This window comes from Vreelandella hamiltonii, assembly GCF_014651775.1.
In the GTDB taxonomy this organism is placed as follows: domain Bacteria; phylum Pseudomonadota; class Gammaproteobacteria; order Pseudomonadales; family Halomonadaceae; genus Vreelandella; species Vreelandella hamiltonii.
Genome location: NZ_BMXN01000012.1, coordinates 1 through 56062 on the forward strand (window position 1 = coordinate 1; position 56062 = coordinate 56062).

The 56062-nt window shown below is 60.8% G+C and carries 55 protein-coding genes and 1 riboswitch (1 of these 56 cut by a window edge); of the genes, 34 read left to right on the forward strand and 21 right to left on the reverse strand.

Annotated features, from left to right (window positions below):
- Positions 1–229 precede the first annotated feature (229 nt).
- Positions 230–1714 (forward strand): circularly permuted type 2 ATP-grasp protein, encoded by a 1485-nt coding sequence (locus IE091_RS11135; RefSeq protein WP_081135171.1) that lies wholly within the window; start codon positions 230–232, stop codon positions 1712–1714.
- Positions 1715–1718: 4 nt separating this feature from the next.
- A complete protein-coding gene (locus IE091_RS11140; protein ID WP_016916450.1) occupies positions 1719–2717 on the forward strand; it encodes an alpha-E domain-containing protein in 999 nt (332 codons plus the stop codon).
- On the opposite strand, the gene IE091_RS11145 is transcribed toward IE091_RS11140, so the two are convergent.
- On the reverse strand, positions 2718–3779 hold the full coding sequence (locus tag IE091_RS11145) for a zinc-binding metallopeptidase family protein (protein ID WP_081135172.1): 1062 nt from the start codon (positions 3777–3779) through the stop codon (positions 2718–2720).
- Positions 3780–4002: 223 nt separating this feature from the next.
- Here IE091_RS11145 and IE091_RS11150 point away from each other — a divergent pair, with 223 nt between their 5' ends.
- Positions 4003–5499: a CoA-acylating methylmalonate-semialdehyde dehydrogenase gene (locus IE091_RS11150; protein ID WP_081135174.1), complete on the forward strand. Its 1497-nt coding sequence runs from the start codon at positions 4003–4005 to the stop codon at positions 5497–5499.
- 60 nt (positions 5500–5559) lie between these two features.
- Here the strand turns inward: IE091_RS11150 and IE091_RS11155 are convergent, their stop codons facing one another.
- Complete coding sequence (locus tag IE091_RS11155) at positions 5560–6249, reverse strand: hypothetical protein (RefSeq protein WP_016916454.1); 690 nt, start codon at positions 6247–6249, stop codon at positions 5560–5562.
- Positions 6250–6423: 174 nt separating this feature from the next.
- Between IE091_RS11155 and IE091_RS11160 the strand changes: the two genes are divergently transcribed.
- The 4 genes from IE091_RS11160 (at position 6424) to IE091_RS11175 (ending at position 11069) form a co-directional block, all read left to right on the forward strand.
- A complete protein-coding gene (locus IE091_RS11160; RefSeq protein ID WP_189463661.1) occupies positions 6424–7011 on the forward strand; it encodes a peroxidase-related enzyme in 588 nt (195 codons plus the stop codon).
- 72 nt (positions 7012–7083) lie between these two features.
- Positions 7084–7187, forward strand: a riboswitch (TPP riboswitch).
- The gene (locus IE091_RS11165) at positions 7177–8568 is read left to right on the forward strand and encodes an SLC5/6 family protein (protein WP_189463662.1); all 1392 of its coding nucleotides are present in this window, start codon (positions 7177–7179) and stop codon (positions 8566–8568) included. Its footprint overlaps the riboswitch before it by 11 nt.
- Positions 8569–8652: 84 nt before the next feature.
- Positions 8653–10086 (forward strand): diguanylate cyclase domain-containing protein, encoded by a 1434-nt coding sequence (locus IE091_RS11170; protein WP_189463663.1) that lies wholly within the window; start codon positions 8653–8655, stop codon positions 10084–10086.
- Positions 10087–10100: 14 nt separating this feature from the next.
- Positions 10101–11069: a magnesium transporter CorA family protein gene (locus IE091_RS11175; RefSeq protein ID WP_096921288.1), complete on the forward strand. Its 969-nt coding sequence runs from the start codon at positions 10101–10103 to the stop codon at positions 11067–11069.
- 38 nt (positions 11070–11107) lie between these two features.
- Here the strand turns inward: IE091_RS11175 and IE091_RS11180 are convergent, their stop codons facing one another.
- Positions 11108–12292 (reverse strand): MFS transporter, encoded by a 1185-nt coding sequence (locus IE091_RS11180; protein WP_096921287.1) that lies wholly within the window; start codon positions 12290–12292, stop codon positions 11108–11110.
- A 340-nt stretch (positions 12293–12632) separates the two neighbouring features.
- Between IE091_RS11180 and IE091_RS11185 the strand changes: the two genes are divergently transcribed.
- Together IE091_RS11185 and IE091_RS11190 are read left to right on the forward strand one after the other, a co-directional pair.
- Positions 12633–13811, forward strand: a complete 1179-nt coding sequence (locus IE091_RS11185; protein WP_189463708.1) for an alcohol dehydrogenase catalytic domain-containing protein — start codon at positions 12633–12635, stop codon at positions 13809–13811.
- Positions 13808–14869, forward strand: a complete 1062-nt coding sequence (locus tag IE091_RS11190; RefSeq protein ID WP_096921286.1) for a proline racemase family protein — start codon at positions 13808–13810, stop codon at positions 14867–14869. The genes IE091_RS11185 and IE091_RS11190 overlap by 4 nt, the downstream gene beginning before the upstream one ends.
- Here IE091_RS11190 and IE091_RS11195 read toward each other — a convergent pair.
- Positions 14859–15059 (reverse strand): DUF1289 domain-containing protein, encoded by a 201-nt coding sequence (locus tag IE091_RS11195; protein WP_039175821.1) that lies wholly within the window; start codon positions 15057–15059, stop codon positions 14859–14861. The two genes, IE091_RS11190 and IE091_RS11195, sit on opposite strands and share 11 nt — an antisense overlap.
- A 49-nt stretch (positions 15060–15108) precedes the next feature.
- Positions 15109–15525, reverse strand: coding sequence for an alternative ribosome rescue aminoacyl-tRNA hydrolase ArfB (gene arfB / locus IE091_RS11200; protein ID WP_096921285.1), 417 nt, complete (start codon positions 15523–15525; stop codon positions 15109–15111).
- Positions 15526–15653: 128 nt separating this feature from the next.
- Here arfB and IE091_RS11205 point away from each other — a divergent pair, with 128 nt between their 5' ends.
- The 4 genes from IE091_RS11205 (at position 15654) to IE091_RS11220 (ending at position 20439) form a co-directional block, all read left to right on the forward strand.
- Positions 15654–16265, forward strand: a complete 612-nt coding sequence (locus tag IE091_RS11205) for a flavin reductase family protein (RefSeq protein WP_096921284.1) — start codon at positions 15654–15656, stop codon at positions 16263–16265.
- A 91-nt stretch (positions 16266–16356) separates the two neighbouring features.
- A complete protein-coding gene (locus IE091_RS11210) occupies positions 16357–17505 on the forward strand; it encodes an ABC transporter substrate-binding protein (RefSeq protein WP_229800818.1) in 1149 nt (382 codons plus the stop codon).
- A 65-nt stretch (positions 17506–17570) separates the two neighbouring features.
- The gene (locus IE091_RS11215) at positions 17571–19688 is read left to right on the forward strand and encodes a methyl-accepting chemotaxis protein (protein ID WP_229800819.1); all 2118 of its coding nucleotides are present in this window, start codon (positions 17571–17573) and stop codon (positions 19686–19688) included.
- Positions 19689–19812: 124 nt separating this feature from the next.
- The gene (locus IE091_RS11220) at positions 19813–20439 is read left to right on the forward strand and encodes an SDR family oxidoreductase (RefSeq protein ID WP_189463666.1); all 627 of its coding nucleotides are present in this window, start codon (positions 19813–19815) and stop codon (positions 20437–20439) included.
- Here the strand turns inward: IE091_RS11220 and IE091_RS11225 are convergent.
- On the reverse strand, positions 20434–21219 hold the full coding sequence (locus IE091_RS11225) for a DUF1499 domain-containing protein (RefSeq protein WP_189463667.1): 786 nt from the start codon (positions 21217–21219) through the stop codon (positions 20434–20436). The genes IE091_RS11220 and IE091_RS11225 overlap by 6 nt on opposite strands.
- A gap of 106 nt (positions 21220–21325) precedes the next feature.
- Between IE091_RS11225 and IE091_RS11230 the strand changes: the two genes are divergently transcribed.
- Positions 21326–21706, forward strand: coding sequence for a hypothetical protein (locus tag IE091_RS11230; RefSeq protein WP_189463668.1), 381 nt, complete (start codon positions 21326–21328; stop codon positions 21704–21706).
- Between the two features lies 1 nt (position 21707).
- Here IE091_RS11230 and IE091_RS11235 read toward each other — a convergent pair whose 3' ends face one another.
- A complete protein-coding gene (locus tag IE091_RS11235) occupies positions 21708–21920 on the reverse strand; it encodes a DUF3820 family protein (RefSeq protein WP_039175844.1) in 213 nt (70 codons plus the stop codon).
- Between the two features lie 147 nt (positions 21921–22067).
- Here IE091_RS11235 and mqo point away from each other — a divergent pair, with 147 nt between their 5' ends.
- Positions 22068–23726: a malate dehydrogenase (quinone) gene (gene mqo, locus IE091_RS11240; RefSeq protein ID WP_189463669.1), complete on the forward strand. Its 1659-nt coding sequence runs from the start codon at positions 22068–22070 to the stop codon at positions 23724–23726.
- A gap of 68 nt (positions 23727–23794) precedes the next feature.
- Here mqo and IE091_RS11245 read toward each other — a convergent pair whose 3' ends face one another.
- Complete coding sequence (locus tag IE091_RS11245; protein WP_189463670.1) at positions 23795–24661, reverse strand: LysR family transcriptional regulator; 867 nt, start codon at positions 24659–24661, stop codon at positions 23795–23797.
- 135 nt (positions 24662–24796) lie between these two features.
- Between IE091_RS11245 and IE091_RS11250 the strand changes: the two genes are divergently transcribed.
- A complete protein-coding gene (locus IE091_RS11250) occupies positions 24797–25222 on the forward strand; it encodes a VOC family protein (protein ID WP_039175852.1) in 426 nt (141 codons plus the stop codon).
- A 29-nt stretch (positions 25223–25251) separates the two neighbouring features.
- Here the strand turns inward: IE091_RS11250 and IE091_RS11255 are convergent, their stop codons facing one another.
- On the reverse strand, positions 25252–26154 hold the full coding sequence (locus tag IE091_RS11255) for an AraC family transcriptional regulator (RefSeq protein WP_039175854.1): 903 nt from the start codon (positions 26152–26154) through the stop codon (positions 25252–25254).
- A 196-nt stretch (positions 26155–26350) separates the two neighbouring features.
- On the opposite strand from IE091_RS11255, the gene IE091_RS11260 reads away from it, so the two are divergent.
- Together IE091_RS11260 and IE091_RS11265 are read left to right on the forward strand one after the other, a co-directional pair.
- Positions 26351–27412: an NAD(P)-dependent alcohol dehydrogenase gene (locus tag IE091_RS11260; protein ID WP_189463671.1), complete on the forward strand. Its 1062-nt coding sequence runs from the start codon at positions 26351–26353 to the stop codon at positions 27410–27412.
- Between the two features lie 181 nt (positions 27413–27593).
- On the forward strand, positions 27594–29252 hold the full coding sequence (locus IE091_RS11265) for a methyl-accepting chemotaxis protein (RefSeq protein ID WP_189463672.1): 1659 nt from the start codon (positions 27594–27596) through the stop codon (positions 29250–29252).
- Positions 29253–29310: 58 nt separating this feature from the next.
- Here IE091_RS11265 and IE091_RS11270 read toward each other — a convergent pair whose 3' ends face one another.
- A complete protein-coding gene (locus IE091_RS11270; RefSeq protein ID WP_189463673.1) occupies positions 29311–30078 on the reverse strand; it encodes a class I SAM-dependent methyltransferase in 768 nt (255 codons plus the stop codon).
- A 138-nt stretch (positions 30079–30216) separates the two neighbouring features.
- Positions 30217–32658, reverse strand: coding sequence for a membrane-bound PQQ-dependent dehydrogenase, glucose/quinate/shikimate family (locus IE091_RS11275; RefSeq protein WP_189463674.1), 2442 nt, complete (start codon positions 32656–32658; stop codon positions 30217–30219).
- Positions 32659–32895: 237 nt separating this feature from the next.
- On the opposite strand from IE091_RS11275, the gene nfsA reads away from it, so the two are divergent.
- Positions 32896–33627: an oxygen-insensitive NADPH nitroreductase gene (gene nfsA / locus IE091_RS11280; protein WP_016916478.1), complete on the forward strand. Its 732-nt coding sequence runs from the start codon at positions 32896–32898 to the stop codon at positions 33625–33627.
- Between the two features lie 10 nt (positions 33628–33637).
- Positions 33638–34282 carry a hypothetical protein gene (locus IE091_RS11285; protein ID WP_189463675.1) on the forward strand — a complete coding sequence of 215 codons (645 nt, stop codon included), beginning with the start codon at positions 33638–33640 and terminating at the stop codon, positions 34280–34282.
- Between the two features lie 6 nt (positions 34283–34288).
- On the opposite strand, the gene IE091_RS11290 is transcribed toward IE091_RS11285, so the two are convergent.
- The 5 genes from IE091_RS11290 to IE091_RS11310 all read right to left on the reverse strand — a co-directional run bounded on the left by IE091_RS11290 (position 34289) and on the right by IE091_RS11310 (position 40716).
- Complete coding sequence (locus IE091_RS11290; protein ID WP_189463676.1) at positions 34289–35071, reverse strand: PEP-CTERM/exosortase system-associated acyltransferase; 783 nt, start codon at positions 35069–35071, stop codon at positions 34289–34291.
- Between the two features lie 5 nt (positions 35072–35076).
- Entirely contained in the window at positions 35077–37929 is a 2853-nt protein-coding gene (locus IE091_RS11295) for a bifunctional diguanylate cyclase/phosphodiesterase (RefSeq protein WP_144980042.1), read from the reverse strand.
- 24 nt (positions 37930–37953) lie between these two features.
- On the reverse strand, positions 37954–39123 hold the full coding sequence (locus tag IE091_RS11300) for a porin family protein (RefSeq protein WP_308428126.1): 1170 nt from the start codon (positions 39121–39123) through the stop codon (positions 37954–37956).
- A gap of 4 nt (positions 39124–39127) precedes the next feature.
- Positions 39128–39589, reverse strand: coding sequence for a hypothetical protein (locus IE091_RS11305; RefSeq protein ID WP_227407753.1), 462 nt, complete (start codon positions 39587–39589; stop codon positions 39128–39130).
- Positions 39590–39783: 194 nt separating this feature from the next.
- Positions 39784–40716: a glycerophosphodiester phosphodiesterase gene (locus tag IE091_RS11310; protein ID WP_096921270.1), complete on the reverse strand. Its 933-nt coding sequence runs from the start codon at positions 40714–40716 to the stop codon at positions 39784–39786.
- A 192-nt stretch (positions 40717–40908) separates the two neighbouring features.
- On the opposite strand from IE091_RS11310, the gene IE091_RS11315 reads away from it, so the two are divergent.
- From IE091_RS11315 to IE091_RS11325, 3 genes are read left to right on the forward strand one after another with little or no spacing between them, the layout of a single operon-like run.
- Positions 40909–42483, forward strand: a complete 1575-nt coding sequence (locus IE091_RS11315; protein ID WP_189463677.1) for a PQQ-dependent sugar dehydrogenase — start codon at positions 40909–40911, stop codon at positions 42481–42483.
- A gap of 50 nt (positions 42484–42533) precedes the next feature.
- Positions 42534–43223: a VIT1/CCC1 transporter family protein gene (locus tag IE091_RS11320; RefSeq protein ID WP_039175881.1), complete on the forward strand. Its 690-nt coding sequence runs from the start codon at positions 42534–42536 to the stop codon at positions 43221–43223.
- 35 nt (positions 43224–43258) lie between these two features.
- Positions 43259–43657 carry a VOC family protein gene (locus tag IE091_RS11325; protein ID WP_081192304.1) on the forward strand — a complete coding sequence of 133 codons (399 nt, stop codon included), beginning with the start codon at positions 43259–43261 and terminating at the stop codon, positions 43655–43657.
- Here the strand turns inward: IE091_RS11325 and IE091_RS11330 are convergent, their stop codons facing one another.
- Positions 43658–44203 carry a P-loop NTPase family protein gene (locus IE091_RS11330; RefSeq protein WP_144980048.1) on the reverse strand — a complete coding sequence of 182 codons (546 nt, stop codon included), beginning with the start codon at positions 44201–44203 and terminating at the stop codon, positions 43658–43660.
- A gap of 66 nt (positions 44204–44269) precedes the next feature.
- Complete coding sequence (locus IE091_RS11335) at positions 44270–45172, reverse strand: LysR family transcriptional regulator (protein WP_144980051.1); 903 nt, start codon at positions 45170–45172, stop codon at positions 44270–44272.
- A 121-nt stretch (positions 45173–45293) separates the two neighbouring features.
- Between IE091_RS11335 and trpB the strand changes: the two genes are divergently transcribed.
- From trpB to IE091_RS11350, 3 genes are all read left to right on the forward strand, one after another.
- Positions 45294–46511 (forward strand): tryptophan synthase subunit beta, encoded by a 1218-nt coding sequence (gene trpB, locus IE091_RS11340; protein ID WP_144980054.1) that lies wholly within the window; start codon positions 45294–45296, stop codon positions 46509–46511.
- 32 nt (positions 46512–46543) lie between these two features.
- Positions 46544–47392, forward strand: coding sequence for a tryptophan synthase subunit alpha (gene trpA, locus IE091_RS11345; protein WP_152607568.1), 849 nt, complete (start codon positions 46544–46546; stop codon positions 47390–47392).
- Between the two features lie 152 nt (positions 47393–47544).
- Entirely contained in the window at positions 47545–47865 is a 321-nt protein-coding gene (locus IE091_RS11350) for a hypothetical protein (RefSeq protein ID WP_039175902.1), read from the forward strand.
- On the opposite strand, the gene IE091_RS11355 is transcribed toward IE091_RS11350, so the two are convergent.
- Positions 47849–48460, reverse strand: coding sequence for a LysE family translocator (locus IE091_RS11355; RefSeq protein WP_039175903.1), 612 nt, complete (start codon positions 48458–48460; stop codon positions 47849–47851). The two genes, IE091_RS11350 and IE091_RS11355, sit on opposite strands and share 17 nt — an antisense overlap.
- Before the next feature lie 27 nt (positions 48461–48487).
- Complete coding sequence (locus IE091_RS11360; protein WP_189463678.1) at positions 48488–49315, reverse strand: AraC family transcriptional regulator; 828 nt, start codon at positions 49313–49315, stop codon at positions 48488–48490.
- A 175-nt stretch (positions 49316–49490) separates the two neighbouring features.
- On the opposite strand from IE091_RS11360, the gene IE091_RS11365 reads away from it, so the two are divergent.
- Both IE091_RS11365 and IE091_RS11370 read left to right on the forward strand, forming a co-directional pair.
- Entirely contained in the window at positions 49491–50243 is a 753-nt protein-coding gene (locus IE091_RS11365) for an SDR family oxidoreductase (protein ID WP_189463679.1), read from the forward strand.
- Between the two features lie 57 nt (positions 50244–50300).
- Complete coding sequence (locus IE091_RS11370) at positions 50301–51194, forward strand: dihydrodipicolinate synthase family protein (protein WP_189463680.1); 894 nt, start codon at positions 50301–50303, stop codon at positions 51192–51194.
- Positions 51195–51224: 30 nt separating this feature from the next.
- On the opposite strand, the gene IE091_RS11375 is transcribed toward IE091_RS11370, so the two are convergent.
- Positions 51225–52193, reverse strand: coding sequence for a zinc-binding metallopeptidase family protein (locus IE091_RS11375; protein WP_081135238.1), 969 nt, complete (start codon positions 52191–52193; stop codon positions 51225–51227).
- 263 nt (positions 52194–52456) lie between these two features.
- Here IE091_RS11375 and IE091_RS11380 point away from each other — a divergent pair, with 263 nt between their 5' ends.
- The 6 genes from IE091_RS11380 to IE091_RS11405 all read left to right on the forward strand — a co-directional run.
- Positions 52457–52792, forward strand: coding sequence for a zinc ribbon domain-containing protein YjdM (locus IE091_RS11380; protein ID WP_039175928.1), 336 nt, complete (start codon positions 52457–52459; stop codon positions 52790–52792).
- Positions 52793–52873: 81 nt separating this feature from the next.
- A complete protein-coding gene (locus IE091_RS11385) occupies positions 52874–53128 on the forward strand; it encodes a type II toxin-antitoxin system Phd/YefM family antitoxin (protein WP_081135244.1) in 255 nt (84 codons plus the stop codon).
- Complete coding sequence (locus tag IE091_RS11390; RefSeq protein ID WP_016916501.1) at positions 53121–53387, forward strand: Txe/YoeB family addiction module toxin; 267 nt, start codon at positions 53121–53123, stop codon at positions 53385–53387. The genes IE091_RS11385 and IE091_RS11390 overlap by 8 nt, the downstream gene beginning before the upstream one ends.
- 144 nt (positions 53388–53531) lie before the next feature.
- Positions 53532–54743, forward strand: a complete 1212-nt coding sequence (locus IE091_RS11395; protein ID WP_189463681.1) for a YbfB/YjiJ family MFS transporter — start codon at positions 53532–53534, stop codon at positions 54741–54743.
- A gap of 178 nt (positions 54744–54921) precedes the next feature.
- Positions 54922–55533, forward strand: coding sequence for a glutathione S-transferase family protein (locus IE091_RS11400; RefSeq protein ID WP_189463682.1), 612 nt, complete (start codon positions 54922–54924; stop codon positions 55531–55533).
- Positions 55534–55803: 270 nt separating this feature from the next.
- Positions 55804–56062: the 5' portion of a carbon-nitrogen hydrolase family protein gene (locus IE091_RS11405; protein ID WP_189463683.1), read on the forward strand. 530 nt of this gene lie beyond the right edge of the window; only the first 259 of its 789 coding nucleotides appear in the window; the start codon lies at positions 55804–55806; its stop codon lies off the right edge, out of view.

Consider the following 56062-nt stretch of genomic DNA (forward strand, 5'->3'; position numbering starts at 1 on the left):
CAATAACGGGCTTGCGAAAGCCAACTTGCACGGGGCGAATGATCAAAAAGTGCTCGCTGGCGGTGATAGGGAAAGTGTCGGCGCCGGCTTCACGGATTCAGGATATCGGGAAAGGTGGTACGAGTATTGCGTGGTTATATAGCTCAATAAATACGTCGATTGCACGCGGCAGGCCTACACTATTGTTCAAGGAAGTTGCCGCTTCCACCCCAGCGCCAGGAGAGCGCCCATGAGCCAAGTCAATTGGAACAACTATGCGTGCCGTGATTTTTACGATGAGTTGCTAGAAGCGCCAGGTAAACCCAGAGCTTCTGCCGATGAGCTTTGTAATATGCTGGCTCGGTTTAGCGCCGAAGAGTTAGCGGAAAGAAAAACCGCTGCGGAAATCGCCATTCGTACCATGGGGATTACGTTTACCGTGTATTCCGAAGGGGCAATGATCGACCGCGCCTGGCCATTCGATATTGTGCCCCGGATCATACCGGCCCATGAGTGGCGCAAGACGGAAGCCGGTTTAAAACAGCGCGTCCAAGCACTCAATCTCTTTATCGACGATCTTTATCACGATCAGAAAGTGGTCAAGGACAAAGTGCTGCCTGCGGAAGTGCTTGCTCAGTCGGCTAATTTTCGCCCGCAGTGTGTGGGCATTAACCCGCCCCATGGTATCTGGGCGCATATTTGTGGCTCTGATTTGGTACGCGGCGGCGATGGCACACTCTACGTGCTGGAGGATAATCTGCGGATTCCTTCCGGGGTCTCCTACATGCTGGAAAACCGCAACGTCACCAAACGGGTGCTACCTGAGCTGTTTGCGTCGGGCAAAATCCTGCCAGTAGACGACTACGTGGCGCAGCTGTATGACATGCTGGCGGCCATGTCTCCCCGTCCCGGCGATGACCCTCAGGTCGTGGTATTGACCCCCGGCATCTACAACTCGGCCTATTTCGAACACGCCTATCTTGCCCAGCAGATGGGGGTCGAGCTGGTGCAGGGTAGCGACATGCTGGTGGACGACGATGACGTGGTCTACATGCGTACGGTGGAGGGGCTGCGACGGGTGGATGTCATTTATCGTCGTGTGGATGACGAGTTTCTGGACCCTGAAGCCTTCAATCCGCATTCGATGCTGGGCGTGCCTGGGCTGATGCGCGCCTGGCGGGCGGGCAAGGTGGCGTTGGCCAATGCGCCAGGGGCAGGCGTGGCAGACGACAAGGTGGTCTACGCCTTCGTGCCCGAGTTGATTCGCTACTATCTGGATCAGGAGCCGCTGCTGCCCAACGTGCCCAGCTACCTGTGCATGTTCGATGACGACCGCAAGTACGTACTGGATCACCTCGACGAGCTGGTGGTGAAGCCTGCCAATGAGTCCGGGGGCTACGGCATGCTGATCGGGCCTCGCTCCACCAGGGAAACCCGCGACGAGTTTGCCCGCCTGATCAAGGAGAACCCGCGCAACTACATGGCCCAGCCTACGCTGGCGCTCTCCACCACGCCCACCCTGGCCAACGGCTTGCCGCAGCCGCGTCATGTGGACCTGCGCCCGTTCATTCTCTCCGGCCCCGAAACCCATGTCACCACGGGTGGTTTGACCCGCGTGGCACTGGTGGAGGGGTCGCTGGTGGTCAACTCGTCCCAGGGGGGCGGCAGCAAGGATACCTGGATCGTCGAGGTCGATGAGAACGCGGCTGATGCCGCCGAGCAGGAAGGAGTCTAACGCCATGCTGTCACGCGTAGCTGAAAACCTGTACTGGATGGCGCGCTACATCGAGCGGGCCGAAGACACCGCGCGGCTGCTGAGCGTCAATAGCCACCTGATGCTCGACCTGCCGCGCCACCTGCCGTTGGGCTGGGCGCCACTGATCGAAATGACCGGTACTCTGGATGCGTTTAACGAGCGCCATTCCAGCTTTGACGAGCGTAGCGTAGTGCATTTTTTGTGTGCCGATGCGCAGAATGGCAGTTCGATTCTTTCGGCGCTGGCCAGTGCTCGGGAAAACCTGCGCACTACCCGAGACGTGGTGCCCAGGGAGATCTGGGAGGAGGTCAACCAGCTCTATTTGAGCGTGGCCGACCATGCGGAAAACGGTGTCAGCCCGCGCCGTCGCGATGCCTTCCTGAAGAACGTGATTCGCGGCTGCCAGACGCTGACTGGCCTGATCGAAGGCACCTTGAGCCATGGGCCGGCCCGTACCTTCATCCAGTTGGGCAGACATCTGGAGCGGGCCGACATGACCACGCGTATTGTGGACGTACGTTCCGCGAGCCTGCTGCCCCAGAACCCCGAAGAGCTATTGCCGTTCGAAAACCTTCAGTGGATGAGCGTGCTCAAGTCGCTGACGGCCTATCAAATGTACCGTCAGGAAGTGCGGCTGAGAGTGCGGGGCCCCGATGTGCTGCGCTATCTGCTGCAGGACCCGAACCTGCCGCGCTCGATTGCCTGTAGCCTGGAAACGCTGGGCCATGAGCTACAGCTACTGCCCAGGCAGGACCGGGTGGCCGCCACGGTGTCGCTGGTGCGTGCCGATGTGGTCGATGCCGATATCCAGGCGTTGGCTCACTCCCCCAGCAAGTTGCATGCGTTCGTGGATGAGCTACAGATTGGCTTTGCCGCGATCCATGACACGCTCAGGGCAACGTACTTCGTGAATAGCGACAACGTGCCCAAGGTGACCCAGCGACAAAGTCAGGGCCACCTGGGGGATCATGATAACGATTGATCAAGTAGATCGAGCGTTAGCGCTGGCGCTGTGTACTAACTCATGAAGGTACGCCAGCTTGTCACGCACCGGGGGAGGCAGTACCCCCGGTGCCAGGTCCAGTAGCCCCATATCACGGTTGAGCTCATTGACGACCATCCCCACCTGATGAAACGCTCTTAACATGCTGTCCAGCGTGCCGTCATATTCGGCCCGTGAAATCCCCATGTGTAGAGCGGTGTCCAGCACGGCCACCATGTCCAGATAAAACGCAAAGGTTTCGGCGAAGTCCTCCCACGGGTGCATGGCGGCATAGGCAGAAATGAACCGTGTTGGCCAGTCGGCCGGCGCGCCTTGCTGATAGTAGGTTTCCAGCGCATCACCGTAGGTGGGGGCGTTATGGTCGCCAAACACTCGGACGCTGGCGGCCTCATCCTGATCCTTGACCAACAAGTCCCAGTAGTAATGCCCCACCTCATGGCGAAAATGACCGATCAGGGTGCGGTGGGACTCGTTCATGTCCACCCGCAGTCGCTCACGCTCGACGTCGTCGGCTTCCTTGACGTTGATGGTGATATGGCCGTTGGCATGGCCGGTATAGACCTTCTCCTGATTCGCCGTGGAGCGCCAGAGCCCTTTGTCAGGGAGGGCGTCGGCCATGAACGAGAAGCTCAAGGGGACGCGAATATCATCGCCCTGGGTTCCGTGGGGGAGCTTGAGAATCTCCAGGGTGTGGAACAGACGACGCTTGGCAGCTTCCAGTGCGGCCCAGCGCTCGCGGTGACCCTCTACGTTCAGGTCGGGAATCACATCGTTGTAGCGGCAGCAGTCGCACAGCGTGTCGGCTTCGCCTTCGGTCATGATCACCATGCGGTTGCATACGTTCTCTACCGCGTAATTATGGCACTTCATCAAGAGGGTGCCGCAGCCTTCGTGGGTGCAGCGGTATCCGCCGCCTTCCAAAGGGGCCAAGGCAACGATATTGCTGCAGGCCGGGCACCAGCCGACTTCCGACTCACAGGCAACACAATGGGTGTTCTCGAAGAACAGCGGGTTGCCGCACTGGCAATTGAACGCTTGCATGGATACCTCCTTGTGGAAAGCCACGTTATGCATCGTCGATAGGCAGGTTGAGAAGGCGCCCTGACAGCATAGCGAGGCTCTTTCCTTGAGGGAAAGGCTATTTCCCCAGTGCGGTGAATTTAGCTTTATCGAGTGGCTAATTGACGTTTACGTCAACTTGCTGATATACCCTAGGGGCTCCTTATTCAACCCCATAACAAACACAACCACGAGGAACGTCTGTATGTCCGTTCGCCAGATACCCATGTATATCGATGGCCAGCCGGTCGAGTCGCAAAGCCAGGAGTGGCGCGATGTCGTCAATCCGGCGACCCAGCAGGTCGTGGCCCGGGTGCCTTTCTGTACCCCTGACGAGGTAGAGCGTGCCATTGCCAGTGCCAAAACCGCGTTCAAGGAGTGGCGCAAGGTGCCGCTGGGCAAGCGCATGCGCATCATGCTGAAACTTCAGGCCCTGATTCGTGAGCATACCGCGGAACTCGCCGCGCTGATCACCGAAGAGCATGGCAAGACGCTGCCTGACGCAGAAGGCGAAGTAGGCCGCGGGCTGGAAGTGGTCGAGCACGCCTGCTCGATTGCGTCTCTGCAACTGGGTGAACTCGCCGAAAACGCGGCCAATGAGGTCGATGTGTATACCATGCATCAGCCGCTGGGCGTGGGCGCCGGGATCACGGCGTTCAACTTCCCCATCATGCTGCCTTGCTTCATGTTTCCGCTGGCCATTGCCACGGGCAATACGTTCGTTCTGAAGCCTTCCGAGCAGGACCCCAGCTCGACCATGCGGCTGGTGGAACTGGCCCATGAGGCGGGTATTCCGGCGGGCGTGCTCAACGTGGTGCATGGCGGGCCCGAAGTTGCCAACCAGATTGCCGACCATCAGGACATCAAGGCGCTGTCGTTCATTGGCTCTACCCATGTGGGATCGCTGCTGTATGGCCGTGCGGCGGCGGCAGGTAAGCGTATGCAGTCCATGATGGGGGCCAAGAACCACTGTGTGGTGATGCCGGATGCCAACCGTAGTCAGGCCATCGACAGCCTGCTGGGGTCGGCCTTTGGGGCAGCGGGTCAGCGCTGTATGGCCAACTCGGTGGTGGTGCTGGTAGGCGAGGCGCAGGAGTGGCTGAGCGATATCGAAGCAGGCGCCCGTAGCATGAAGGTCGGCCCCGGTACCCAGCGGGATGCCGACCTGGGGCCGCTGGTGTCTCCTCAGGCCAAGGAGCGTGTCGAGCGCTTGATCACCGCCGGTGAAAAAGAGGGGGCCACGCTGCTGGTGGATGGCCGAGGCTACACAGTAGAAGGGTATCCGGAGGGCAACTTCGTGGGGCCGACGCTGTTTGCCAACGTCACGCCGGAGATGACCATTTACCGGGAAGAAATATTCGGTCCGGTGCTATGCGTGGTGGGGGTCGAGACGCTGGATGATGCCATCGACTTCATCAACGCCAACCCGAACGGCAACGGCACGTCGATTTTCACCAACTCGGGCTGGGTGGCGCGCCGATTCGAAACCGATATCGACGTTGGTCAGATCGGTATCAACGTGCCGATTCCGGTGCCGGTGGCCTATTTCAGCTTCACCGGCTCTCGGGCTTCCAAACTGGGGGATTTGGGCCCCAACGGCAAGCAGGCCATCGCGTTCTGGACGCAAACCAAAACGGTGACCGCACGCTGGTTCGAGCCCGAAAACGTCTCCAGCGGCATCAATAGCACCATTGCGCTCTAGATATTTGGCGAACCGCTGACGCATCAGGGGCCCTCTGCCACGGCAGAGGGCCCCTGGGGATCAGACGGGTTCGAAAAGTGGCAGGCTGTCGCGCAGGAGCTGTTCTATAGGCTCCAGTTGGCTTTCATGCAGCACCAGCAGGTAAGGAGCATCCTGTTCATCGTTGAGTGGCGCAAGGAGTGCAAACTCGCCCTCTTCAAGATGGAACTCATGGATTTCTCGCAGCCCGTGGGGAGTTTCGCACTGAGAGCAGCGATAGGTGTCGTCTTCGCCGTACACCAGGCGGTGATACATCTTGAACAGCGTGTACAGCGCTAACCCCCCTTCGAACGCTTGCCAGCGAGCGGGTGTTTCTCGAATGTCTTCGTTCAAGACCAGACCTTCGGCCTCGGCATCGGCAATGGCGTCGGCCAGCGGTTCTGCCAGAATGGCGCTGCCATCGGCGGGCAGCGGTGCATTTTGCTGATTCGCCGCCGTAAAGCGCGCAGCAGCAGCATGAAAATCTGCCAGGCTGTTGAGATGGAAGTCCGCATGTTGCAGGTCGGCTGGCTCGAAACCGCCGTTCTCCCAGCCGTGAATGACACGTAGCGTAATTTGACCCCGGGCGATGGGGCGGGCCAATAAGGCATGAAGCATGATACGGATATGCAGCTGGCGTTCATCCGTGTCGTTTTCGAACGCACGGTAAGGGTCGGCGAACAATGCATGCAAACGCCCCGGCGTGTGCTCTCTTGCTTCAGAATAAGACATGGTGGTTTCCCTGTTACAGACGCCGTTTGCTCAACGCTGCCTTTTTTATGAAATACAGTCGATAAGAGTATGGCGAGCCTCAAGGTGTAATGAAAGTCTAATCCGTTAGCATTTTGTTAACCATGACCCCGTATCGCGCAAGGCGTTTATCAACACGACAAAAAAGAGGTAAGCATGTCTGCGTCATTAAGCCGTTTTAAAATTCCCGAAACCCTGGACGACCTGCCTGACGACATTCGCACGGCCATATTGGCGGTTCAGGAAAAAGCCGGGTTCGTGCCCAATGTGTTCCTCATGTTGGCCCACCGTCCAGCGGAGTTTCGCGCCTTCTTTGCCTACCACGACGCCTTGATGGAGCGGGAGTCCGACACTCTGAGCAAGGCCGAAAAGGAAATGATTGTGGTCACTACCAGCGCGCGCAATCGCTGCCTTTACTGCGTTGTGGCACATGGCGCGCTGGTACGTATTTACACCAAAGACCCTCTGTTGGCCGATAACGTTGCCATCAACCACCAGGCGGCGGGGTTGAGCGAGCGGCATCGGCGCATGCTCGATTTTGCGCTACACAGCGCCATCGAGCTGGGCGAGCTGACGCCCGAATGGCAAACCCGGCTGGCGGAAGTGGACTTTACCCTGGAAGACTGCTGGGACATCGGTGCCATCGCCGCCTTTTTTGGCATGTCGAATCGTTTGGTCACCCTGGCGGGAACCCCTCCTAATCCAGAGTTCTATCTCATGGGGCGCGTGCCGAAACCAGCCTAGGCCATGGTTCAGGACGCATTGTAACGCTTTACCAGGGTTCCCCTTTCAGTGAAGATACCGCCTTCATTCATTCACTGTCGCCAGGGGAGCCCATTGCGGGCTGAGAATGCGCGTCACGCAGACCCTGGAACCTGACCCGGTTAATACCGGCGGAGGAAGCGCGACATGCCGTACCTGACGTCTGCTGTGCTGGGCGCAGCGCTGTGCTGCTTTGCTTTTTTAGGCCTTCGGGCACGTTTTGGGGGAGGCTCGCTGGATGACTATGTCACGGCGCGCAACTCACAGACGGCAACCACCCTGGGGCTCTCTTTTCTGGCGTCGGGGATGGGGGCCTGGATTCTCTTCGCGCCTCCTGAAATCGGCGCGTTCGTGGGGCCGGTGGCTCTGTTGGGCTATGCCTTGGGGTCGGCGCTGCCCTTTCTGGTGCTGGGGCTCTACGGGCCCAGAATACGTCGGGCGCTGCCAGGCGGGCGCAGTATCGCCGAGTTCGCCGAGGTGTGTTACGGGAAAGGGGCCCGCCACTGTGTCACGCTGGCCTCCGTGGCGTACATGGGGTGTTTCCTGGCGGCTGAACTGACGGCCATCGGTGCCATTACCGCGCTACTGTCAGATGTTCCACCTGCCTGGGTCATCATTGGCGTAGCGCTGACGACCCTCGTCTATACTGTTCTGGGTGGCCTGCGAGCCAGTTTGGCCACCGACCGCTGGCAGGCTTGGCTACTGTTGATCCTGCTATGTGCCGTGGCGGGCGTAACGTTATGGCGCTTGCCTGCCATGCCCAATGACGCGGCGTTGCCGGCCTTGCCCATGGGAACTTCGCTGAGCGTGGCATTGACACTGGTCATTGCCGTGACCGCAGCCAACCTGTTCCATCAGGGCTATTGGCAGCGGCTGTGGGCGGCTCAGGATAGCGCCAGTCTTGGCCGTGGGGCATGGCTGGGAGGCGGCATGACGGTGGCCGTGGTCATGGTCATCGGTGGAGTCGGCATGATGGCAGCGCTGAGCGGTGTGAACCTCGGCGAGCCGCCGATGCCCTTTTTTGCCCTGTTGGCAGAGGCTCCTGTCTGGATCACGCTACCGGCACTGGTGCTGGCCGTGACGCTGGTGACCTCCAGCGTGGATACGCTGCAAAACGGCATTGCGTCGCTGTGGGCAACGGGAGAGCAGCCACATGCCTTGAACAAGGCACGCTGGATCACGGTACTGCTGATGGTACCGGTGATTCTCATCGCCTTGCAGGGGCTGTCGGTGCTGAGACTGTTCCTGATTGCCGATTTGCTGTGTGCGGCCATCGTGGTGCCAGTGCTGCTGGGCCTGTGGCAGCGCATGACGCCGCTGGCGGCCATCAGTGGTGGCGTAGCGGGCCTGGTGGGGGCGGTATTGCCGGGCTGGCTGGGGCAAGGCTCCTTGATGGCGGGCATCATGGCCGCCACGTTTCCTGGCAGTATTCCTACCCTCGGTCCCTTCGTGGGGGCGCTGATGCTCTCGAGCCTGGTGAGTATCCTCGTGGCGTGGTGGCTCCCTTCAGGCAAGGTGTCAAAAAAATCAACGCGTTAGGCAGGCTGTGCAGTTTCGCGCTATGATGACGAAGGGGTGTTAACTACACAAAGGAGTGTTAACTACATATCGGGTTTAACCACCATGAGCCACCTGTTGCCATCCAATGAAGCGTTGCGCATTGCTGCTTTACAAGAGCTGGCGTTACTGGATACCCCCAGTGAGCCGGTATTCGACCGGGTGACTCGGTTGGTCACCGTGCTGTTGGGGGTACCTCTCTCCACGGTGACGCTCGTGGATACCGACCGACAGTGGTTCAAGTCTCAGGTGGGGCTGACGTTTTCGGAAACACCCCGCGACGTGGCGTTCTGTGCCTATACCGTGCTGGCGGAAGCGCCGCTGGTCGTCAACGATGCGCTTCAGGATCCGCGCTTCGCCAGCAACCCTTATGTCATCAAACCCGACGGCATACGCTTTTATGCCGGAATCCCTCTGAAAACCACCCAAGGTCTGGTATTGGGCTCCCTGTGTGCCATGGATTCGCGCCCTCGCGAACTGAGCCCCCAGGAATTCACCGCACTACAGGACCTGGCCGATGTGGTGTCCGGTGAAATTCATTTGCGCGAGCGTTTGATACAGCAAGAGAAGCGTAATGCCAGTTTCAAACGTGACCTCGCCGCGCTGCACAACAGCCTGGAACAACAGATAGAGCGGCGTACCCGCGAACTCAACCTGGTCATCGAGTCGGCCTACGACGCCTACCTGAGCATCGACGATCGTGGCCGGGTGCTGGACTGGAATCGCGCCGCACAGGCTATGTTCGGCTGGTCGCGCAAGGAGGCGTTGGCCCGCCCCATTACCGACCTGATGTTTCCTGCAGGCGTGCCCGGGCAGGACGATCCTTCACCCATCGAATGGAACGCCCGGCGTCGAGATGGTGGGCGCTTGCCGGTAGAGATTCGCCACCAGCGCTACGAACTCAATGGGCGTTGGCGACGCAGCCTGTTCATACACGACATCACCGAGCGCCAGCAGTTGGCACGCCTGCGAGACCAGGAGGCCAGGCAAGATGTCTTGACGGAGCTGCCTAACCGCCGGGCCCTCGACGAACGCTTGCCAGAGGCCATGGCGCGTACTCGGCGGAGTCTCGTACCGCTGGCGGTGCTGTTTCTCGACTTGGATGGGTTCAAGCGAATCAATGACCTGCACGGCCATGCCATGGGCGATGAGCTATTGCGAGACATCGCCAATCGCCTCAAAACCGCCGTGCGTGAAACGGACTTCGTGGCCCGTTGGGCAGGGGATGAGTTCGTCCTGGTGCTGGAGAATATAGAGCACGATGCCATCGCACCGCTGGCGCAGAAGTTGATCCAGCTCATTGAAATCCCCCTGTCCATAGGCGATACCGTGCTCAAGGTCAGCACCAGTATCGGTATTGCAGAGTATGTCCCCGGGGCAGAAGAAACCCCGCAAGAGTTGTTGAAGCGAGCCGATGTGGCGATGTACGAAGCCAAGCGAGCCGGCAAGGCGCAAACGCGCTTGGCAAGCCCTGTGCTGCCTTCACCCGACGCCAGTTAATTCAAGGAAAGCACATGATTCGATGTCTGATGACCACACCAGAGGGAGAAGTGCGCGAAGGCGACCTCTCGCTGATCGATGTCTGGAAACGCCAGGAGGGCGCGCATATCTGGGTCGATATGCAGGGCGAAAGTGAAGCCAGCGAGCGCGAGGTGCTCGAGGGATTTTCCTGCCATCCCATGGCGATTCAGGATGCCCACAAGGTGCGTCATCCACCCAAGATCGAAGAGTTCGAGAATCATACGCTGATCATCTATCGAGGCATTTCCTCCTTCGATGCTCAGCTCAACTTCGTGCCTCAGCAGCTGTGCTTTTTCGTTGGCGAGCGCTTTCTGGTCACGCTGCATCCTGGCTTGGCGCTGAGTATCGAACGGTTACTCAACGACCAGGGCGCGCGGCTGCTGTCGCGTTCTCCCGAGCAGGTTGCCTTGCGCGTCATGTATACCTCGGCGGGCTTTTATATCGACAGCCTGCTGGAGTTCGAGACCGAACTGAGTGACCTGGAAGACGAGCTGCTGGAAAACGGCAATGACGTGCTGATGCGTCGGATTACCGCGTACCGCTCTCGGCTGGTCAAGATGCGGCGAGTGTTCAGTTACCACAAGGGCATCACTCAGGAGCTGACGGCTTACGACTACGCGCACCTCCCCCGGGGTGAGAGCGAGACGCTGCATGCCATCACCGATGTGGAGGAGCGCTTCGAGCGCCTGCACTCCTTGACCCAGATGTATTACGACATCTGTGGTGATCTGGTGGATGGCTACATCTCGATTTCGTCGCATCAGTTGAACATCACCATGCGGGTATTGACCGTCATTACCGCCATTTTCGTGCCGCTGACCTTTATTGCCGGTATTTACGGCATGAACTTCGAATACATGCCCGAACTTGGCTACCAGTATGGCTACTTCTTCGTTTGGGGCGTCATGGTGACCATTGGCGTACTGCTGATCTGGTTGTTCAAACGTAAAGCCTGGTTCTAGGCACTGTCCGAAAACGAGCTGCGCTCGGCCATACGGTGTCAAAAGTCGGCAGCAGAGCGAGCAAGAGTCCGCAGTCGCAGCGTCAGCAGGCACAGCGCAAGACCGATCGACAGCCATAGCGAGGCCAGCAGCACGGGGAAAGCGCCGGGTCCGGCGGTGTCCAGCAGTGGGCCCGTCAGCGAGGGAATGATCAGCGCTCCGCAGCCCGCTGCCGTAAAGATGGCCCCGGTGGTGCGGCCCCGCATCACCATGGTGTGGTTGCATAGCGCAAACAGCGTGGGGAAAAAAGCCGAGGCAGAGAGGCCAAACAGCAGCGCCCCTGCGGCAAGCGAAAGCATACCTGCATGCCAGCCGCTGGCCGCGGCGAGCCCCATCGTCAGGCACGCCCCCAGTATTTGCCAAGGCGCACACCAGCGCAGCAGAGGAATGGCCAGCAAGCGTCCTGCCGAGAGGGCCAGCCAGAACAGCGTTGCCAGCAGGGTGGCCTGCTCGTCGGGCAGCCCCGATAGCGCGCCATACGCCGTCACCCAGCCGGCAAACGTCACCTCGATGCCCACGTAGAGTGCAAACAGCAGCAGAAAAACCCCCAGCAGAAGAGGGTCGCGATGCTTGCGTGGGGCGGGCGTTTCGCTCACCCCGCAGGTCGCCCCAGGCATGGTGGGGCTGGCAAAGCGTGATAGTGGCCACAGCGTGCCCGCGACGCAAAGTCCCACTACCCAGAAGGTCCAGTGAAACTGGCCGGTCAATGACAGCGCTGCCACCATCACCAGCGGGGTCAGCATATTGCCAACGCTGAAGCAGAAGTGCAGTGCGCTCACATTGGGGCCTGCGGCGTCTCGGTGCAGCCACAGCAGTAGCGTATTGCCCCCGGCGTTCAGCGACACTTCAGAAAACCCCAGCAGCATGAACAGCAGTGCCAGCAACACGAGAAGCGGGCTCAAGGGCGCCAGCGCCAATCCGGCCACGGTGAGTATGCCCATGATCAGCAGCACACGATGCCCATTGAAGCGGTCCATCAGCAGTCCGGTGACCAGGGCACCGCTCATGTTGCCCATGGCCCGAGCCGTGAACAGTACGGCAATCTGACTCATGGAAGAGCCGCTGGCACTGGCCAGGTGGGGCAGGGCAGGCCCCAGCAGCCCGCCGGTCATGCCAATGGAGATGAATAGACCAAAATAGGTCCAGGTCAGGCGGCGGTGATAGGCAGAGCTGAAGTGAAGCATACCGTTCCTTGGCAGAGTCTGGGAGGCGCCCATGAACGATGAGCTTGACCCTTTTCGAAGCTGGCCACCATTGGCGAAAAGTTGACGCCCCAGGGGGAAAACGGCGCAAGCGGTAGGGAAGCGATCACCCGATATTGTTGGCCGCCGTTGGGCTGGATGTCTTGAACCTGACCGGGCGTTTGTTATTGTCGTGGTATATGCACCGATCAGGAGCCAGCCCATGGCCAATACGGACCGCAGAACCTCACGTGCCACCAACGCTGCCAATGATGCCGCGACTTCCACGTCCGCCACTTCCATTTCCACCACTTCCAGTGCCGCCACTGCTATCCCCTCCAGCATGTCGGCCATGCTGCTGACCGGTCATGGCGATGTGGACATGTTGCATTATCGGCAGGACGTACCTACGCCTCAGCCTGGGGCCGGTCAGGTGCTGGTGCGCGTCACGGCGACCGCGAAGAACAACACCGACCGCAAGGCACGCGAAGGGCTCTATCCCACTAAGGGCAAGGAGGAGGTCACCTCGTTCGCCATGGGCGGTGCCCCCACCTTGAGCTTTCCGCGTATTCAGGGGGCCGATGTGGTGGGGCACATCGTGGCGGTGGGCGAGGGCGTCGATGGGCAGCGAGTGGGTGAACGTGGGCTATTGGATTTCAATCTCTACCCCGATGACCGTCGCGATATCAACCTGATGCCGGATTACTACGGACATGGTGCCGATGGGGGGTTCGCGGAATATATCGTGGTGCCTGCCGACCAGTTTCATCACATCGCCAATCCTGAGTTACCAGATGCCCCTCTGGCGGCCATGGGAATGTGCTCCTATCAGACCGCCTACCACATGATGACGGCGGCCAACGTGCGGGCTGGCGAGCGGGTGCTGGTCAGTGGGGCCAGCGGAGGTGTAGGGACGGCGCTGATTCAGCTGTGCCGCATCATCGGCGCCATCCCTTATGCCGTCAGCCAGCCCAGCAAGGCCGATGCCCTGCGCGGGCTGGGCGCGCAGGCGGTGATCGACCGAGGCGATTTGCCCACCTTCGTCGAGCGCGTGCTGCACGCCACCGAAGGGCGGCCCATCGATGCGGTCATGGACCTGGTGGGGGGCGACATGACCGACCTGTTCATCGACACCATGATCAGTGATATGTCGCAGCGCGCCACGTATCCGCGGCTGGCCATCGCCGGTGCCAGCGGTGGCAATCTCAGCGAAATCATGTGGACACGCATCTACCTGTATCAGGTGCAAATCGTCGGGGTCTCCCATGGCACCCGTGAAGAGGCCGAACAGCTGATCGCCTGGATTCGCAGCGGCGAGCTGAAGCCGGTGCTGCACGGGACCTTCAAGCTGTCGCAGCTGCACGCGGCGGAGCGCTACTTCGTCAATCGCGGCAGCGACTATCTGGGCAAGATCGTGATCGTGCCCGATGCCCAGTGGGAGGCCCATGGGGCGCCGTTCGCGCTTCAGTCGGCTGCTCTTCAATCTGCCGCTCTTCAATCGGAACGGGAGTCTCGCCAGTGAATACCGTGCATACCATCAAGCTGCTGGATACCCACGCGGGGGGCGACGTGAGCCGTATCGTCACCGCCGGGATCGATACGCTGCCGGGCAGCACGGTGCGCCAGCAAATGGAGTATCTGCGTGACGACGCCGATGGCCTCCGGCAGCTACTGCTGGGCGAGCCCTATGGCATTCCGGAAATGTCGGTCGACCTGCTGGTGCCTGCTACTCACCCTGAAGCGGTGGCGGGGTACATCATCATGGAGGTGATGGGCTACCCGATCTACTCAGGCTCCAACACCTTGTGCACGGCCACGGCCGTTCTGGAAATGGGTATCGTGCCCAAACAGGAGGGGCTACAGCGCTTCAAGCTGGAAGCCCCGGCAGGCCTGGTGCAGATCGAAGCGCGGGTGCGCAACGGCGTCGTCGAGTCGGTGACCTGTGAAGGCTTGCCCAGCTATATCGACAGCTATCGCGATACGATTCTGGTACCGGGCATTGGCGACGTCACCTACTCGGTTGCCTACAGCGGTGGCTTCTACGCGCTGGTCGATGCCGAGGCGCTGGGCTTCAAGCTGGTACGGGACGAAGAGGCCGCGTTGGCGGCCTGTGCCCACAAGATCATCGAGGCCATCCAGGCCCACCGAGGGTTTTCCCACTACACTCTGGGCGATGTGGGGCCGCTGCCCTTTCTACACTTCATGGGTCCTGAGGAGCAGGTGGCGCAGGGCTATGTGCGTTCGCGCTCTGCCACCTACGTACACCCCGGCGTGATTTGCCGCAGCACCACCGGCACCGGCACCTCGGCGCGGTTGGCGCTGATGCATCATGAAGGGCGGCTGGCGCCGGGCGACAAGCTGGAAACCGTCTCGTTGAGAGAAACCGGGTTTATCGGCACCTTTACAGGCACCCACCAGGAAGGTGCCTATCAGGTGGTGGAAAATACCATTACCGGGCGCAGCTATGTGCTGGCCGATTCCACCATCGTGATCAACTGCGACGACCCGATGGTCGCCTGTGGCGAGCTGCACCATATCTTGAGTGATCGTCACGCCCAGCCTGCGCCGGTCAAGGAGTAGCGTCATCGCCGATGTCCAGGTAACCGGCCTGTTCGATACGCGTCCAGACGGGCGCTTTCTCTGCATCGGTCATGCTGCCCCAGCAGGCAATCTCATCCAGAGTGCGCCCGCAGCCGCTGCACAGCGCCGTCTCGGGGTTGATCTGGCAAATATGGCGGCAGGGTGACACAGGGCGAGGCTGGTTGAGCATGGGGGGCGTGGTATCCGGTTCGAAATGGGGGGAGGGTTCACGGAGGGCGTCAACCCAGCGGCACTTTACCACGCAGTGACTTGATCTTGCCTTTGCGGGTCTTGTGATCCACCCGCCGCCGCTGGGAGCCTTTGGTGGGCTTGGTTGGGCGGCGTGTCTTCGGCGTACGGGCCACGCTTTGAATCAACGCCTGCAAGCGGTTCAAGGCGTCTTCCTTGTTCAGCTCCAGCGTGCGAAAGCTCTGCGCCTTGATGATGACCACGCCCTCTTTGCTGATCCGCTGGTCGGACAGCGCCATCAGCCGCTCCTTGTAGGTAGGGGGCAGCGTCGAGCGCGGAATGTCGAAGCGCAGATGCACGGCAGAGGCGACTTTATTGACGTTCTGGCCGCCCGCCCCCTGGGCACGAATCTGGCTGATATCGATTTCCCAATCGGCCAGCGTGACGCTATTGGAAATAGTGAGCATTCAATTCTCTGGTAACCCATGAGTTGACAAGGCTAGCACACTTGACAGCAGGACGGCTCGACGGCCTAGTAACACTCGGTCTCTACAACAATGATTACCTGGTTCCTATGGCCTGATAAGGAGTCTTCATGGATACCCTGCTGGAAACCTCGCCGCTAAGCGCTGGAACGCTCTATCGCCTGCTGTCGGGCAGTATTTGCCCCAGACCCATTGCCTGGGTGGCCACCCAGGATGGCCAGGGCAATGCCAACCTGGCGCCGTTTTCGTTTTTCAACGTGGCCAGTATCGACCCTCCCATTCTGGCTTTTGCACCGCTGCTGGATGGCAGTGCCCAGCCCAAGGATACGCTGCGCAATCTGGAGGACGTCGGCGAGTGCGTGGTGCATGTGGGCACCGAAGGCTTGATCGAGGCGCTCAATACCACCAGCGCCAGCCTGCCGCCCCAGGAAGACGAGTTTGCCTTGGCAGGGCTGGAAAAGGCTGCCATGCCTGGTGTGAGCGTGCCGCGTATTGCGGCGGCGCCCATCGCCTTTGGCTGCCAGCGAGTACAGGTGATCCGCTTCGGAGATCAGCCGCTGGCAGGCAGCCTGATTCTGGTCAAAGTGGTGTCGATCCACGCCGATGAGTCCGTCTGGGATGGCCGCCACGTGCATCTGGACACGCTCAAGCCGGTGGGGCGCCTGGCAGGTAGCGACTATGTCAGAGTCAGCGACCGCTTTGCCCTGGACCGACCTGGCTAGAGGCCGAAAAACGCCCTCTTGGGCGACTAAAGTCGTAGTTGTTTGTGCCGATATTTGTCCAAAGCACCCTGAGGATAAAGCAATGCACAAAATGAGAACGTGGCTTCTGGTAGCGGGCTTACTCACTTCCCCGCTTTCTCTGGCGGAGCTCAAGGTGGGTATCGTGGCACCGTTGAGCGGTGCAGCGGCTCCCCTGGGCACGGGTATGCAGCAGGGTATCGAGGCTTATTTTGCCAAAGTAAATGCCGAAGGTGGCGTCAACGGGCAGTCGCTGGTACTGCAAGCCTTCGATGATCAATACTCGCCGCTGCCCGCCGCCGCGCATACGCGGCAGCTGGTCGGTGACAGCTCCCTGCTGGCGGCCATCGGTAACGTCGGCACGCCCACTGCCGCCGTGACCATCCCCATTCATAACCAGCACAACACGCTGCTGTACGGCGCCTTTACTGGTGCTGGCATTTTGCGTCGTTCACCCCCCGACCGCTATGTGATCAACTACCGGGCAAGCTATGTGCAGGAAACCGCCGCCATGGTGGCGGGGCTATTGGAAGCAGGAATCCAGCCCGAAGAGATTGCCTTTTTCACGCAGAACGACAGCTTTGGTGATGCAGGTTACAATGGCGCGCTGCGCGCCTTGCACGAAGAGGGCTTTACCGACACCTCACAGCTGGCCCACGGCCGTTTTACACGCGGTACCCGCAATGTTCACCAAGGGCTGGCAACCATTCTTCAGGCACCTGTCGTGCCTCGTGCGGTGATCATTGTCGGCACCTTTGGCCCCGCTGCCGATTTTATCCGCGAAGCGCGTCAGGACCTGCCGGAGACCGTGTTTCTGAACGTCTCTTTCGTGGGTAGCCAAGCCCTGCTGGAGGCGCTGGGGCCACTGGCCGAAGGGGTGATCGTGACTCAGGTCGTGCCGCCACTGGATGCTGACCTGCCAGCGGTAGAAGAGTACCGCCAGGCGTTGGCGGCGCATGTGCCCGGCAGCGAGCCGGATTTCATCTCCCTGGAGGGGTATCTGGCTGCCAAGCTGTTCGTGGAAGGGGTGAAAGCCGCCGGAGAAAATCCGAATCGGCAAGCCATCGTGGAAGGCTTGCTGGGATTGGGCACCATCGATATTGGCGTAGGTGAGCCGCTGACCCTGGGGGAAGGAGACCATCAGGCCAGCGATGCCGTGTGGGCCACGATCATTCGCAACGGACAGTTCGAGCCGGTCGATTGGGCAAGCGTTGCACCATAATTCAAATAGCATAACCACTGACACAGCGAATACCCCTGATGAAAAAGACGATAAGCATACGAGCCATGCTCATTAGCCTATTCGCTGCCGCCGTTCTGGGCGCGATGGTACTGGCGGGCACCGGCTGGATGACGAATCAGCGGCTGATCAACGTTCAACACCTCATCACCAGCGATGTACTTCCTTTGCAGGATGCCAGCCGCAGCATGGTACTGACCATGGGCGCGTTTGGTCAGCGTCATGCCGACCTGCTGGCGGCCGACAGCGAGGCGGCCCTTGACGGCGTGACCTCGCGCAGCGCGTTGAACGAACGCTTTGCACGTGCGCGAGACGGATTGGAGCGCAGCAGCCTATCGGCGCTATCGAACCAGCTCAGTGCACTGGACACTCACTACCAGAGCTTGCTGGCGGGTGATGAAACACTGGAAGAAGTACGCCGTGAAGCCTTGAATCTCTCGGCACAAATGGTCTCCCAGCTGCAACAGATGCAGGCTGCCATCACCACGGTCATGCACAGTGCCGAAGACATCGCCGGTCGCACGGCGCTGGCGCAGGTGCGTGAAGAGCGCCGTCAGCGTGAGCTGATGGAAGCCTGGCGTGAGGAGGGCACGACCTCGCTACCGACCCAACTGCTGGACACCATGTTCGCTCCTCGGGTGGACATTGGACGGCTGAGCGGCAATGCCCGCATGGCCGTGGCGACGCTATCCGACCTTGCGCGCCAGATGATGCAGGTGGAGAGCGTGGATGCGCTGGTCAACCTGCGTACCAATGAGATTGCCCAACAGGTAACCCTGGCACGCCAGTCGCTGGCTGCCATGGGAGAAGCACCCAGCACGACCGTCGAACAGCGCGTGCTGATCGCCGAACTGGACTCGGTGATTGCCGACCTGCATGCCCTGATGGTGGAAGATACCGGCTCCGTTTATGACCTGCGCCAGCAGCAGCTGGCCCAAGGCGAGCAGGTACAGGTGGCGCTGGCCAGCGTGGCACAAGCGTCCGATGAGATGCAGGGCGTACTGAGCGATATCGAAGCCTACATGGTCGAGCGCGCCGCCAGTGCCAGCAGTGAAGCGGAAACGCTGGCCAACGCCGGGCGCACGCTGCTGGTACTGGTCACGCTGGGCGTCATCGGCGTGCTGGCCATTTTTGGTTGGCGCACGATGGTGCGGGTACTGGGTCCGCTGGTCGCCATGCGCCGTCAAATGGAAAGCATCAGCGGTGCTGCGGGTGAAAATGCCGACCTCTCCATGCGTCTGGCCCTGGCCCACAATGATGAAGCAGGGCAAACCGCCCAGGCCTTCAATGAGATGATGGACACCTTCGAAGCCATGGTGGCACAGATCCGCGAAAGCGCCGAAGCCATTGCTTCCAGCAGCCGCCAGATTGCCGCAGGCAACGAGAACCTGTCACAGCGTACCGACCAGCAGGCGGCTTCGTTGGCAGAAACCGCGTCCAGCCTCGAACAGATTACCGCCACGGTCAAACAGACGGCGGACTACGCCGACCAGGCCAAAGATGCCAGCACCAACGTCGATGGGCGGGCCCGCTCGGCGGGGGATGTTGCCCAGCGTACCACCGCTGCCATGAGCGACATCCGCCAGGCCAGCGAGAAAATCACCTCGATCATCAAGGCCATCGACGATATCGCCTTCCAGACCAACCTGCTGGCCCTGAATGCGTCGGTCGAGGCAGCCCGCGCGGGAGAACAAGGGCGTGGGTTTGCGGTGGTCGCCCAGGAAGTGCGCAAGCTGGCGGGGCGTAGTGCCGAAGAGGCTGCCCAGATTCGCCATCTGGTCGATGACAGCGTGCAAAAAGTCAGTGAAGGTGAGCAGTTGGTGACGGCCTCCAGCCAGCACCTGCAAGAGATCATCGACAGCCTCACCGAGGTCACCCGTTATGTGACCGAGATCGCCGATGCCACCAAGGAGCAGTCGGCCGGCATTGATCAGATCAATCAGGCGATTTCGCAACTGGATCAGGTGACCCATCAGAACGCACGGCTGGTACAGGAAGCCACCACGGCAAGCCACACGCTGGATGAGCGCGCGGGGGACATGCACTCCTTGGTCAGCCGTTTTCAGGTGAGCCACGATGCCGGGCGTCAGCCTGCGGCGCTGCCCTCTCAGTCACCGTCCCAGTCTCGACGACATGCTCAATCACAGCCTGCTCGCTTGAAATAAGCGCTTCTCCATCCACCTTTCCCCGACAGCGAACGCCCCGGCGTTCGCTGTTTGCCTCTCAATCGGTTGAACTTTGCTGCACTTGCCTACACTGATAAAGAGTGAATCAAGACAAGGAGGCAAGATGACGACGCTAGTGATAGGGGCCAATGGCCAGATTGGCCAGCAGTTTTGTGCCTTGGCCAAGCAGGCGGGCACGCCCGTCAAGGCGATGATTCGTCACCGGGAGCAGGCGGCATGGTTCGAAGAGCGCGGCATTCCTACCGTGATCGCCGACTTGGAGGGTGAGCTGGAGCATGCCTTCGAAGGGTGTGATCAGGTGGTGTTCACGGCAGGGTCCGGGCCGCATACCGGGCCTGACAAAACCCTGTTGATCGACCTGTTCGGTGCCATCCGCGCAGCGGATATCGCCAGCCAGCGTGGCTTGTCACGCTATATCATGGTCAGTGCGCTGCGCGCTGAAAAACCTCTGGAAGCCCCGCAGAACATGCGACCGTACATGGCGGCCAAGTTCGCTGCCGACGCCCATCTGCGCCATAGCGATATCTCCTACGTGGTTCTCAAGCCGGGGCGGCTCACCGATGATCCCCCCAGCCACAAGTTTGCCCGCAGCGTGGAAGAAGCGGGCGATAATCGCATTTCGCGTGCCAACGTGGCCCATGCGCTGCTGAGGGTGGTGCAGACGCCTTCGATCATCGACCGCGACATTACCCTGCTGGATGGCAAACGCCCCATCGATGCGTTGTTATAACGCGTCACTCAGGCGCTCATTCAGGGCAGCCATGAAGGTCTCGATGCGCAGTGCGTTGGTGCCCACGTCGCTGGCACCCAGGCGAGAGGCTGAACGCATGTCCACTCGGGTGCCCGCTGGCTGCTCGGTCAAGCGAATCACCACATCGTCCTCGAAGCCAAACCAGCGGGTAGTGGCCGTGGCTTCCAGGCGGTCTGGAGCGATGTCGGCAATCTGCCAGCCTGCTGCCTCGACTTCCGCCTGCACCGCCGCCAGTACAGTGACGGCATCGGCCGCTACCTGCAGCGGCTGAATTCGAGGGTAGGCAGCTTGCTGCTGCCTTGCCGTGGCATCACCGGGGTAGTCGACGGCATTGGGGGCTGCCTCGCGGGCTTCACGAAGGGCCACGAAAGCCGGCGGATTTTGCGTATCGGTGGTGATGTCATGAATGACAGGCGCCTGCTGGGCACGTTGCCACTGCTGCCAAGGCAAGTACAGCAGCGCCGCCGTGGCCAGCAGGACGAGCAGTGCCGCACCCGCGGTGCCTGCCCGTCGAGTGAACGCACTGATGAGCAGCGTCAGCACGCTCAAGGCCAGCGAGGCCATGGCCGTGAACACACCATTGCGCAGCAACGTAAATGCCTCACCCAGCCCTACCCATTGCCAGCGATATGCCGGGCCAGCGATGGCCATCATGGTCACGGCCGCCAACAGCGCCACCAGGCTCAGCCAGACCAGCGCGCTGGGCCAGCGGCTTTTGTTGCGTGTACGGCTGAATGTTCTTGTGAATGCTCTGGCCATCCCTTTCCCCTTGGAAACATGACGTCTCTGCCCAGCATAGCCAGCGATGTGGTAGCGTGGTCACTTTTCCCGCCTGACCCAAGATGCCGCCATGAGGGACGCCTCCATGCACTCACCCAGACACTCTTCATCGGATGTGACCGCCACCCAGGCAACGGCTTTGCTCGCCGGCCGAGTGCGCGCGCTGCTCGAGCAAGCGCCTCGGCAGGCCCTGCCCATGACCTATCAGCAAGTGGCGGCTGCCCTGGGGCTCACCCCGCCGGGCACCATTGCGCAAGTGGCCAATGCGCTTGAATGGCTCATGGAAGAGGACGTGGTGGCAGGGCGGCCCCTGGTCGCGGCGCTGGTCATCAGTCGGCGTGGCGAAGATCGTCCGGCCAGCGGGTTTTTCGAAAAGGCCGTGGCGCTGGGTCGCTTTCCACAGGACCCCGTGACCCACGCGGAGCACTACCTGGCCGAGCGCGAGGGGGCCATGAATCTCCGTTGACTCACGCCTTGCGCAGCGGGTCGAGCAGGCCACTCAGGCCGTTATGGTCGATTTCGTGCATCAAGTGCAGCAGCTGGCCAATCTCCCCGGAAGGGAAGCCTTCTCGCGCAAACCAGTTGAGATAGGGCCCAGGCAGGTCGGCGATGATCCATCCTTCGTATTTGCCGAAGGGCATTTTGCGTGAGACCAGCTTTTCGAGGTCTTCGGGTTTCATTCGGTAATTCCTTTCATTCTCATTTAAGCGTTCTTTTATGTTTCCGCGCCCACGGTTTTTTGTTAGACTTTCGTCGACAATCACCCCCCCTCGACGCTGGGCGCTCACTGCTCCGGCACGTCATTTCTGTATCGTCAGGGACATGACATGCAAAAACGTTTAAGTCTTTTACTCTGCTCGCCGCTGCTGGCGCTAGCAGCAATGCCCGTTTCGGCCGATGAACCGGTCGATGTCCTGCTGATTGGCGGCGGCATCATGAGCGCTACGCTGGGCACCTATCTCCAGGAGCTGGAGCCGGAGTGGAGCATACACCTCTACGAGCGATTGGATGAAGTCGCCGCTGAAAGCTCCAACGGCTGGAACAACGCAGGTACCGGACACTCGGCTTTCTGCGAAATGAACTACACCCCTGAGCAGTCGGACGGTAGTGTGGCCATCGACCGTGCGGTCAACGTGACCGAGCAGTTCGAGGTGTCTCGCCAGTTCTGGGCGCACCAGGTGGACCGTGGCATGCTCGGCGAGCCCGGCTCGTTCATCAGCACCTCTCCGCATTTGAGCCTGGTATGGGGCGAAGACGACGTGGCGTTCCTGCGCGAGCGTCACGCTACCATGGTACAGAACCCGCTCTACGCCGGTATGGAGTACTCCGAGGATTGGCAGGAGCTGGCCGAGTGGATGCCGCTGGTCATGGCCGGTCGTGAGAACGACGGCACCCCGGTGGCAGCAACGCGCATGCAGATGGGCACCGAGGTGAACTACGGTGCGCAAACGCGCCAGATGATCGAATCTCTGGCCCAGGGCGACAACTTCACGCTGGGTCTGAACAGTGAAGTGCGCGGTTTCGAGCGCAATGACGACGATACCTGGCAGGTACGTATCGCCGACTTGACCAGCGGTGATGAGTTCACCGTGGATGCACGCTTCGTCTTCATCGGTGCGGGCGGTGCGGCGCTGCCGCTGCTGCAGGAAACCGGTATTCCTGAAGTAGAGGGCTACGGCGGCTTCCCGGTGGGTGGCCAGTTCCTCTACACCACCAACCCGGACGTCGTGTCTCAGCATCTGGTGAAAGTGTATGGCAAGGCCGGTGAAGGCTCACCGCCGATGTCGGTACCCCACCTGGATATTCGCTATCTGGACGGTGAACCCGCGCTGTTCTTCGGCCCGTTTGCCACCTTCTCCAGCAAGTTCCTGAAAGAAGGCTCCTGGACCGACCTGTTCGGCTCCATGACGCTGAACAATACCTGGCCGATGATGCAGGTCGGAGTCGATAACTTTGACCTCGTGCGCTATCTGGTCAGCCAGGTGATGATGTCGGAAGAAGACCGTTTCGAAGCGCTGCAGGACTTCTACCCGGAAGCCAACCCCGAAGATTGGTCGCTGTGGACAGCGGGCCAGCGTGTGCAGATCATCCGCAACGATGAAGAGCAGGGCGGCGTGCTGCAGTTTGGTACCGAAATCATCAGCTCTGCCGATGGCAGCATGGCTGCGCTGCTAGGCGCTTCGCCGGGCGCTTCCACCGCTCCGTCGATCATGCTGAGCCTGCTGGGTCGTGTGTTCCCCGAACAGGTAGCCACCGAAGAGTGGCAGTCCACCCTGACCGCCATCGTGCCGTCCTACGGCCAGAAACTGGCGGAAAATCCGGAGCTGCTGCGTAACGTGCGCGCCTACACGGCACAAACCCTGCAGCTTGACGAGCCCATGAACCTGCAGGCGGGCGATGCCGTCGAGGCAAGTGACGTCGAAGACGCCGCTGACGAAGCGGAAGCTCAGGGCAGCGAGCAAGAAGCAGAGGTGACACAGGCGTAAGCAGGACGCCTGAAGTTCGGCCTATACAACGCCAGCCTTCGGGCTGGCGTTGTGCGTTTCGTTCATGGCTATGCGGCGTATTCCACCAACAGGGCGATCAGGGCACGGGCTGCCTCGTGGCCAGGTTGATCGCCTCGATATACCACCCCGATATCCCGGTGAAAGGTGTGCTCACCGAGGCTGACTGCCCTGATGCCGCTGGGCCAGTGGTCAAGGGCACGAGGCTCTGGTACCAGCGCGACGCCCACGCCGTTGGCCACCAGCCGAACGATGGCATCCAGTTCATCGACTTCACACACATCGCGCACCTGGCAGTGCTGATCGCGCAAGAAGCGCTCGACCTGCCGCCCCCCAAAGGATGTCCGGTCGTAACGCACGAACGGATGACGCTCCAGCAATGCTCGCCAATCGCTCCCTGACCAGTCCTGTGGTACCAACAGGCGAAAGGGTTCATGGGCCAGTGGCTGCCAGCGCAGGTCGCTATGCAGCGAGAAAGGCGGCCGAATGATCACGGCCATATCGAACTCTCCTGCGTCCACCTGGCTCATCAGCCCCAGTGACAGCCCAGGGACCACCCGGCTGCGGCAGTGAGGAAAGTGGCGGTGAAAATGTGCCAGCACGTCCGGCAGCAGCGTACGTTGATACGAGGCAATGGCGCCTAGCGTGATGAGCGTGCCGGGGGCTTGGTCGGTGCCCGCAGCCCCCAGCGTTCGGTACAGCGCCAGCAGGGCGCGGGCTTGCTGCAGGGTGGCCTGACCTTGCGAGGTGAGGACGGCATTGCGACCGCTGCGCTCGAACAGTGTGACCCCCAGCTCCGCTTCCAGGCGCTTCATCTGGGCGCTGACGGCCGCCTGCGTCAGCCCGGTCTGCTGCCCGGCAGCGGCAAAAGTGCCGTGCTGGGCCACGGCGACAAGCGTTTTAAGCTCACGAATCATGATCGGTAACTCATCAATATTTTTTGTGAGTTTATCAAAAAACAATTGATTTTATTTTTGCATGGCGGCTTTTAGGATGGCTGAACCAACCATAAACGCAGCACATCGCGGCATACCCGATAACAGGAGCCTCTCATGAGCCTTTCCCCTTTCCACCTGGCAATCCCCGTTTACGATGTGCCGCTGGCACGCGCTTTCTACAATGATGTTTTTGGTCTGGAAGAGGGGCGTTCCAGTGACCATTGGGTGGATTTCAACTTCTTTGGCCACCAACTGGTGATTCACGGGCATCCCAAGACGCCTGGGCAGGAAAGCGCCCATACCAACCCGGTGGATGGCCACAATGTGCCGGTACCGCATTTTGGTGTCATCCTGGAGTGGGATGAGTGGGAAACGCTGGCCGAGCGCCTGAAAGCCCGCGATACCGATTTCGTGATCGAACCCTATATTCGCTTCAAGGGAGAAGTGGGTGAACAGGCCACCATGTTTCTGCTCGACCCCTGCGGCAATGCGCTGGAGTTCAAGGCGTTCAAGGACAAGAGCCAAATTTTTGCCAAGTAAGTGCGCTTGTGTCGCCGGCAGGGCGCGTGTCAGGCGCGCATGGCCTGCTCCTGTCGGCGATGCTGTAGCGGTGGCTCGCCAAAGTAACGCTTATAGTCGCGGCTGAACTGAGGCACGCTGCGGTAGCCGACGGCCAAGGCGGTCTGGTTGACGTTATGGCGGTCCTGCAGCAATAGCTGCTGAGCCTTCAGCAGCCGCAGCCGTTTCAAGTATTGCGCCGGGGAAGCCCGAGTGATCTGCTTGAAGTGCTGATGAAAGGTCGAGACGCTCATGTTGGCTTGACGAGCCAGCTGTTCCACTGAAAACGGATCGGCAAAATGAGCGTGCAGATGGGAAAGCACCTGCACGATTCTCGCATAGTGGCCATGGCCGCTGACCAGCGCACGCAGCGCTTGCCCCTGTTCCCCCTTGAGCGCTTCGAATACCACATCGCGTATGCGCGCTGCCCCCATGGTGCGGCACTCCATCTCGTCGTGCAGGGTGTGGGCGAGCCGCAGTACGGCGGCCTGCATGCCCTCGTTCATGGCCACCGAGGCCATGGGCCTGGGGGTTTTCACGGTTTGCACAAGCGGCCCCTGATCGCCCATGGCCGTGACCAGCTCGTTGAGCAGTGCGGGGTCCAGAGAGACCGAAATACCCAACAGCGGCGCCTCTTCGGAGCCGTGTGTTTCGCACTCGAAAGGCAGCGGCAGGGTCTGAACGAGATAGTGGCCAGGATTGTAGTGAATCTCGCGGTCACCCAAGTAACCGATCTTTCGCCCTTGGGCAATCACCGTCAGCCCCGGTTCGTACATGAGCGGGGTGCGCGGCTGATGCCGTTTCAGACACAGCAGGCTGACGCGTGGCAGTGTCGAGGCGTTCATTCCTTCTCGTCGAATCAAGGGAGAAAGACACTGAGCGAGGGCATTACCGGCAGCGGTGGTAGTGGCCATGGTAGCTCCGAAAGGTAGGCAGTCTTGGGGCAGCTGCGACGATTGTGCCTTTTTTGAGCGAATTTTTGTTATTTTATTACGCTTGAGTAGAGAAATAGGCAAAAAAAACGGAGCTTCGTTCATCGCTAACCGCGGCGGTACGGCCAATAATGGTGACTTCTCTCGCATGGGCGGGATCCCTTGAACAGGAGTTTCCATGAGCCAAGCAAAATCTTACGCCGCGTTTTCTGCCGACAAACCCCTCGCGCCGTTTACCTTTGAGCGTCGTGCGCCGCGTGCCGACGACGTTGCCATCGAAATTCTCTACTGTGGCGTATGCCACAGCGACCTGCACTTTGCGCGTAACGACTGGGGCATGAGCCAATACCCCGTCGTGCCCGGCCACGAGATCGTCGGCCGCGTAACCGCCGTGGGCAGCGACGTGAGCCGCTTCCAGGTAGGCGATCTGGTAGGGGTGGGCTGTATGGTCGATTCCTGCCGTACCTGTTCGGCCTGCCAAGAAGGCGTAGAGCAATACTGCCTGGAAGGCTTCACCATGACCTACGGTAGCCCCGACCGTCAGGATGGCACCCTGACCCAGGGCGGCTATTCCGATGCCATCGTGGTGAGCGAGCATTTCGTGCTCAAGATGCCTGATGGTATCGATCTGGCCTCGGCAGCGCCTATCCTGTGCGCCGGTATCACTACCTACTCACCGCTGAAGCATTTCGGGGTAGGTAAAGGGCACAAGATCGGGGTGATTGGCATGGGTGGCCTGGGCCATATGGGCGTGAAGCTGGCCAAGGCGCTGGGCGCAGAAGTCACGGTATTTACCCGTTCCGACGCTAAGGTAGAGGAAGCCAAGCGAAACGGCGCTGACCACGTGGTGGTGTCCAGCGACCCGGCGCAAATGGAGGCCGTGGCAGAGACCTACGACTTCATGCTGGACACCGTGCCGGTGCAGCATGACCTCAACCCCTACCTGGCCGCGCTCAAGTACAACGGTACGCATATCATCGTCGGGCTGCTGGAGCCCATCGAGCCGACCATCGAAGCGTTCAATCTGGTCTTCAAGCGCCGCGTGGTGGCTGGTTCACTGATCGGCGGGATTGCCGAAACGGAAGAGCTCTTGAAGCTGTGCGCCGAACAGAACATCACCTGCGATATCGAAATGCTGGATATCAACGACATCAACGAAGGTTTCGAGCGCATGGAAAAAGGTGACGTGCGTTACCGCTTCGTGATCGACATGGCCACGCTGAAAAACACGCCTGCCTGAGGCATTTCACGGGTAGCGATGCCCACTCTCCGAGGGTTTCTCGGGGAGTGGGCTTTTTTGTGGGCCCATCAATGAAAATTTGTTGATATACATAAGTCGTAGAGAGGCCGTTTTTTGACGTGGATTGTTTTACCCTTCGCTTGAGCAGTGCCATAACGAATAAGCACAAGGGAACTCACCCATGAAGCATCTCTCAATCAAATGGAGCCTGACGGCTGCCCTCGCGGTGCTGGTGGTGATGATTGGCCTGATTAGCGGGCTGGGCTTTTATGCCAATACCAACAGCGGTCAGGCACTTGCCGAAATCAACAATACCAATGTGCGGCTGGTCAATCTGGCCAACCGAATGCAGGTCAATGCGTTACGGGCGCAGACCTTTCTCGACCGCGCTGCCAGCTTCAGTACCATGGGCAATCCTGAAAGAGGTCAGGAAAGCCAGGGGCAGGCAGTGGAGGCCACGCAAATCGCGCAACAGTACTTCGAGGAGTTCTCCGCTGTGGTGGTGGCCCCGGAAAGTGAGCTTTCCCGCTACCGAAATGCGGTGACCGAGGCTTATCAAGCCTTTGTGGTGGAAGGCTTGGAGCCCTTGTTGAATGCGCCGCCTTTCCAGATCCAGCGCCGCCAGGCGGAGCTGGGCGAGCATAGCGCGCGCCTGGATACGGCGATGAGCGATTTTGTGGCCTATACCGAATCCCGTGGTCAGCAGGTGATGCAACAGGTTGAGCGAGTCGCGACCTGGGTAGGTGCCATCGCCATTGGTCTACTGCTGTTTTCACTGTTGGCGGCGCTGGTCATTCGTATTGCCATGGTGCGCGGGGTGGTGACGCCGCTGCGCCAGGCACTGGACCACTTTGCGCGCATTGCCGACGGCGACCTGACCGGGCGTATCGAAGACCGCGGCCGTAACGAGATTGGCCAGCTGTTCATTGGGCTGGCCGCCATGCAGGAAAAGCTCAGAACGCTGGTCCTCTCGTTGCGCAGCAGCAGTGAACACGTCTACAGCGGGGCCAGCGAGATCTCCTCCGGCAGCCAGGACCTCTCCTCACGTACCGAGCAGCAGGCCGCCGCGCTTCAGCAAACGGCTTCCAGCATGGAGCAGATGGCGACCACGGTGGGCACCAATGCGGATATCGCCCAGCAGGCCGACCAGCTCTCCGTGGCGGCATCGCAGTCGGCAGAGCTGAGTGGCGACGAGGTCGAGCGAACCGTGCAACTGATGCGGGATATTGCGGCCAGCGCCGACAAGGTGAACGACATCATTGGCGTGATCGACTCGATTGCCTTCCAGACCAATATCCTGGCGCTCAATGCCTCCGTGGAAGCGGCCCGAGCCGGTGAGCAGGGGCGCGGCTTTGCCGTGGTGGCCAGTGAGGTGCGTTCTCTCGCTACCCGCAGTGCCGAGTCGGCCAAGGAGATTCGCGGTCTCATCGAGCAAACCACGGCACAGATCACCAGCGGTGCCAGCCAGGCCGAGCGCAGCGGGCAAACCATCCATCAGACGGTGGACGCCATTCGTCAGGTCACCACGCTGGTGGGTGAAATTTCCACGGCAACCCGTGAACAGAGCGGAGGGATCGAGCAGATCAATGCGGCGTTGACCGAAATGGATTCGGTGACCCAGCAGAACGCGGCGCTCGTGCAGGAAACCAGTGCGGCGGCCACTGCCCTGGAGGGCCAAGCCAGTGGCCTGGCAGAACTGATCTCCACCTTCCGGCTGGCCGCTGGCGAGCAGCTGTCGCCTGCGCCGCAGGCGCCAGCGCCCGCCCTGACTCGGCAAGCGGCAGGACAGACGCCTCCGGCCAAGTCGATTCAAAAGCAGGACGAGTGGGACGAATTCTAAAGAGGAAGACCATAGAACGCCCCCTGAGCGCACGATGTGCTCAGGGGGCGTTTTTCTTTCAGGCGTGGGCCACCACGCGCAGGCGCACGTAGTCGGCGGTCCAGTTGCCGTGCCCATCGCTCAGGCTGTGCGACAGCAGGTTGACGGTATGATCGAACACGGCATCTTTCAGGTCGTCATCCAGGCCGTGGAAGAACGGGCTGGCAAAGGTGTCCAGCCAGTTGGCCATGCCCTTGGGCAGCGGCGTAGGGCGCGGGATGAGCTCGATGCTGTCGATACGAAAGCCCACCGTTTGCAGCAGGTTGGCGTAATCCTCTGCCGTCGGGAAATACCACGGGTGACGCCCTTTGGAGCTGATACCACGGAACTGTAGCGAGGCAATCAGCGCGGTGCAGATGGCCGCCACGTTGCCGTGCCCACCAAACTCGGCCACGAAGCGGCCACCAGGTTTGAGGGCTCGCTTGACGCCTGCCAACACGGCCTGAGGGTCCAGCATCCAGTGCAGGGCGGCATTGCTGAAAACCGCATCGAACTCGTGGTCGAAGGGCAGTTGGTGGCCATCGATTACCCTGGCCGTCACGCCGCGCTGCTGCGCCGCCGCGACCATTTCCGCCGACGCATCGACGCCCAGCACGTCAGCGCCCAGCTGCATGATGCGCTCGCTCAATACGCCATCACCGCAGCCCAGATCCAGAATGCGCTCACCCGGCTGAGGGGAGAGCAGCTTCAGCACCTCGTGGCCCAGCTTGGGCACGAAAGATGCGTTTTCCGCGTACTGGCTAGCATTCCATGCTTGCCCAGGCGGGGTATGTGAGGCGTTTGTCATGGCGGCATCCTGGCATCGTTATTCAGTGGTGCGATTATTCAGAGTGAAACACTGTATTAGAATAACGCTTTTTACAGTATAGCCATCCGCTGGATAAGCCCCAGTCAGCACGTACATTTTTCACGTTTACCCTGCCCATCATTCGGGCAGGGCGTAGGCAATGACGCTATCGCCCAGCGTGGTTTCCGATTGGAAAGAGCCGCCTGCGGCGATGACGACATACTGGCGGCCTTGGTGCACGTAGGTCATGGGGTTGGCCTGCCCGCCTGCTGGCAGGCGCTGTTCCCATATCAGTTCGCCGGTCGCGCTGTCGAAGCCGCGCAGGTAATCGTCCATGGCGGCCCCAATGAAGGTCATGCCCCCTTGGGTGGCCAACGGGCCACCGCTGGTGGGGGCACCCACCGTCATCTTGAGGCGCGAGGGAATGCCCAGCGGTCCTTGATCCATGCTGGTGCCCAGCGGGCGTGACCAGACGATCTCGCCACTGTTCAGGTCGGTGGCGCTCAGAAAGCCCCAGGGTGGCGCCGTACACGGCATGTCCAGCGGAGAGAGCCAGGCTCCGCGCTCCGCTGCCACGGGTGCGCCCAGCATGGGCTGGGCCTGCTGGTCGATGTAGCTGGCATCCTGAGCGCCAATGGGGGCAATGTCATCCATATCGTCGGCTTCTTCTCGGGGGTAGAGCACCACCTGCGAGGGCATGCGGTTGTTGTTCACGATCATCAGTTGGCGCGTGGGATCGAACGAGGCGCTGCCCCAGTTGATGCCGCCCAGGATGCCAGGAAACTGCAGCATGCCGCCTTCCTCCAGAGTGGGAGGAGTAAACATGCCCTCGTAGCGCATGCGCTGGAACTCGATGCGGCAGTAGAGGTGGTCCAGTGGCGTCGTGCCCCAGGTATGCGCCCCGGTCAAGCGTTCGACTTCCTGCCCTGGCAGTGAACCAAAGTTGGGCATGTCTGGTGAAAAAGGCTGTACCGGCGAGGTCCAATCTCCTTCGATGGCTCCCTGAGGCACGGCGCGCTCCTCGATGCTGCGCAGGGGTTCACCGGTTTCACGGTCGAAGACGAATACCTGCCCATATTTGGTGGCTTGCACCACGGCCGCTCTGGGGCCTTCCTCGGTGGGGAAGTCGATCAGCGCTGGCTGCGCCCCCAGATCGTAATCCCATAAATCATGTATCACGGTGGTGAATTTCCAGGCGACGTCGCCGGAGTCGGCTTCCACGGCGACCAGCGATGCAGTGAAGGCATCCTCCTCCGGCGAGCGGTCGCCGCCATATTGGTCATTGGTAGGGTTTCCGGTGGGCAGGTAGACCAGCCCCAGGGCTTCATCGGCCGTGATGGCCGCCCACACGTTGGGGGTGCCGCGCGGGTACACTTCACCGGGTTCGGGCTGTTGGTCGGGGGTCGTCCAGACCGCGTCCCAGGTCCACTGCCACTCGCCCGTGAGGGCATGGTAGGACCTCACGGCGCCGGAAGGGCCGTCCCGGCGCTGATTGTCGGTCACCTGATGCCCTACGATCACACTGTCGTTGACCACGGTAGGGCCCGATGTATTGGAGAGATAGCCCGGTGCCTGCGGGTCCATGAACTCATACAGGTCAACGGTTCCCTGCTGGCCGAAATCGGTGCACTGAGAGCCATCTTCGGCATTCAGGGCCATCAGGCGTCCATCCATGGTGCCCATCAGCAGACGGCGCGGGCACTGGGTCGTGGGGTCGTCGGTTTCATGGTATGCCAGCGAGCGGCAGGCGGCAGAAAACACATGCTCCAGCGCATCGGGGTCGACCTGTGGGTCGAAATGCCACTGCTGCTCGCCGTTGCCGGGGTCCAGTGCAAACACCTGGTTGCTTTGGGTGCATACATAGACGCTGTTGCCCACTTTCAGTGGCGTATTCTGAAAGGCATAAGGTGTCGCGTCGCTATGGGGAGTATCGCCGGTATTGAAGGTCCAGGCCTCGCTGAGGCGCGCCGCGTTGTCTGGCGTAATCTGGCTGGCCTCGGAAAACCGCCGAGCCGACGCATCGCCACCGTAGGCCGGCCAGTCCATGGAGGTCTGGTCGTTCATGTCAGGCGAGGAAGCGCCTTCCGCCACGCGGGCCTGCGCCGGGGAGTCGATATCCACATGACGATCCTGCAACAGCCACAGAAGTGCCAGGCTCGGCAGCGCCAGGGCGATCAGGCCCGGCAGGCGTGCCCCCCAGCCAGGCCGGTGGCCGCGGTGTCGGTACAGCGCGGGTAACAGCAGCAGCGCCACCGCCAGCAAGCCCCACAGCACCCCCATGCGCGCCAGTAAGTCCACCTGCCAAATCGGCAGCCAGCCTTTCTGGTCGATTTCCCATAACGACCAGGCCAGGGTAGCCAGTACCGTTGCGGCATAGAGCCAAACGCCCGATGGGGACCGGCGCCACATCAGCACGGCGGCGCTCAGGATGGCAAGGCCCGCCAGCAGGAAATACCACGAGCCCCCGAGCAGGACCAGATATCCCCCACCTACGATCATGGGCAGGCTCAGTAGCAGGAGTACGCCTGCCAGGGCGAGCATGGCCCAGACGGCCGGTCCTTTGCGATAGGTAGCGTCCATGTCTTTTCCTGTGGTTATGGGGCGGGTGTTGCCTGCGTGGCAACAATGCTGAATTAACCTTAGAAGAGCAGGCAGGGCTTGGCGAGTAGAGGAGGGTTGTTTAACCCATGTGGCCTCGTGAAGCTGCATTTGCCTGCCAGCGAGCCTCGCGGGTTGCCGCAAGCAGGCAAGAATGCGTTACGATTCAAGTATTCCGATAAAGCACGCCCCCTACCATTTCGTGATCAGTGAGGCACCATGAACGACGTTATCAAGCTCTTGCAGTCCCACCGTTCCATTCGTAAATTCACCGACCAGGAGATTCCCCGTGGGCTGCTCCTGGAGCTGATCAAGGCCGGGCAGGCGGCGGCGACCTCCAGCCATGTGCAGGCGTACAGCGTGATTCACGTGAAAGATGCAGCCAACCGAGAGCAACTGGCCGAACTGTCCGGTGGCCAGGGCTATGTGGCCAGCAGTGCGGTATTTCTGGTGTTCTGCGCCGACATGAAGCGTCCTACAGAAGCCTCGGCGCGTACTGGCGCCAACGTAGAGCGCGGCATGACCGAGCAACTGCTGGTGGCCACCGTGGACACGGCGCTGATGGCCCAAAACGTGGCCGTGGCGGCCGAGTCGGAAGGGCTGGGCATCTGCTACATCGGCGGGATTCGCAACAACCCCGAGGCCGTCAGTGAACTGCTCAAGCTGCCGCCCCATGTGTACCCGGTATTCGGCATGTGCCTGGGCTACCCGGACCATCAGCCGGAGGTCAAGCCCAGGCTGCCCGTGGAGGCGATTCTGAAAGAGGACTACTACACTGAAGACAGTGATCAGGTCGTGGCCTTCGATGACACCATGCGGGCTTACTACCAATCACGCAGTAGCGGCAATAAAAACAGTGACTGGTCGCACAACCTCACCCCTCTGTTCGACAACAAGCTGCGCCCCCACATGCGTGACTTTCTAGTGAAGCGTGGCTTTACCATGAAATAAGGAGCCCTTCATGTCCCTACAGCGTGCCTACCTTCTCTTCGCTGGGCTTTACAGCCTGCTGCCCGTGATGGGCGTCATTGCCATTCTCTTCGGGGGCGGGACACCGCTGGCGCTGGTGCACCTGTTCTTTGGGGTGTTGGGGGTCGTGGGGCTGTGGGGATACATGCTCAACCGAGGCGTCATGAATCAGCGCATGTGGCGGCCGCTGGCGCTGGTGTTTGCCGTGGGAAGCCTGGTGCAGATGGGCATTCTGCTGAGTACGCCAGTGGCGGGCGTAGAACTGACCTGGATGCTCATCAGCAGCATCTTTGCCCTCATCCTGGCCGTCATGCTCTATCACTACGGCAATCGAGACCAGCCGCTGTGGGCCAGTGAAGAAGAGCGAGTGGCCGCGTCGAAGCTGGCCCAACTGCTGGAGCAGCAGTCCAACGTCACGGCGTATCACCGGGAGCCGGGTCACGAGAACAGTGTCCGCGTCTCCAAAGTAGGCAGTGCCTATCAGGCCAGCGTTACCCGCCGCACCCCCAAAGGTCAGGAGACGTTCGAACAGCGCTTTCGCCATCCTGAAACGCTGCTGTTCTTTGCCGAAAAGTTCGCGAGCGTCGCGCCACAGGAGTTCACTCGCCAGGAGGTGCCAGGCTCACAGCTGGCGTGATCACCATCACGCTTGCAGCAGCGGACTGTTGGCCAACTGGCTCGCCAGTTGGCCCTTGATGAACTGGTAGAGAGGCGTAATGCGCTTCGGCAAATGTTCCTCGGCCACTCGCTGGTCGATATAGTAGGCGGCACGGCTACCGCAGTAGTCGATCACGCCGCCCACTTGATGAAACTGGAGGCCGGAAGCCTTCAGCAAGCGGCTGAAGCGTGGCTCGAGCATGGCGAACGCATGAGGGCGCTGGCTGAGTCCCACCAAGGCGGTGGCGGCCAGAAACAGGCTCAGGCTGAGCAGGGCAGGGCTCTCCTTGATGCTTTCGTAGGGGCTTTGTACGTCGCTATGCTTGCGACGCACCGTAGGATGAACGGCCAACCGCGAGATTTCGCATACCTGCTGATGAGCAAAGCAGCGGGGGTGCGTGTTTGGTAAAAACAGATGCTCCCCATAATAGGCTTCCAGCGGCAGGCTGTGCTGCTCGTGGCCATTGTGCTCGTCGAACAGTACGACCCTCAGGCATCCTACATCCAATCCTGTGGCCTTGTGGTGAAGCAGGCACAGCAGCGACTGCTGGTCATGGTCATCGTGTTCGATATTGAGCGCACTGTCATTGCCGAGGTCGTAGTTCAACTCCTCGATGAACACCGCGTGGCGCAGGGTAAAGGCGCGCAGTTTTTCAATGGGTGTATGAGCAATCAACAGGGAAAAATGCGTGTCGAAGAAGGCCGGTGAAAAGGTGTTTTCGACAAGCGTTTCAGGCGTGGTGACGGGGGGAGTTATTGTCGTGATCACCATCGTTATCCTTGTATGAGCTGCGTTAATGGGATGGGTTTGCCCAAATAGAACCCTTGTCCATAGGTAATGCCGTACTCTTGCAGAATAGGCGTCAACGGTGCCTGATCAACGAATTCAGCGATGGTCTGTTTACCGAACCCCTTGGCAATGTCGGCAATTGCCTTGACGATGGTATGGCTGTCGGGATTGATCAGCAGGCTACGAATGAACGAGCCATCGATCTTGATGTAATCCACCGGCAGTTGGCCAAGATAATGGAAACTGCTGAAGCCGATGCCAAAGTCGTCCAGCGCGGTACGGCAGCCCAGGTCTCTGAACGTTTGCAATACGTTGCGGGCGGTGGAAAAGTCGGTGATGGCTGCCGTTTCCGTGACTTCGAGAATCAGATGGTGAGGGTCGGCACCGCTGCTGCGCAGCTCGTCGGTGAGGTACTGTTTCAAGCCCAGGTCGTGAAGCGACTGCCCCGACAGGTTCACGGCCAGTGAAACTCCGCGCTCCTGCAGCTTGCCCAAGGCTTGCAGGCTGTGCCTGATGACCCAGCGGTCCAGAGCGACTACCAGGCCGCTCTGCTCGGCGACTGGAATGAAGTGCTGAGGCGCCACCAGACTGCCATCCGGGTGTCGCATGCGGACCAGCACTTCGTAATGTTTGATATCGTGATCCTTGAGGCGCACGATGGGCTGCACCATCAGCTCGAACTGCTCGTGTTCCAGCGCGTTGTGCAGCTGTTCTACCCAATACACCCGCTCCTGCAGCTCATCCTTGGCATTTTCGGCCTGGGACAGCAGGTACCAATCCTGATTGCTGCTCTCTTTGGCCTTGTACATGGCCATGTCGGCGCTGGCCAGCAGGTCGGCAGAAGTCTGCCCATGGGCCGGGAACAGCGCGATCCCCATGCTGGCAGAGATATGATGTTTCCGGCCTGCGGCCTGGAAGCCAATGCTGCTCAGCAACTGGTTGATATAGTCGGCGACGCTGATGGCTTGCTCGCTGTTCACCCCTTCCAGCAACAGGGCAAACTCATCGCCCCCCAGCCTGGCAATCGTGCCACGCTGCCCGAGATTGATGAACAGCGTTTCGGCAACTTCACGCAGCAGGTGGTCGCCCACATGGTGCCCGCTCAGCTCATTGACCTCCTTGAACTCGTTGAGGTCGAGCAGCACGATGGCGCCTTCGCTCTGACACAGCAGGGCGTGCTGAACCGCATCCTGGAAATAGCGACGGTTGTACAGCTCGGTGAGTGGGTCGTGTTCGGCCAGCCAGGTCAAGCGCTCTTCGGCAGCTTTGCGTTCGGTGATGTCCAGACCTACCGAAATGCGTGCTCCCCGCTCCCGATGGCTGCTGGTGAGTGGCGCATGGTACCAGGCCACGGTGGCGTAGCGCTTGTCCTGGGTATGCAGGGTTTTCTCTTCCTGCTGATGGCTGGCGAACTGGCCTGCGGGCTGCGCGTTGCGGTGCTCCGCTCCCCCAGGCAGAGGGTGGGCAGAGCTGTCGAAGATGTCGTAAAAATGGCGGCCTACCAGATCCTGGTCCGCCAACCCCAGGCGGCTGCGGGTATATTCATTGACTCGTTGAATGCGCCCAGTGGCCGTTTGCACGACGATGAACACCTGGGCCGTATCCAGCAGGCTATTGACGAAATCGCGCTCGCTGGCCAACTCCTCGATACGCTCGGCCAGTTGGCCGCTGTGATCATGTACCGACGACTCCAGACGCTCCAACTGGTCGGCCAGGGTGCGCGTGGCATTTTCCAGTATGTCGATCTCATTGGAGCGCCTGGGGGTTGTCATGGGCAGGCGGGTGCGCACGCGCTGAAACTGCCCATCCGACAGCGTCGGTAACAGGGCCGCTACACGGCGCAGCCGCGCCATGGGCCCGAGCAGGATCGCCAGCAGCAGCAATTCCGCCGCCAGCCAGCCCGCCACGCCCAGCGCCAGCAGCGTGTTGGTGGCCCGCTGAATGGCCGTCGTTTGCGTTGTGATGTCTGAAATCAACAGAAAATAGCTGGTGCTGCGCCAATCGGCATCGTCTTCCATGTAAACCGCGCTCAGCTCCAGGTAGCGTCCGGCGTACTCCATGCTGAAAGGCGTGTCTGCCAACTGGTAGATCGGCGTTGCCAACGAGGCCTGCTCCAGCAGTGGCAGGGTAGGTTCTCGGTTGGTGATGGCCACCAGATGACCGTTCCAGCCTGGCAGGTATCGCGATGGGTCGTTGGAGTCACCCTCGACGTGGCCCGTGACCATCAGCGCTACTTCGCTACCCGAGACCTCCTTGGCTTCGCGGGTGACGTCGGCAAGCGAACGAGACAGCATGACCATGCCGATGCTGTCGCCATCCACCAGAATCGGTACCGCCGCATATTGCTGGCAGCTGGTGGTACAGCGCAGCGTCTTGATGGGAATCTCTCGCGCCAGCAAGTCATCTACCCAACCGCGAATGGGCAGCTCCATATCCGGGGAGCCCATCCCGGACTGCCCACGCTGCTGCCCCTGACGATCGAAGACGAACACGCCATCTACCCCGGCTTCCAACTGCAGCGAAGGCCACTGGGCTGCCAGCACCGTGCGTAGGCCTTCATCATCGTTCTGAGCCAAGGCATTGCCCAGGTCGGGGGCGTTTGCCGTCAAGCCTGCCAACTGGCGCAGGTTATCGGCAGAGCGCTGCATGGCCAGGCGGATTTCTCGCTGCTGACGCTCATGATGCCCCTGACGGCTCTGTTCGAGCTGCTGGGTCAGGTGATGATGGCCAAGCCAGATGAACAGGGCCACCAGCACCAGCAGCAGCAAGCTGCTAGGCGCAATGACACGCCAGGCAAGACTCGAGCGACGCTTGACGGGTGGGCTGGACTGATTCATCGAGACAGATCCCGGTGGCAGGGTTTAAAAGCGCAGAGAGAGTTGAAACAGCAGCATGTTCCAATGCTTGCGGGTCAGGCCGGCATCGGGGTTGTCTTGCCGAGGCAGCCAACCGGTGCCATCCACGTAGTGATACTCCCCCGACAGCATGAGCTGGGGCGTGGGTGTCCACTGCACGCCCAGAGTGATGTCATCGGCGAATTGGGAATACGCAGGACCGAACCCGGCCCGTTCGTAGGCGCGGCCCGAACGGTCATCGGTATCGTTGACCAGCCGGTCGAAGCGAATCAGGCCGCTCCAGTCGGGAGAGAAGCGCCGCTGGTACTGGACATACCAGCTTTCACCCGTGATATCGAACGTGCGTGGCAGGTTCTCGCCGCTCAGGGCCTGCTGGCGCAGCGCGTATTCGGCGGTCACGCTCCAGTACTCCTGGTTGTACTGCAAGGAAGCGATCCACGGTTGAAACTCGAAGTCGGCCGCCTGACCCACGAGCGTGGCATCGAGGTGCACCGAGGCCGTGCTCAATGCCGCTACCCACTGGCCGCTGTGGTCTTCGAAGAGCAGCTGCGCGATGGCCGAGGGCTCGGAGGCAGACACTCGTTGGGCCATGCCGCCAAACAGCTGGTCGGATAGCTCTGAGCCCGTCTGCGGGCGACCCAGGCCGCCTCTCAAGCGCCACGTACCCGCCGCGGTATGCTCCTCGGCATACAGGCTGATACCATCCGCCGCCAGCCCCAGTGCGCGGGTGCGGTCAAAGTAGATGGATTGAGGCAGCAAAATGCTCGGGCGTGTAAAGGCCACGTCCCGGGTCTGGTTGTAGAGTCCAAACGGGTTCTTGAAGCGGCCTACCTGAACCCCCAGCGTGCGCGCCGGGCTGGACAGCATCTGGTAATCCACCACGCCATAGTCGAGGGTGGGGGCCGCATCGCTGGTAGCGCCTCCCGCACGGCGGCTGAGCAGTTGGCCTGCCACCAGCACCCGGCGGTGTGGGCGAAACGAGGCATTCAACCCCAGTTCGGTATACTCCAGGCTGCCCTTGTCGCTACTGGGGCCAAAGAAGTCGTTATGGTCGGTGATGACCAGTGCCTGGCTGAGAAACCCGTGCACCTGAAGGGTGTCGGCGGGGTGCTCTTGAGCCATGCCTGCCATGGGCAGCCAGGCCAGCAAACCCGCCAGGGCGCAGCGCTGCCCCAAGCCCTTACTCCATGGAAATGACACGGACGCTTTCATCCAGGTACTCCCGTTCAAGGTAGCCTAGCGCGCCGGGAGTGCGGGCAACTCGCTCGCGCATATCCACTTGGTCGCGTACACGGTGGGGCGCTTGCCCCATGCCAGAAAACACCATCCTGTCCCAGGCGAGCTGCAGCTGATGCGGGTAGACGGCCAGCATCTCCTTGGCAAAGCGGGCATGTACAGGGTCGCGATTGGGTAACACAAAAACCTGCATGGCCTGGCCGCCAGGCCAGGTGCGTTGGCGCATGGCAAACATGGCGCGAAGGGCATCCCGTGGCAGCGCTGAAAGTTCGATGTCCGGGTGAGCCACGAGAACGATCGCCGTGAACGACTCGGTCGGCTCGGCTTCGGCCAGGGCACTGGCGGGCACCAGCCATAGCCAGATCAAGGCCAGCAGCCCATAGGCGCGCCAGGGTCTCCGTGGCATCACGTTCAGCAAGGGCACCAGGAACAAGTGCCGTGTGTCATGGGTGTAAGAATGGGAAATCCCCCTGCAACGTACAAACGATGACCTAACAACGCTTCCGTCTCGACCCTGCCGTTCTTGTCATTTTTATATTAGAAAGATAGTACGCTAAAAGCGCGACAGGGTAACGATCGTCAGCACTTGAAAAAGCATGCTTATTCAACGATCAGTGACTGTAGGCGGTCCGGGTAATCCGTAAACAGTCCGTTGACTCCCATGCGCATCAGGCGCTCCATCTCTGGGCGCTCGTTGATGGTGTAAACGTGCACTGGCAGGCCGTTCTGCTGGGCCAGACGAATAAAGTCGGCATCGATCACGTCCTGCCCATCACGCTGGGCGTTGGTGCCGATCCCGACGGCGTATTCGGCGATGCGCTGAAAGTCGCTGGCACGCATCTGGGCGGGCCCGGGCGTGGTGTCGTTCCACTCGACCAAGGGGGAGCCTTCGCCCTCGCCAGGGGAGTACCACAACAGTTGCACCAGCGGGATCTCAGGATTGAGCGCCTGTATTTTCAGCAGGCTTTCCTGAGCAAACGACTGCACCAGTACACGGCCTTCCTGTACAAGGTCGTAGGCCTCCAGGCGCTCTACCAGCGCGGCTTCCAGGCCTGGGTTCAAGTGGGGTGACTTGGTTTCGATATAATAGCGGGTGGTATGCCCGAAGTGATCGAACAGTTCCTCCAGCGTCAGCATGGGTAAACCGACAAAGTCATCCGACGCTTGCTCGGGGTTTGCTTCGTTGAACCAGCTGCCGGTATCCAGCGCCTTCAGCTCGGCCAGCGTGTGCTCATGGATATGCCCTTCACCGTTACTGGTACGTTCCAGCGTGTTGTCATGAAAAATGACCACTTCGCCATCGGCGGTGAGCTGAGCGTCCAGCTCCAGATAGTCCACACCCCACTCGTGAGCCAGCTCGTAGGCGGGCATCGTGCTTTCGGGAGCGTGACCGCTGGCGCCACGATGCGCGATGACCTGAAAGTTTTCCAAGGCGTTCAACTGCTGGGCCAGCGGCGGCTCGCTGGCGACCCCGGCAGTAGCAACGGTCATGAGTGCCGTCAGTGCGGCAGCAGTACTCGTATAGCGCGGCATGGTGGCTCCGTGGAATAGGTAATATTTATCAAGACCATAACGTCTATCTATTGAAAACGCACGCACTCCCTGAAGAATCGGACGCACTCCCCGTGGCAGCGTGTTCATTCAGCACTTTCCCAGCACTCTCCACGAACAAGATGGCAATTAAAGGTATGCTGGTAGGAAAATACGCTCAATGTGGAGAACATCATGAGTCAGAAGAAGGGTAGGGGGGCGCTGGCACTTCGTGTGCTGTTTGCGGTGGTCATCGGGGTCGTGTTGGGCAGCGTCGTGCAAACCCAATTGAACCTGAGTGAGTTGCAGGCGTTGGGGGTGGCCATTCCCCTGGGTACACGGCTTTCGACCACGGCACAGGATCTTCTTCACTTTGCGCCCGTTTACGCAGGGCTGTTTCTGGCGGGGTTTCTGATCTCCCAGGCCGTGGCGGGCTGGCTCACTCGGCGGTGGCCTGCCAGCCTTCGACGCCTGGCCTTTGCGCTGGCGGCCGTGGCCGGGCTATGGCTGACTTTCCTGCTGACCAATACGTTTGCGCCCATGCCCACGCTGGTGGCAGCCACCCGCACTGCCGGTGGGCTGGCCGCCATGCTGGCAACGGCCGCCATAGCAGGCTGGCTGCTGGCCATGCTGACGTGTCCCGCGTCGCACAAGCGCCATGGCCGCACGTCTCTGGCCATGGCGCTGGTCGCCTTCGTGCTGCCCGTGACTCAGCCCGCTGCCGAAGCCCAAACGGCCTATCAGATCGACACCCTGGCCGATGCGCTGGAGCACCCTTGGTCGCTGGCATTCTTGCCCGATGGCCGCTTTTTGGTGACCGAGCGCCCAGGACGCCTATTGCTGCTGGATGACCGCGGCCAGACGCTGGCCGACCTCGATGGCGTGCCGGAGGTGTTTGCCTCTGGGCAATCGGGGTTGTTCGATGTGCTGCTTTCTCCCCAGTTCGAGACCAATCAACAGCTCTACCTCAGCTACGCCTGCGGTACGGCCAGTGCCAATCATGCCTGCCTGGCTCGGGCCACCCTGGGCGATATGCGTTTGGAGCAGGTGGAAGAGATTTTTCGGGTTCACCCCGCCAAGCGTGGCGATGCCCACTATGGGGGGCGCCTGGCATGGTTGCCGGATGACACGCTGATCCTCACCCTGGGCGATGGTTTCGATAACCGTGAAGATGCCCAGCGGGTGAACAGCCATATCGGCAGCATCGTGCGCCTGAATGCCGATGGCAGCGTGCCCGACGACAACCCCTTCCTGGCTCAGGCCGATGCACTGCCCGAGCTCTACAGTATTGGCCATCGCAACGTGCAGGGGCTGGTCTACGACGCCCAGCGCCAGCAGCTGTTTGCCCACGAGCATGGCCCGCGAGGCGGAGATGAGCTCAACCTCATCCAACCCGGCAACAACTACGGCTGGCCAATTGCCACCGGCGGGCTGGATTACACCTGGGCCAGAGTCTCGCCGTTTACAGAATACCCCGGCATGCAGCCCCCGGCGCTGGAGTGGACGCCTTCTATCGCCCCTTCGGGCATGGCCGTCTATCGGGGCGAGCTGTTCCCCGAGTGGCAGGGCGACCTGCTGGTGGGGGCATTGGTCAATCGTGAGGTGCGTCGGGTACGCTGGCAGGAAGACGGCAGCGCCGAAGACATAGAGGGGCTGTTTGGTGAGCGGGATGCGCGCATTCGTGACGTGCGAGTAGGCCCCGAGGGCGCAGTCTATTTGCTGACTGACAGTGAGGAAGGGCAACTATTGAAGGTAGTGCCCGCCCAATGAACTAAGCTGAGTAAACGAAGGCGACAACAGCCTCTTCCTCAGGAGACGCCATGATCCACCAAGAGCATCACCGCTCTCACCGCTCTGGCTGGTTAAGAGCTGCTGTACTGGGAGCTAATGATGGCATTGTTTCTACCAGCAGCCTGATTCTTGGAGTGGCCGCAGCGTCTACCGCACAAAGCGATATTTTATTGGCGGGGCTTGCTGGGTTGGTGGCTGGGGCAATGTCGATGGCGGCCGGGGAGTACGTCTCGGTAAGCTCGCAATCCGACACAGAACGTGCCGATTTAGCCATTGAGCGCAACGCGCTGACGCATCATTATGAAGCCGAAAAAGAGGAGCTGGCCTCCATTTATGTCGAGCGAGGTTTAACGCCTGAGCTTGCCAGACAAGTGGCAGAGCAATTGATGCAAAAAGATGCCTTGGGCACCCATGCCCGAGATGAAATCGGCATCACCGTGGTGAGCCAAGCAAAGCCATTGCAAGCAGCGTTTTCTTCGGCGGCGATGTTCACCATTGGCGCGCTAATACCGCTTCTGATGGCGTGGTGGGCTCCCACCCTGTTGCTGATTCCCTTGGTCGCCGTGACCTCTCTAGCGCTGCTGGCGCTGTTAGGTGCACTGGCGGCCAAAGTGGGCGGTGCACCGATACGTGCTGCTGCACTGCGTGTCCTGTTCTGGGGAGCGCTGGCCATGGCGTTGACATCGCTCATTGGTCGATTGTTCGGCGTTATGGCATAACCGTTATTTATTCCAGGCTCAAAAGGAGAACGTGCATGCTGGCCTATACCATGGTGGGAACCCAGGATCTGGAGCGTGCCCTTCAGTTCTACACGCCGCTGTTCAATGCCATGGGGCTGGAGATCTGCTGGCAGGATGACAGCTGTGTTTCTTTCGGTGACCCGGATGATGTCGAAGTGCCCCAGTTTTTCGTGGGCCTGCCGTTTGATGGTCATCCTGCGACGGTAGGCAATGGCACCATGACCGCCTTCCAGTTCAGCGACATCAAGGAAGTGGATACGCTGCATCAGCTGGCCCTGCAAAGCGGTGGCAGCGACGAAGGCGAACCCGGTTTTCGCCCTCAGTACGGAGACGGCTTCTACGCGGCTTACGTCCGCGACCCCGACGGCAACAAGCTCGCGTTCGTGGTGTATCCACACCGAGTAGGGCTCTGATCAGCCGCTGCGTCGAGAGATATACTCGATTAGCCACTCTGCCTCGGCGGGGCGGGTCAAGCGCACCATCTGGATATGCCGATAGCGTGGGTCCAGCGCGTCGGCGAAATAGCGCTGTCGATTCGAGCGCCAGTTTTTCAGCATCCAGAGCAGGATGGAATTGCGGCTCATGAAGGTCTGACGAAAACTTTCGCGATTACCGGTACCTGGCCAGATCTCCTGGCGGCTTGCAATACGTTTGATGGCGCGTCTTAGGCTCTGGCCAAACACTCGCCAGAAACCGTAATCCAGCCAAACCACCATATCCACGTCCCGCCATTTGATATCGCGGGTACGGTTGAAATTACCATCCAGTACCCAGCCGCGTGTGGCGCTGTTCAACGCGACTTCGAGCTTTGCCACGAACTCGTCATCCGGCGTTCCCTGCCAGTGGGGTTGCCAGAAAAGCTGATCCATTTGAATGTGAGGAACGTCGAGCGCTTCAGCGAGCTTGCGGGCCAAAGTGCTTTTGCCGCTACTGCTGGTGCCGACCACATTGATGTTCATGATGAAAGCCTGCTAATGAATCGGCGCGTTAGCTTAAATAGAGCCTTCAACGCGTGCAAGATGGCCTCATGCGAGCGCGTTAGCCCCCAACTCTCTGCGCAACCAGCTCGCCAGGGCTTCGCTGCGGCGGGCGTTGGTGTGTTTGGGTAGCCACAGGCAGAGTCTGGCCGAGGTTTCGATATAGCCCCAGGGGGCGACCAGCCGACCGCTTCTCAGGTCGTCTTCCACCAGTAGCCTGGGGGCAATGGCGACCCCGAGCCCTGCCACGGCGGCTTCCATCAGGTAGTAGAGGTGTGCAAACCCCTGGCCCTGCTGCAGGGCTGCTTTCAATGCGGCGGGTTCCAGACCTTGGGCGGCAGCCCACTGCGGCCACGCCTGAGGGCGTGATGCGGTATAGAGCAGCTTGCTGCCAAACAGCGATGAGGGGGCTTCCGCGTGGCATGCCTCGGCCAGCCGGGGGCTGGCCACGGCGCAAATTTCCTCGGCTATCAGAGGAATGCGCTCTCCTTCCTCGGGCCAGGGTGGTTCGAAGAAGGCCAGCGTGGCGCTGGTCTCGGGTTGGCCCGGCTGTTCTGCATCGCTCACCACCACTTGCAGCTTCAGTTCGGGCAGCGCCTGGTTCAAGCGGTCCAGGCGGGGGATCAGCCAACGGGCCAGCAGGCTGCCGGGGCAGGCCAGGGTAAAGGGCGCCTCTTCCACCTCATGCTTGAGCAGTGTGCAACTATCCCTGAGTTTGGCGAAGGCCTCTCCAACCCCGCTTTGCAACTGCTCACCGTGGTGGGTCAGCACCAGCCCGCGCCCGGCTTTCGTGAACAGTGCCACGCCAAAATGTTCATCCAGACTCTTTAGCTGGCGGCTTACCGCGCCATGGGTCACGCTCAGCTCGTCAGCGGCCGCAGTGACACTGCCCAGCCGAGCAGTGGCTTCAAAGGCGCGCAAAGCGCTCAGCGGGGGCAGGCTGTGTTGCATGGGGTCTCCTGGAACAGTTGCGAAAAACTCACGGGTGCTTGCCATCTTATCGATTTTTCTTCCGACCTGCCTGCGCTAACGTCGACACATTGCAAAAACGCCCCAAATCGCAGAGGTCGAGATGAACCAACCGTTAAGCCTACCCGATGCCAACGGCATGTTTGGCAGCTTTGGTGGCCGCTTTGTGGCCGAAACCCTGATGCCGCTGATTCTCGAGCTTCAGGATGAGTACACCACGGCCAAAAACGACCCCGAATTCCAGCGCCAGCTCGCCTATTTTCAAGGCGACTATGTGGGGCGCCCCAATCCGCTCTACTTTGCCGAGCGCCTCACCGAGCACTTCGGCGGTGCCAGCATTTACCTCAAGCGTGAAGAGCTGAATCACACCGGCGCGCACAAGATCAACAACTGCATTGGCCAGGTACTGCTGGCCAAGCAGATGGGCAAGAAGCGCATCATCGCGGAAACCGGCGCAGGCATGCACGGCGTGGCCACCGCCACCGTAGCGGCCCGCTTTGGGTTGCCCTGCGTGATCTACATGGGCGCCACCGACATCGAGCGCCAGCAGCCCAACGTGTTCCGGATGAAGCTGCTGGGCGCGGAGATCGTGCCGGTCACTTCCGGTACCGGCACGCTCAAAGATGCCATGAACGAAGCGCTGCGCGACTGGGTCACCAACGTAGACGACACTTTCTACATCATCGGCACCGTGGCAGGCCCGCACCCGTACCCGGCCATGGTGCGCGATTTTCAGGCGGTGATTGGCCATGAAACCCGCGCCCAGATGCTCGAAAAGCAGGGCCGTCTGCCGGATTCACTGATTGCCTGTGTGGGCGGCGGCTCCAACGCCATGGGCCTGTTCTATCCGTTCATCAACGATGACAGCGTGCACATGGTCGGTGTGGAAGCGGGCGGTAAAGGCGTCAAGAGTGGCCTGCACGCCGCCAGCCTCAACGGCGGCACCCCCGGCGTATTGCACGGCAACCGTACCTACCTGCTGCAAAACGAAGATGGCCAGATTACCGACGCCCACTCCATTTCCGCAGGGCTCGATTACCCCGGCATTGGCCCCGAACACGCCTGGCTGCACGAGCAGGGGCGGGTCGAGTACGTCTCTGCCACCGATGACGAAGCGCTGGAAGCCTTCCAGATCTGCTGCCGCCAGGAGGGCATCATCCCCGCCCTGGAAACCGCCCACGCCCTGGCAGAAGTCGCCAAACGTGCGCCGACACTGCCCCGCGAGCACCTGATGGTGGTCAACCTCAGCGGACGTGGTGACAAGGACATGAACAGCGTGGCCCAGCATCTGGGTGATCGCTTCGGCATGAAACACTCATGAGCGCGATACAGGAGACTCCCATGCAACCTACCTTGCAACGTACTTCTCGGCTCGACAGCTGCTTTGCCGCGCTCAAACAGCAAAACCGCCCAGCGCTGGTCAGCTACCTCACTGCCGGCGACCCGGACCCCGAGACCTCCCGCCGCCTGCTGCACGGGCTGCCGGAGGCCGGTGTGGATATCATCGAACTCGGCATGCCGTTCAGCGACCCCATGGCCGATGGCCCCGCCATTCAAAAGGCTGCCCTGCGCGCCCTGGAAAAGGGCCAGACCCAGGCCAAAACGCTGGCAATGGTGCGCCAGTTCCGAGAGCAGAACAGCACCACGCCCATCGTGCTGATGGGCTACTACAACCCGATTTACTGCTACGGCGTCGAGCGTTTTCTCAGTGACGCCGCCCAGGCAGGGGTTGACGGGCTGATCGTGGTGGACCTGCCCCCCGAGCACGACGAAGAGCTATGCCAGCCCGCCGCCAAGCACGGCATCGATTTCATTCGTCTGGCCACGCCCACCACCGATGCCAAGCGGCTACCCAAGGTGCTGGCCAACGCTTCCGGGTTCATCTACTACGTTTCCGTGGCGGGCGTGACCGGCGGCAGTGCCCCCACACCCGAGCGGCTGGAAAGCGCGGTGAACCAGCTGCGCGAACACACGCCGCTACCCATTGCCGTGGGCTTCGGCATTCGCACCGCCGAACAGGCCGCCATCATTGGCCGCTTCAGCGACGCCGTGGTAGTGGGCTCTGCTCTGGTAGATTGCATCGAACACGCCAGCAGCGGCGAAGAAGCCATCGCCCAGGTACACGGGCTGGTGAAAGCGCTGGCGGCCAGTGTGAGAGGGTGCCGAGAAGCCCAACAGGAGCGCGCGGGTTTGCCAGCCTGATGGGAAGCACCATCACACCACAGAGCGGGCCATGGCCCGCTCTGTTTTTATTCTGAAACCACCACGCCCAACTTGCCGCTGTTTCCAGAAAACAGGCATCATCCACGTTTGATGGTGGCAACGCGCCACGACGGCTCAAACGGAGGAAAACCATGGGCAAGCTCTTTTCGTTGCTGGTACTGCTGGGACTCGGCTATGCGGGTATCTATTTCTATTACGGCGTGGTGATCGAAGGGGAGGTCGAGCAGCAGCTGGCATCCCGTGGCCTGACCTCGGTCAGCGTGGATAACGTCGAGTACGGCCTGCTGGCGCCGGTCAGCAACAGCGCCAATATCGCCGTTACCGTGGGGTATCGTGGCTCCCAGGCAGCGGTCAACGTGCGCGTGCAAGGCCATCCGCTGTGGTCCGATGAGGTGACGGTACAGCTGGACGGCCTGCAAGCCCTGCGTTTGGGGATCAGCTTCGGGCAGTAACCACGAGCCAAACGTGTTCATGGCCAATCGATACCGCTACGGCTACCAGTAGCCCCGCCATGACCCAGTTGAACCCTTTGATCAGCATGGGCTGCCTGACACGCTGGCCAAGCAGGCTGCCTATCACCACATAGCTGCCGGGGGCACCTGCCGCCAGTGCGGCCAGCCCCAGTGCCCAGATAAACAGGCTCATGCCCTGAATACCCTCGGCAGGAAACTGCAGCGTCGCGATGGGCAGTGTCGCGACCATGGCTTTAGGGTTGAGTAACTGCATCATCAGGCCATCACGAAAACTGAGCATGCGTGGTGCCGGGGCGTGGGTATCCAGGGTGGCATTGGCGCGGGCCACCTTGTAGGCCAGATACAGGATATAAGCGCAGCCGAGCGCGCTGAGCAGCACCAGGGAGTCTTGAGATATCCAGGCGGCTCCCGCCCACCCCAACACCAGCAAGTACAGCAGCATGGCCAGCCCCACGCCCAGGCAAAACCCCAGCGAGGTTTTACCCTGCCCGTTGATACCGACATTCAACCCCAACAGATTCACAGGCCCAGGCGTGTACATGACGCCCAGGGCATAGGCGACGATTGCTAACATGAGAAAACCTCTAGGTGGACGTGATGCTTAACGCGTGATGTCGCGTTGGTACTGGAAAGGGGTCATGCCGTAGATGCGTTTGAAACGGCGGTTGAAGTGGCTCAAATCCGCAAAGCCGAAACGCAGCGCTATCTCGGTGAGTGGCGCGCCCTGGTCGAGCGCGGAGCGGGCGGCGTTCACGCGGCAATTGATCACGTATTGATGAGGGGTCATGCCGAACTGTTGGCGAAATAGCCTCAAAAAGTGGTACTTCGACAAATGCGCGGCCTGGCTGATGTCGTCCAGCGAGATATCTGCCTCAAGATGCTCATGAATATACGTTTTGGCGTGGCCCAACAGCGTGTCTGGGCGGCTGGTGCGTTGGCCAGTCACCATGTGCCCGCCAAGCTGAACCATGCGCTCGATCACGCGATACAGCGCGTTTTCCTGGTCGATGCAGCTGCCCGCTTGATGCGTGGTCAAGCGTGCGACTTCCTGTATCGCCTGGCGCAGCAGCGGGTCGTGAATCAGCGTACTCCGGGAGCGAAACGGTGACGTTTGTGGGCGACCAAGCAGCTCCTCGAACAGCGGCAACACTTGGTTGGGATGCACGTATACCATCACGTAGCCCAAAGCCTGCTCACCGCCAGCGTGGCCGTCGTGAACCTCTTCAGGGTTGAACAGAATCACGTTGCCCGGTGGGCTACGATGAAACTGCCCGCCGCTGAAGAAATCCTGTCGCCCCGCCAGCGTCACCCCAAAGGCGTACTCCTCGTGGGCATGACGGTCATAGCTAAAATCCTCGATGGCCGCTTTCAAGACGGTCAGTGACGGCACATGATGATTTTTGAAAAACTCGAACTGGCTGCTGCCCATGCCAACCTCCTTGATCGCATTCGGCCCATGGCGGGCTTACCCTGACCCGTTTCAGGATATGACGCGGGCGCCAGCGTGGCTTGTACATAATTGCTCAACGGCGGTGTCAGTGTATATTCACCAGACGGTACACAGTGGGCGGCATTCGCAAAACACTGGCAAACGAGGAGGGCGCATGGCAAACCCCAACGTGGTGGTGATTACCGGCGGGAGTCGAGGCATTGGTGCCGAGACGGCCCGGCTGTTCGCCCAGCATGGCTACGATGTCTGCCTCAACTATGTCGAAAACGACGCAGCCGCCGAGCGTGTGCGCAGTGACATCCTCGCTCTGGGCGTGCGCTGCCTGGCCGTGAAGGCGGATGTCTCGAAAGCCGATGAGGTGGCGAACCTGTTTCGCCAGGTCGATCAGGAGCTCGGCACGTTGACGGTGCTGGTCAACAACGCCGCCATTCTCAACGCCCAGGCGCGGCTGGTGGATATCTCGCCGGAGCGTTTTGGCAACGTGCTGCAAAAGAACGTCATGAGCTGCTTTCTCTGCTGCAAGGAGGCCGTGCAGCGCATGTCTACCCGCCAGGGCGGCGCGGGCGGCAGTATCGTCAATGTTTCCTCCATGGCCGCCAAGAGCGGCTCGCCCAACGAGTACGTGGATTACGCCGCCTCGAAAGGGGCCGTGGATACCTTGACTCGGGGGTTGGCGCTGGAAGTCGCGGCCGAAGGCATCCGCGTGAATGCAGTGCGCCCCGGCCTCATCTACACCGAGATGCACGCACTCGGCGGCGAGCCTGCCCGCGTAGACCGCTTGAAGTCTCGCATCCCCCTGCAACGGGGTGGCCAGCCTTCCGAAGTGGCAGAAGCCATTGTCTGGCTGGCCAGTGACAAGTCATCCTTTGCCACCGGCACTTTACTGGATCTGGCGGGTGGCCTGTAATGCCCTGACCAGCCCCCCCTTGGCTGCCCAGGCAGCGCCCAAAAAAAGGACACCCCCATGTTTACCGGCCTGAGTGCGTTTCCGCTGACCCCCATGAACGAGCAGGGCATCAACGAGCATGAGTTCATCCAGCTAGTGGCCCGGCTGGCCCAAGCGAAGGTGGATTCCATCGGCGTGCTGGGCTCTACCGGCAGCTACGCCTACTTGAGCGTGGAGGAGCGGGCCCGAGTGGCCAGGCTGAGCGTGGAAAACGCCGCTGAGGTGCCGGTGGTGGTGGGCATTGGCGCGCTGCGCACTCGGGATGTACTGGCCAACGCCGAACATGCCCAGCAGGCCGGGGCGAGCGGCCTGCTGCTGGCGCCGGTGTCTTACCAGAAGCTCACCGATGACGACGTGTTCAACCTGTTCAGTACCGTCAGCCGCGCCATCAGTGTGCCGCTGTGCGTGTACGACAACCCCGGCACCACCCACTTCACCTTCAGCGATGAGCTGCACGGGCGCATTGCCGCGCTGCCACAGGTGCGCTCCATCAAGATTCCGCCGGTGCCCAACGATCTGCACGACGCCAGTGCCCGGGTGGCGCGGCTGCGGGCGCTGATCCCTAATGATGTAACCATCGGCATCAGCGGCGACCCCGCCGCCGCCACGGGCCTGCTGGCAGGCTGCGAGGCATGGTATTCGGTATTCGGTGGGCTCTACCCGGAACACGCGCTGGCACTGACCCGAGCCGCCCAGGAGGGAGATGCCGAACAGACCCTGGCCCACTCCAACGCGCTGGCAGCGCTATGGGCGCTTTACCATGAACATGGCGGCAGCCTGCGGGTGGCCGCGACCATGGCCGAACTCACTGGCCGCGTGAGCGCACCCTGCCTGCCCCAGCCGCTGAATACCCTGCAAGGGCAGGCACGCCAGCAGGTGAAGGCGGTGATCGAGGCGCTGGGGCTACGCTAAACCATACGGCTCACGCAGCGTATCGTTGACCTACAGCCCCTGTGCGCCGCGGCGCAACCAGTCGTGGACGAACACCAGCTTGCGTAGCGTGACCTCGGAAAGCACAAACGGGTAAAGATCCGACAGCCCCATGGAACGGTTCACATGGTTTACGCCCGCCACCAAGGATGCCGCAATATGAATCAGCCGCTCAGAATCAGGTTCGGCGTAGGCATCCCAGTTGTGGTCATCCGGTAGAACGGGCGAGGATATGCCCGACGACACAAAGCTGTCGGTGATATCCGTCAAGTGCAACAGGTGCGAAGTCGTTTCCGCCCAATCCTCATGGGGGTGGGAAGAGGCGTAGGTGGAGAGAAAACGCGTTTGCCAATCCGCAGGTGGGCCATTCTGGTAGTGGCGCTGCAAGGCTGCCGGGTAATCCTCACGCTCATCGCCAAACGCCTCGCGGAATGCTTCTAGAAAATCTTCCCGCAGGCTAAGCCGCCACCACAGCATATGGGCTATTTCATGGCGCATATGGCCAATCATGGTGCGGTAGGGCTCATCCAGTGCCTCTTTGCGGGTGGTGCGCAGCACGGCATCCGCTTCGGCTACGCTAATCGTCACTACGCCGCCCACGTGCCCCATGGGCACTGGGGTATCGCCTTCGGCCAGCAGATGAAACACCGGAGGTGCGCCGGGGTCTTCCGGGCGAAACCAGTGCCAGCGGCCCAGGTTATCGATCACCCAGCGTTTGGCCGCCTCGGTTTGTGCCCAGTGGGGGATCGCATCGGTGATGGAAGGGTCGGGAGCCAGCGCCGTCATGGCGCAGGCGCGGCAGAACTCTCCCTGCCTGGGGGCTATCCAGTTGCAGCCAATGACGTCGCGGTTGGCACAGAAGGGCGTCAAGGAAATAAACGCCCGCGCCTGGGGGTCGTAGGCCACCGGCACGCCATCCGCCGTGACCAGATTATCAAACCAGAGTGAACCGGCTCCGACCGGGTTGGCAAAAACACGCATAGGTCGGCTATCTCAAGAGAAACGAGGCTTCAGTCTAGGTGCGTCGCCCTGAGTACGCCAACGGGGATATCGACGGTGCTATTTTCCATCAACGTCATATTGTCCGGCAGGCGTGCCGAGAATTGCCGCCGCCCCTGGAGCGCTCATGCCTACTCCGCGTTCTCCATTCTCCGCTTTGCCAGGCTGGGGGCGCCTGGCATTCGCCAAAGGTTCGCAGGCTCAGTATCATAAGCGACCACACCAACTCAAAGAAGCCACTGCTTATGTCTTGCCCGCCATGCCCCCGCTGCCAATCCGAATTCGTCTACCAGGACCAACGCCTGTTCATCTGCCCCGAATGCGCCCACGAATGGAACCCTGAAGAAGCCGCCGCCGAAGAGGCCGTGAACGTGGCCGATGCCCACGGCACGCCGCTGGCGGAAGGCGACAAGGTCACGCTGATCAAGGATCTCAAGGTGAAAGGTAGCTCTCTGGTGCTCAAGATCGGCACCAAGGCCGTCATCAAGCGGCTAAAAGAGGGCAAAGACCACCAGCTGGACTGCAAGGTAGACGGCGCAGGCGACATGATGGTGACCGCGCAGTTTGTGAAGAAGGCTTGATGAAGCATTATGTGCTCTAAGCTGTACAGGTTGGCGTGCGGCCGCTAAACTTGTACCGTGAATGGTACAAGTGAGGTGTGTATGAAAATCGTGTCTTTTACAGAAGCGAGGAATGGCTTGAAAGCCGTGCTGGATGGCGTTGTGAATGATGCAGACACCACCGTGATCACGCGCAGGGATGCTGAAGATGCCGTTGTGATGTCACTGGATTATTACAATAGCCTCATGGAAACAGTGCACCTGCTTCGTTCACCTGGTAATGCTGAGCATCTTCACCGCTCAATAGCGCAATACCGTGCTGGCCAGACAAGCGCACGAGCGTTAATGGATGAGTAGCCAACGGCTATTGTGCTGGACAGATGAGGCCTGGAACGACTACGTCTATTGGCAAGGTCAGGATAAGAAAACCCTCAAGCGCATCAACAAGCTGATCAACGATGTAAAGCGCTCTCCCTTTGAGGGAATCGGTAAGCCAGAGCCCTTGAAAGAAAATCTGGCGGGCTTTTGGTCTCGACGCATCGATGACACCAATCGGCTTGTTTACGCAGTCGATCAACATGCCATCACGGTCATTTCATGCCGCTATCACTATTAGCCTGAAACTGACCTTGCCTCCGGGAGTCAGTCCGCCTTGCGGGAGGTGGCTTTAGCCCGCGACCATGCTAGCCGCCAGGCCGCCTTTAGCACCATGGCGCTTGCCCAACTGCCCATCCAGGCGACACCACCAGGAACTGGCGTGATGAAGCGAACACTCACTACCGACGATCTGCCCGCGTTAATGACAGGCATCATGGCGACCCTGGCGGCGATAGGTATTGCTCGCTTTGCCTATACGCCGCTATTGCCCGCGATCATTCAGCAAGGTTGGTTTACCGCAAGCCAGGGTGCTTACCTGGGGGCGGCCAACCTGTTGGGGTATTTTATCGGCGCGCTTGCCGCCCACTCACTGAGCGAGCGTTTTGCGCCGCGCTGGGTGTTAGCGGCAAGCTTTGCGGGTATCGGGCTCAGCTTCCTGCTTTGCGCGGGGGCGGGTGGTTTTCACTGGTTCTTCTTCTGGCGGCTGGTCTCGGGGGTAGGCGGGGGGATCTTGATGGTCGTGGGCCCCTCGCTGGCGCTGGCGGCCACGCCCCCGGAAAGGCGAACCCGTGTCGGTGCCCTGGTGTTTACCGGTATCGGGTTTGGGGCGCTGCTTTCCGCCCTCGTTGTGCCGTCACTGCTCGGGGTAAGCCTCTCGCTCACCTGGGGTGCGCTGGGGCTGCTCTGTTTGGCGGCTGGCCTGTCGTGCGACTGGGGCGTTGCGCGCTTGCCCTCACGCCCTGTGACAAGCCCTGTAGCAAACCCGGTGGGTCATAGCCCTGTTGGGTATGCGGGGGTAAAGTGGGTGGTGGTGCTGGTCATCGGCGCTTACGCGCTGGATGCGGTGGGGTTCGTGCCCCACACCGTGTTCTGGGTGGACTACCTCGCCAGGGAGCATGCCTTGGGCCATCAAGCCGCTTCACTGCAATGGGGAATCTTCGGGCTGGGTGCCCTGTGCGGGCCGTTCATGGTGGGAGCGCTGGCCCAGCGCGTGGGGTGGCAAGGGGGCTTGATGATCGCCTTTACGGCCAAGGCCGCTGCCGTCATGCTCCCGGTGTTCTCGCTTGCCCTGCTCAGCCAGTCGGTTTCCTCGTTCATGGTGGGGGCGATGATTCCCGGCATCGTAGCCCTCACCTCTGGCCGCCTGGCCGAGCTGGTCGGGCCCACCGCCCACAAGCAGCTCTGGGGTCGAGCCACGGCCGCTTTCGCCGCTGCCCAGGCAGGGGCAGGCTATGCCATGTCGGCGCTGTATGGCATGTGGGGCAGCTACACGCCGCTCTTCATCATCAGCGGCATGGCGCTTGCCCTTGGCTTGTTGCTGGTACTGCTTAGCCGAGGCGTACAGCAGCGCCGCACACATCCTTCTGTCCAATAACCTAGGCTTGGTACGAAAAGTCGGCGAGCGATGGCCAGACAAGGCAAAAATCGGCGAAAAGACGGAGTTTACAAGGTGTAAATGAGTACTTTGAGCCGATTTTTAACGCCGTATGGCCGAGCATAGGCAGTTTTCGTACAAAGCCTAACAAGCACTATTCAGATAAAGGGAGGCCACCATGGAACTCTACCTGAACGCAACATCCCCCTATGCACGGCTGGTGCGCATCGTGTTACTGGAAAAAGGCCTGATGGACGCCGTGACGCTCAAGTGGTGCGACCCCTGGGCCGACGACGCCGACCTTCTAAAGGCCAACCCCGCCGGGCGCATCCCCGCACTGGTAACGGAGGAGGGCACCACGCTCAGCGAATCCATGTTGATTGCCATGTACCTGGACAGCCTGGACAACGTAAAGCCCACCCCGCCCATACTGCCTACCAACTCGTTGAGTGACGTGCTGCACCTGGCAGGCCTGGGCCAAAACCTCATGGATGCCGCATTCACCACCGTGATTGCCCGCAAGCACTATGGCCAAGAGATCGACCAGAGCGAGCTGGGCCAACGCCGGACAAGGGCCATGCAGCGGCTGTTGGAGCAACTGAATAGCGAGCTGAGCGGCAACCCCACAGCCGAACCGATTCACTTGGGCGACATCGCCATCGCCGTCGCGCTGGAATACCTCGCCTTCCGGCTGCCAGAGATACGCTGGAAAGAAGCGCATCCCCAGCTTGCCGCGTGGCATGCAGCCGTAACAGCGCGAACAAGCTTCCAGCAAACCGCCTTCACCTAGCCACCCCGTGGGAGGTGGCTTCAGCCCGCGACCACTCTCCCAAAGGTGAACCCGCCCCGTGGGAGGCGGCTTCAGCCCGCGACCAACCCCCCCGAGGGTTGAACCCGCCCCGTGGGAGGCGGCTTCAGCCCGCGACCAACTCCCCCCAGAGGTGAACCCGCCCCGTGGGAGGCGGCTTCAGCCCGCGACCACCTCCCCCAGAGGTGAACCAGCCCCGTGGGAGGTGGCTTCAGCCCGCGACCATTCAAGCACCCAGCCAGGGGAAATAAAGTGACCAACAACAAAGCCATCACCATTGCACTCGCCCAACTGCCCGTCAGCAAAGCAGCGGTAGACGACAACCTGCACACGCACCTGGGCTACGTGGAATGCGCCGCAGCGCTGGGGGCCAACGTGGTGGCCTTTCCCGAACTCTCGCTGACCGGCTACGAGCTGGCGCTACTCAGCCAACTGGCCATGCCTCGCGACGATACAACCTTTGCCGCCCTCACTGCCGCTGCCGTAGCCAACAACATAGTGGTGATCGCAG

Bases quoted from the DNA above. Each gene is read 5' to 3' on its own strand.
- IE091_RS11135 (WP_081135171.1), top strand. From the start codon at position 230: ATGAGCCAAGTCAATTGGAACAACTATGCGTGCCGTGATTTTTACGAT.
- IE091_RS11140 (WP_016916450.1), top strand. From the start codon at position 1,719: ATGCTGTCACGCGTAGCTGAAAACCTGTACTGGATGGCGCGCTACATC.
- IE091_RS11145 (WP_081135172.1), bottom strand. From the start codon at position 3,779: ATGCAAGCGTTCAATTGCCAGTGCGGCAACCCGCTGTTCTTCGAGAAC.
- IE091_RS11150 (WP_081135174.1), top strand. From the start codon at position 4,003: ATGTCCGTTCGCCAGATACCCATGTATATCGATGGCCAGCCGGTCGAG.
- IE091_RS11155 (WP_016916454.1), bottom strand. From the start codon at position 6,249: ATGTCTTATTCTGAAGCAAGAGAGCACACGCCGGGGCGTTTGCATGCA.
- IE091_RS11160 (WP_189463661.1), top strand. From the start codon at position 6,424: ATGTCTGCGTCATTAAGCCGTTTTAAAATTCCCGAAACCCTGGACGAC.
- IE091_RS11165 (WP_189463662.1), top strand. From the start codon at position 7,177: ATGCCGTACCTGACGTCTGCTGTGCTGGGCGCAGCGCTGTGCTGCTTT.
- IE091_RS11170 (WP_189463663.1), top strand. From the start codon at position 8,653: ATGAGCCACCTGTTGCCATCCAATGAAGCGTTGCGCATTGCTGCTTTA.
- IE091_RS11175 (WP_096921288.1), top strand. From the start codon at position 10,101: ATGATTCGATGTCTGATGACCACACCAGAGGGAGAAGTGCGCGAAGGC.
- IE091_RS11180 (WP_096921287.1), bottom strand. From the start codon at position 12,292: ATGCTTCACTTCAGCTCTGCCTATCACCGCCGCCTGACCTGGACCTAT.
- IE091_RS11185 (WP_189463708.1), top strand. From the start codon at position 12,633: ATGTCGGCCATGCTGCTGACCGGTCATGGCGATGTGGACATGTTGCAT.
- IE091_RS11195 (WP_039175821.1), bottom strand. From the start codon at position 15,059: ATGCTCAACCAGCCTCGCCCTGTGTCACCCTGCCGCCATATTTGCCAG.
- arfB (WP_096921285.1), bottom strand. From the start codon at position 15,525: ATGCTCACTATTTCCAATAGCGTCACGCTGGCCGATTGGGAAATCGAT.
- IE091_RS11205 (WP_096921284.1), top strand. From the start codon at position 15,654: ATGGATACCCTGCTGGAAACCTCGCCGCTAAGCGCTGGAACGCTCTAT.
- IE091_RS11210 (WP_229800818.1), top strand. From the start codon at position 16,357: ATGAGAACGTGGCTTCTGGTAGCGGGCTTACTCACTTCCCCGCTTTCT.
- IE091_RS11215 (WP_229800819.1), top strand. From the start codon at position 17,571: ATGCTCATTAGCCTATTCGCTGCCGCCGTTCTGGGCGCGATGGTACTG.
- IE091_RS11220 (WP_189463666.1), top strand. From the start codon at position 19,813: ATGACGACGCTAGTGATAGGGGCCAATGGCCAGATTGGCCAGCAGTTT.
- IE091_RS11225 (WP_189463667.1), bottom strand. From the start codon at position 21,219: ATGGCCAGAGCATTCACAAGAACATTCAGCCGTACACGCAACAAAAGC.
- IE091_RS11230 (WP_189463668.1), top strand. From the start codon at position 21,326: ATGCACTCACCCAGACACTCTTCATCGGATGTGACCGCCACCCAGGCA.
- IE091_RS11235 (WP_039175844.1), bottom strand. From the start codon at position 21,920: ATGAAACCCGAAGACCTCGAAAAGCTGGTCTCACGCAAAATGCCCTTC.
- mqo (WP_189463669.1), top strand. From the start codon at position 22,068: ATGCAAAAACGTTTAAGTCTTTTACTCTGCTCGCCGCTGCTGGCGCTA.
- IE091_RS11245 (WP_189463670.1), bottom strand. From the start codon at position 24,661: ATGATTCGTGAGCTTAAAACGCTTGTCGCCGTGGCCCAGCACGGCACT.
- IE091_RS11250 (WP_039175852.1), top strand. From the start codon at position 24,797: ATGAGCCTTTCCCCTTTCCACCTGGCAATCCCCGTTTACGATGTGCCG.
- IE091_RS11255 (WP_039175854.1), bottom strand. From the start codon at position 26,154: ATGGCCACTACCACCGCTGCCGGTAATGCCCTCGCTCAGTGTCTTTCT.
- IE091_RS11260 (WP_189463671.1), top strand. From the start codon at position 26,351: ATGAGCCAAGCAAAATCTTACGCCGCGTTTTCTGCCGACAAACCCCTC.
- IE091_RS11265 (WP_189463672.1), top strand. From the start codon at position 27,594: ATGAAGCATCTCTCAATCAAATGGAGCCTGACGGCTGCCCTCGCGGTG.
- IE091_RS11270 (WP_189463673.1), bottom strand. From the start codon at position 30,078: ATGACAAACGCCTCACATACCCCGCCTGGGCAAGCATGGAATGCTAGC.
- IE091_RS11275 (WP_189463674.1), bottom strand. From the start codon at position 32,658: ATGGACGCTACCTATCGCAAAGGACCGGCCGTCTGGGCCATGCTCGCC.
- nfsA (WP_016916478.1), top strand. From the start codon at position 32,896: ATGAACGACGTTATCAAGCTCTTGCAGTCCCACCGTTCCATTCGTAAA.
- IE091_RS11285 (WP_189463675.1), top strand. From the start codon at position 33,638: ATGTCCCTACAGCGTGCCTACCTTCTCTTCGCTGGGCTTTACAGCCTG.
- IE091_RS11295 (WP_144980042.1), bottom strand. From the start codon at position 37,929: ATGAATCAGTCCAGCCCACCCGTCAAGCGTCGCTCGAGTCTTGCCTGG.
- IE091_RS11305 (WP_227407753.1), bottom strand. From the start codon at position 39,589: ATGCCACGGAGACCCTGGCGCGCCTATGGGCTGCTGGCCTTGATCTGG.
- IE091_RS11310 (WP_096921270.1), bottom strand. From the start codon at position 40,716: ATGCCGCGCTATACGAGTACTGCTGCCGCACTGACGGCACTCATGACC.
- IE091_RS11315 (WP_189463677.1), top strand. From the start codon at position 40,909: ATGAGTCAGAAGAAGGGTAGGGGGGCGCTGGCACTTCGTGTGCTGTTT.
- IE091_RS11320 (WP_039175881.1), top strand. From the start codon at position 42,534: ATGATCCACCAAGAGCATCACCGCTCTCACCGCTCTGGCTGGTTAAGA.
- IE091_RS11325 (WP_081192304.1), top strand. From the start codon at position 43,259: ATGCTGGCCTATACCATGGTGGGAACCCAGGATCTGGAGCGTGCCCTT.
- IE091_RS11330 (WP_144980048.1), bottom strand. From the start codon at position 44,203: ATGAACATCAATGTGGTCGGCACCAGCAGTAGCGGCAAAAGCACTTTG.
- IE091_RS11335 (WP_144980051.1), bottom strand. From the start codon at position 45,172: ATGCAACACAGCCTGCCCCCGCTGAGCGCTTTGCGCGCCTTTGAAGCC.
- trpB (WP_144980054.1), top strand. From the start codon at position 45,294: ATGAACCAACCGTTAAGCCTACCCGATGCCAACGGCATGTTTGGCAGC.
- IE091_RS11350 (WP_039175902.1), top strand. From the start codon at position 47,545: ATGGGCAAGCTCTTTTCGTTGCTGGTACTGCTGGGACTCGGCTATGCG.
- IE091_RS11355 (WP_039175903.1), bottom strand. From the start codon at position 48,460: ATGTTAGCAATCGTCGCCTATGCCCTGGGCGTCATGTACACGCCTGGG.
- IE091_RS11360 (WP_189463678.1), bottom strand. From the start codon at position 49,315: ATGGGCAGCAGCCAGTTCGAGTTTTTCAAAAATCATCATGTGCCGTCA.
- IE091_RS11365 (WP_189463679.1), top strand. From the start codon at position 49,491: ATGGCAAACCCCAACGTGGTGGTGATTACCGGCGGGAGTCGAGGCATT.
- IE091_RS11370 (WP_189463680.1), top strand. From the start codon at position 50,301: ATGTTTACCGGCCTGAGTGCGTTTCCGCTGACCCCCATGAACGAGCAG.
- IE091_RS11375 (WP_081135238.1), bottom strand. From the start codon at position 52,193: ATGCGTGTTTTTGCCAACCCGGTCGGAGCCGGTTCACTCTGGTTTGAT.
- IE091_RS11380 (WP_039175928.1), top strand. From the start codon at position 52,457: ATGTCTTGCCCGCCATGCCCCCGCTGCCAATCCGAATTCGTCTACCAG.
- IE091_RS11385 (WP_081135244.1), top strand. From the start codon at position 52,874: ATGAAAATCGTGTCTTTTACAGAAGCGAGGAATGGCTTGAAAGCCGTG.
- IE091_RS11390 (WP_016916501.1), top strand. From the start codon at position 53,121: ATGAGTAGCCAACGGCTATTGTGCTGGACAGATGAGGCCTGGAACGAC.
- IE091_RS11395 (WP_189463681.1), top strand. From the start codon at position 53,532: ATGAAGCGAACACTCACTACCGACGATCTGCCCGCGTTAATGACAGGC.
- IE091_RS11400 (WP_189463682.1), top strand. From the start codon at position 54,922: ATGGAACTCTACCTGAACGCAACATCCCCCTATGCACGGCTGGTGCGC.